This window comes from Halorubrum kocurii JCM 14978, from assembly GCF_000337355.1.
GTDB classification, from domain to species: Archaea; Halobacteriota; Halobacteria; order Halobacteriales; family Haloferacaceae; genus Halorubrum; species Halorubrum kocurii.
The window spans coordinates 1-46748 of record NZ_AOJH01000100.1 but is presented as its reverse complement, the minus strand read 5'-3'; the positions used below and the strand labels follow the sequence as shown (position 1 = coordinate 46748).

Here is a 46748-nt window from a genome sequence, read left to right as displayed (position 1 = left end):
AGTGAGAGAAATCGCCGAGAGGGATTTGAATCAGAGAGCGAGCGTAGCGAGCGACCGTGGTTCAAATCCCGGCCGGCGCACTCATTTCGTTCGTGCGCCGGCCGACCTCCCGCTCGCTTCGCTCGCGGGAGTCCCGGCCGGCGCATCCTCCCGCACACGACGAACGAGGAGCGACAGCGACGAGAGAGAACCCTCAAGACATTTCGACCTCGAAAACGGGACTTGCGTATGGTCGGGTTGGAGCGCGGTACCGTCGAGTTGGAGCCCTACCAGCCGTCGTGGAGTGACGAGTACGGGGCCGAAGTCACTCGACTGAACGACGCCGTCGGCGATCGGGTACGGCGCTTCGAACACATCGGCAGCACCGCTGTCGAGGGAATGCCCGCCAAGCCGATCGTCGACGTGCTCGCGCTGGTCGACGAGTTCGCGACCGCCACCGACCTCGTCGAACCGCTCGAGGCGCACGGCTACGAACGGCGTCCCGACGAGGTGGACGGACGGGTGTTCCTCGCGAAGGGGCCGCCGGAGAACCGCACGTGCTACCTCTCCATCGCCGAACTCGGGAGCGCGTTCCACGAGGAGAGAGTCGCTTTCAGAGAGGCGCTGCGGGACGACCCTGAACTCGCGGCGCGGTACGCGTCCCTGAAGCGACGACCCGCCGAGCGGTACCCCGAGAACCGCGAGCGGTACACGGCCGAGAAGGAGGCCTTCGTTCGGGTCGTACTCGGTTGACCCGCTCGACACGGGAGGCGGCCTCGCGACCTACAGACTCGCGCCGCCGTCGACCCACACCGTCTCGCCGGTCACGTAGCTCGCGCCCTCGGAGGCGAGATAGAGGTACGCGTCGCGCAGGTCCGACGGGCTGCCGGCGCGGGACGGAAGCCCGCCGGACTCGTCGATCTCGCTCGCCTCGTCGGCCCAGCCCTCCCGGATCTCGGTCGCGATCGGTCCCGGAGCGACCGCGTTTACCCGGATCCCGTGTTCGTCGAGTTCGAGCGCCGCGCTCCGGGTGAGCATCTGGATGCCGCCCTTCGTCGTCGCGTAGTGGGAGTGGTCCCACTCGGCGCGCTCGGCCGTCGTCGACGAGGTGTTCAGGATCGCCCCCTCGACGCCGCGGTCGATCATGTCTCTCGCGGCCAGCTGCGTGCCGAAGAACGCGCCTCTGAGGTTGACGCCGTGAACGAAGTCGAAGTCCTCCGGAGTGACGTCGAGGAACTCGGCGCTACGGTGGACGCCGGCGTTGTTCACCATCACGTCGACCCCGCCGAACTCGCGGGCCGCCTCGATCACCGTCTCGATCTGGCTCGGCTCTGAGACGTCGGTCTCGATGAACGCTGCGGTTCCGCCGTGCGCCTCGATGACCTCGTGGGTGGGCGTCTCGGCGCCGACGTCCTTCGGCGCCGCTCGGACGTCGGCGTTGATCACGGTCGCCCCCGCGTCGCCGAACCCGAGTGCGACCGCGCGGCCGATGCCGCTCGATCCGCCGGTGACCACGACCGTCTCGTCGGCGAAGTCCGCGCTGATAGTTCCCATACCGACGCTCGGAGAGGGCGGATCAAAAAAGGTCGGTGTCGTGGCCCCGCGAGCGAGCAGGGGTCGCGTCCCCGGTCGCGGCGTCGCGTCGCCTCAGTCGTCGTCGGCCGTCGGCGTGTCGGGATCGGCGGTGGCCTCCTCGCGCGGACCGCCGGCGTGCCCCTCGTGTGCGACCGCGGTCGCCATGAGCTCCGGTGGGATGGCGGGCACCTCGTCGGCGCCGACCGGACCGTCGGCCTCGATCTCCTCACTCGAGCGCGGGAACTCGCGGAGCTCCTTGTGCAGCGCGATCCCGGCCTTCGCGCCCTGTCCCAGCGCGACGGGCACCTGGTTGTGACCGGGGGTCACGTCGCCGACCGCGTAGACGCCGTCGACGCTCGTGCGCCCGTGGTCGTCGACGTCGACCTCGCCGCCCTCGGTGAGGTCGCAGCCGAGCCCCTCGGCGAGTGCGGTGTTGTAATCGGAGCCGTACATCGGGAACCCCCCGCGGTACTCGCGGCGGGTGCCGTCCTCGAACTGCATCGCTTCCAGCCAGCCGGAGTCGGGATCGTTCTCGACGCCGGCGATGTCCTCGTGGACGACGTCGACCGGGTGTGCCGCGAGCTGGGCGGCCGTCTCCTCGCTCCACGTCGGCTCCGCGCCGCGGGTGAGGAGGTCAACCTCGTCGGTCATGTTCAGCATGATCATCGCGACGTGGGCGGCCGCCTCGCCGTGCCCCATCACGTACACCGGCTCGTCGACGAACATGTAGGCGTCGCAGTGGAGACACCAGTGGAGCCCGCGCGCGTTCCGCGGGAGCGGCGGGTCCGGACGCTCGTCGGAGAAGCCGGTCGCGAGCACGACGCGCTCCGCCAGGAACTCGGCGTCGTTCGTCGAGAGCCGGAAGCGTCCATCGTCGGTCTCGACCACGTCGGTGACGAAGCCGCGCTCGAAGGTCCCGCCGTACGACTGCACCTGCTCGCGGCCCGTCGCGAGGAGCTCGTTGCCGGAGACCTCCTCGGTGATACCGATCACGTTGTGGGTGTCGGCCATCATCGCCGCGCGCCCGCCGCCGCGGTCGATCAGCACCGTCTCGTGGCCCAGTCGGGCGCCGTACAACGCGGTCGTCAGCCCGGCCGGCCCGCCGCCGACCACTGCGATCTCGTACTCGTCCTCGGACGAACTCATTATTGGGTTATACGCGTTGCGGCGGTTTAAAATGAGTCGTGCTGTGCGCGCGCTGCGGCCAGCCCGTTAGGCGCCGCCTATCCGGTTCGGCTCCGCCGATTCCGCGAGGTCCCGGAAGCTTATTACGGCTCATCGCCTCCGGTGTGGCAGTGCCTTCGCGACTCGCCGCCGCCGTCGCGCTCCTCGTCGTCGGCGCCGCCGCCGACGTCGGCTCGACCTACGTCGCCATCTCGGGCGGCCAGTACGTCGAGGGGTCGCCGGTCGGCGCGGCGCTCATCGCGACGTTCGGGCTCGTCCCCGGAATGCTGGTCACCAAGGCCGCCGGGATGGTCCTCATCGGGATCCCCGTCGCGGTCGCCGGCGGGACCCGACGGCTCGTCGCGACGCTGATGTGCGCCGGCGTCGGCGTCATGTCGATCGCGACCGCGGTGCGGAACGTCCTGTTCGTCACGGGCGTCTGGCCGTGACGCGGTCGGGGGGTCCAGCCCGACGCGCCGTCACTCGCCTTTATAAAGACGTGCCGCGGTTCGCTCGGGGAGGTCGGCGTCGGCGACCGCCTCGCTCACCCGATCGATGTCGTACGCGACGCGCCGCAGGTCGACCTCGTCGGTCCGGGTGTCGAGCAGGGCGTACCCCGCGTCGGGGTCGCCGTCGCGCGGCTGCCCGACGCTGCCGGGGTTGACCACGACGCCGCCCGCGACCGCCCGCGACCCCTGCACGTGGGTGTGTCCGAGCACGATCCCGTCGTGGTCGCCCATGTGTCGGTCGAGGTTCGGGAACTCCTCCGGGTAGACGTAGGCGTCCTCGCGCTCGGCGGCGGGGTGCGAGTGGACGAGGAGGAACCGGTCGCCCGCGAACGTCTCGGCGCGCGGGAGCCCGTCGAGCCACGCGCGCTGGTCGTCGGAGAGGGACTCCTTCGCGTGTTCGAGGCCGGCCTCTGCCATGCGGTTGGCCCGGTACCGCTCGGGCGTCTCGACGGTGCGGTCGTGGTTGCCGCGAACGGTCATCGCGGCGACCTCGCGCACGCGCTCGACGCACTCGGCCGGCCACGGGTTGTACCCGATCACGTCGCCGGCGCAGACGATCCGGTCGACGGCCGGCATGTCGTCGAGGACGGCTTCGAGCGCGGGGAGATTCGCGTGTACGTCCGAGATGAGGCCCACCTTCATCGAGTCGGGGTACGGGAGCGAGGCCCGAATAGGTTCGGCCGATACGCGGTGTCGTACGGGGTGCGTGCGTGAGGGTCGAGTATGCCGATTGGTTATAACTGTGGGTAGCTGACCGCAGATCTAATTAGAAACGATATGCGTCACCGCTCCCTCACTTCACCTTCGTCGACACCGCGATCCCGGATCCGACCGGGAGGATCGCGGTCTCGACGGCGTCGTCGGAGCGCACGGTGCCGACGTACTCGCCGATCCCTCGGGTCTCCCCGTCGACCTCGGGGTCCGGGAGGGGCGCGCCGTCCTCGAAGTGCGCGACGAGGTCGCCGAAGTCGATCGGGCCTCTGGTGACGTTGTCGGCGACGATCACGCCGCCGGTCCGGACCTTGGGGAGGACCGTGCGGTAGGCGTCGGCGTATCGGCCCTTCTGGTGGTCGATGAGGACGACGTCGAAGGGGCCGTCGTAGCGCTCGACCGTCTCCATCGCGTCGCCGACCTCGAACGTGACGCTGTCGGCGTAGCCCCCGTCGGCGGCGAACTGGACCCCGCGTTTCGCCTCGTCCTCGTCGAACTCGGTACAGATCACGGCGTCGGCGCCGCCGCGCAGGAACCACGTCGCGGAGTAGCCGAAGCCGGAACCGAACTCGAAGACCCGCTCGGCGTCGGTCAGGCGGGCGATCAGCCGGAGGACCGCGCCCGCCTCCGGCCCGATGATGGGGAACCCCCAGTCGTCCGCGAGGGCCGCCATCTCCGCCTGCGTCGCGGTGTGCTCGGGCGCCGTCGCGGCGAGGAAGCGCTCGGTGGCGTCGGGGAGAACGTCCATGTTCGGCGTTCGACCGCGCGTCACTTGAAACCGACCGTCGGCGGGGATCCGGGCCGGTCGGGAGGTGGCGATCCCACCGGCGCGGGGGGCGTCGCGAGAGCGCCGAGCCGCCGCCGCCGAAAAGTGTTAAGTCCCGCTCGCGCGACCCGTTTACTAATGTACGATCCTGAGGAACTGGACGCGATCCGGGACGCCAAGGAGTCGTGGGAGTCGGGGACCTACGGCGAGACCGTCGACCGGTTCGGGGAGCGGAAGGAGACGTTCACCACCGACACGGGCGGACAGGAGGTCGACCCCCTGTACACGCCGGCCGACGTCGGCGACCACGACTACCGCGAGGACGCCGGCTATCCGGGCGAGGAGCCGTACACGCGCGGCGTGTACTCGACGATGCACCGCGGGCGGCTCTGGACGATGCGGCAGTACGCGGGGATGGGCACCGCCGCGGAGACCAACGAGCGCTTCAACTACCTCATCGATCAGGGTTCCTCCGGGCTCTCGATGGCGTTCGACCTCCCGACGCAGATGGGGTACGACTCGGACGCCGCGATGGCCGAGGGCGAGGTGGGCCGGTCGGGCGTCGCCATCGACACCTTGGACGACTTCGAGACCGTCTTCGACGGGATCCCCCTCGACGAGGTGTCCACGTCGATGACGATCAACGCCCCCGCCGCCGTCCTCCTCGCGATGTACGTCGCGATGGGCGACAAACAGGGCGTCCCCCGAGAGCAGCTCCGCGGGACGATCCAGAACGACATCATGAAGGAGTACATCGCGCGGAACCTCTACATCTACCCGCCGGAGCCCTCGATGCGGCTCATCACGGACATCTTCGAGTTCTGCGCCGCCGAGACCCCAAGCTTCAACACCATCTCCATCTCCGGGTACCACATCCGCGAGGCGGGGTCGACCGCGGCCCAGGAGGTCGCGTTCACCCTCGGCGACGGGATCGAGTACGTCGAGGCCGCGATCGACGCCGGGCTCGACGTCGACGAGTTCGCCCCGCAGCTCTCCTTCTTCTTCAACGCCCACAACAACATCTTCGAGGAGGCCGCCAAGTTCCGCGCCGCCCGCCGGATGTGGGCGCAGATCATGGAAGAGCGGTTCGACGCGCAGAACCCCAAATCGAAACAGCTCAAGTTCCACACCCAGACCGGCGGATCGACGCTCACCGCCCAGCAGATCGAGAACAACGTCGTCCGGGTGGCGTACCAGGCGCTCGCGGCGGTGCTCGGCGGCACCCAGAGCCTCCACACCAACGGCAAAGACGAGGCGCTCGCGCTCCCCACCGAGCAGTCGGTCCGCACCGCGCTCCGTACCCAGCAGATCCTCGCGCACGAGTCGGGCGCCGCTGACACGATCGACCCGCTGGCGGGCTCGTACTACGTCGAGAACCTCACCGACGGGATCGAGGAGGACGCCTTCGAGATCCTAGAAGAAGTCGACCGCCGCGGCGGGATGTTAGAGGCCGTCAAGAGCCAGTGGGTCCAGCGGCAGATCCAGGACGTCGCCTTCGAGCGCCAGCGCGAGATCGAGGAGGGCGATCGGGTGATCGTCGGCGTCAACGAGTTCGAGGTCGACGAGGAGCCGGAGATGGACCTCGAAGAGGTCGACCCGGAACAGGAGCAGAACCAGCGCGAGCGCCTGAACGAGGTGAAGGCGGACCGCGACGGCGAGGCTGTCGACGACGCGCTCGCGTCGCTTCGCGATGCCGCGCAAGGATCAGAGAACGTGATGCCCCACATCGTCGACGCCGTGAAGGCGTACGCGACGGTGCAGGAGGTCTCGGACGTGCTCCGAGACGAGTTCGGCGAGTACAAGCCGGGGCGATAGGTCGATCGGAACTCGCGTCCCGACGGCGCCGGCCTCAGTTCGCCCCGCGGACGACGTGACCGTACTTCAGCAGCGCGACGAACACCCCGCCGCCGAAGGCGTTGCCGATCGTCGCCAGCACGAGGAACCCGATGTAGTCGGTCAGCGTGATGGCGTCCGAGACGAACAGCCCGAACAGCACCTCGACGTTGCCCGCGATCGAGTGCGGGAGGTGTAAGAGCCCGATCGTTCCGGTGACGATCAACACGAGGAGGATCCGCGCGGTCGTGTCCTGGGCCGCCGTCACGAGCCACGCGAGCAGCCCCATCAGCCACCCGGCGAAGACGCCGCCGATGAACAGCCACGGGAGGTCGTGGTCGACGAGCTTCAGGGCGATCGTCTCGAAGGACTGCGGGTCCACGACGCCGAGCTCCGGCATCAACAGGATCACGAGCAGAGTGAACAACAGCCCGCCGACGAGGTTCCCGACGTACACCAGTCCCCAGAGCCGACCCAACTGTTTGAACGACGCCTGTCCGTCGAGGACCGGAATCACCGCCAGCGTCGTGTGCTCGGTGAACAGCTCCGAGCGGCCGAGGATGACGAACATGAAGCCGATGGAGTAGACGCTCGCCAGCAGCAGTTCGGTCGAGAGATCGCCGAAACTCCCCGGCGAGAGCGTCAGTATCACCGCCATCATCAGCGGCCCGAACCCGATGTCGAGCCCCGCCGACAGCCCCGAGAGCAGCAGTCCCGACCGCTCCCGGTTCATCTCGTGGAGCCCGCTCTCGAGCAGCGAGCCGAGGATGTTCCGTGACGACATCTGCTCCGTCGCCGCGTCGGGTTGTGAGTCGCTCACTGGTCTGGGGGCAGTTCTCCCGGCCCCTACCCAAACCTTTGGATATCGGTGGGGAGCGCGCGGGAGTCGCCTCCCGCTCGATTCTTATAAGTCGGCGGGGTCGGATCCGAGACGTATGCGATTCGACCACGTCGGCGTCGCGACCCGCGACGCCGCCGACCTCGCCGACCTGTTCGACGGCCTGCTCGACGCGCCGATCGCCCACGAGGAGACGTTCGACGGGATGGAGGTCGTCTTCCTCGAGCTCGACGACGGGGGGTACTTCGAACTGCTCGAACCGACCGCGGGCGGCGCGATCGCCGACTACCTCGACCGCGAGGGCCCGGGGATCCACCACGTCGCGCTCGCGACCGACGACGTCTCCGGGGCGCTCGATCGGGCCCGCGACCTCGGGGTCGACCTCGTCGACGAGGAGCCGCGCCCCGGGGCGTGGGGCCACGAGGTCGCCTTCCTGCACCCGCGCTCGACGGGCGGGGTGCTGGTGGAGTTCGTCGAGCACTGACGGCGGGAACCCCTCGCGAGCGCCGGGAAGGCGACTCAGCCGTCCCCGTCGGCCGTCGGGAAGGCGACTCAGTCGCCCCCGTCGACCGCCGGGTCGTGCGTCTCGTACCAGTCGAGGATCTTCTCCAGCCGGTGGATCGCGCGGTCGGGATCCCCGATGTTGTGGTGCTCGTCGGGGTAGACGACCAGCTCGGCGTCGATCCCCTGCTTCCGGGCGGCGACGTACAGCTGCTCCGACTGCGAGGAGGGGCACCGCCAGTCCTCCCCGCCGGCCATCACCAGCAGGGGCGTCTCGATCTCCCCCGCGTCGAGCACCGCGGTCGACGCGTCGTACGCCTCGGGGTCCTCCCACGGGAGCCCGAACTCCGCCTCCAGCCAGACGTGGGTGTCGTCCGTGCCGAACGCCGACCGGAGGTCGTAGATGCCGTGTTCGGGCGCCGCCGCCGCGAAGAGGTCCGGCCGCTGCGTGACGAGGAACCCCTGCGCGATCCCGCCGTACGAGAAGCCGTGGCCGAAGACGCGGTCGGGGTCGACCCACCCGCGGTCGGCCAGTGACTCGACGCCAGCCGCGATGTCGTCGACCTCGGCGGTCCCCCACGCGCCCGTCAGCTCCGCGGTGAACTCGCGGCCGCGGGAGGTCCCGCCACGGTAGTTCGGTCGGAGGACGAGGTACCCGCGGCTCGTCAGCGCAGCGTGGCCGAAGCTGAAAACGGGCTCGTCGTACGACATCGGCCCGCCGTGGATCGCCACCACCAGCGGGTGGTCGCCGTCCGCGGGGTCGACGTCGGGGTCGTGGTAGAGCACGCCGTCGATCGTCCAGCCGTCCGACTCCCACTCGACGCGGCGGGCCGTCGGCATGGCGAACTCGTCGGCGAGCGGCTCGTTGACGCGGGTGAGCCGCCGGAGGGAGTCGGGCTCGGTCGCCGCGTCGTCACCTGCGCGGCCCCCGGCGGTCGCCGCGTCGTCACCTGCGCGGCCCCCGGCGGTCGCCGCGTCGAGGTCGTCGACGGCGACCGCGTACAGGTCGCTCCCGTCCGTCGGGTCCGAGAGGACCGTCACCGCCGTCGACCCGTCGGCGGCGACGTCGAACGCCGCCATGGCGCGGTCGCGGCCCTGCGCCTCGAAGACGCGCTCCACGGTCCCGTCGGTCTCCACGCGGACCAAGCGAGTGCTGCTCTCGTCGGCGATCCGGACGTACAGCGCGCCGTCGACCCACACCGGCCCCCCGCCGCGGGCGACCGTCCGGTCGAGGTCGGCCGTGAGCGAAGTGATTTCCGCTCCGCTCTCACCCACGAGGTACACCTCCGCCGGAGCGGGCGGGTCGTCCGGATCGCTCGCGACCGTCGCGACCCCGTCGCCGTCGGGGCGCCACGCCGGCGCGCCGTGCGTGAGGTCGCCGTCAGTGAGCCGCTCGGCGTCGCCGCCCTCGGGCGAGACGGCGTACAGGTCGCGGACGGTGGTGTCGTCGGGCCGGTCGAGCCGGCAGGACGTGAACGCGATCCGGCCGTCTGCGCCCCACTCGGGCTCCATGCCCGAGACGTCCTGGAACGCGCCGCCGCCGTACGCGTCGTCGAGCCGGCGGGGGTCGCTCTCCGGGTCGCCGAGGTCGACCACGAAGAGGTACGTGGTCACGTCGTCTGTCCACCCGGCGCCGTTCACCTTGTGCTGGAGCCGCGTCGTCTCGATCGGCCCGCCCTCCTCGCGGACCTGGTCCAGGTACTCCGACTCCTCGTCGGTCGGGTCGCGCGACTCGATCACCAGGCGGTCGCCGTCGGGCGACCAGTCGAAGTCGGCGACGCCCTCGTCGCGGTCCGTGACCTGCCGGGCGTCGCCGCCGAGCGCGAGGTCGAACAGCCACACCTGCGGCTTCGGCTCCTCGTCGCCGTTTTCGAGGGAGTCGTCGTCGGCTTCCTCGCTCCCGTCGTCCGCCTCCGAGGCCGTTTCGTCGTCGGTCTCCTCCTCGTCTCGGTCCCGCCAGCCGACCCGTCGGTCGGCGTCGCGCTCGCGGGCGGCCACGAACGCGAGGCGGTCCCCGTCGGGGCCCCACGTCGGCGACGAGGCGCCGGACGCGCTCGTCAACCGGTGCGGGTCGCGGGAGCCGTCGGTCGGGACGACGAACAGCGAGGCGACCGCCTCGTCGGCGGCCTGGTCGTACTCGGTCGCGGTGAAGGCGACGCGGTCGCCGCCGGGTGAGACGGCGACCTCGCCGATCTGGGTCAGGTCGTAGTAGGCGTCGAGCGGCAGTTCCGACATGGACCCACCGAACGGCGGGCGGTGGAAATACGTTCGGGCCGCGGAACCGGACTGCGGGGCGACGACCGATTTAACCCCGCGGCGGGCCGACCGCCGGCCGTGTTCCGCGACCTCTCCCGACCGATCGAGACGGGGATGCCGACGTATCCGGGCGACCCCGACGTGACGCTCGCGCCCGACGCGACCCACGAGACCGACGGCTACGCGACGAGCGAGCTCCGGACCGGGACCCACGCGGGGACCCACGTGGACGCGCCGCGCCACACGCTCTCCGAGGGGGCGACGATAGACCAAGTCGGAGTCGGACGGTTCGCGTTCGACGCGCAGCTCGTCGACTGTCGGCCGCTGGCGCCGCGGGAGGCGATCGGACCCGGGGCGCTGCCCGGCCAGAACGGCCTCGACGCTGACCCCCTCGATCCGGCGGTCGACCTCCTCGTCCTCCGGACCGGGTGGGCGTCGCACTGGGGGAGCGACCGGTACCGCGATCACCCGTACCTGACCGCGGCGGCCGCGGAGCGCTGTCGCGAACTGGGCGTCGGCGTCGGCCTCGACTCGTTCGGGCCGGACCCGACGCCGCCCGGGCCGGCGGCGGAGACCGGACCCGCCCGCGACGACGAGCCCGACGGCACTCCCGCCCACGACGCCCTTTTAAACGACTCGCTGCCGATCGTCGAGAACCTCTGTGAGCTCGACGGCCTTCCCGAGCGGTTCCGGCTGTACGCCTTCCCGCTCCGGCTCCGCGACGGCGACGGGTCGCCGGTGCGGGCGGTCGCGGAGTGGAAGGAGTGAGACGCGGACGTACTCCGGCGCGCGAACCAGACCAAACCCGTTTTAAGCGTCGGCGACGAACCGCGATTCAAGGTCGATATCCATGGAGATGCCACGTCGTTTCAACACGTACTGTCCACACTGTGACTCGCACCACGAGCACGAGGTGGAGAAGGTTCGATCGGGTCGGGCGACCGGAATGAAGCGGGACGCGCGCCAGCGACGCCGCGCGCTCGCGACCATCGGCAACGCCGGCGGGTACTCGAAGGTGCCCGGTGGCGACAAGCCGACGAAGAAGACCCACCTGAAGTACCGCTGCGGCGACTGCGGCAAGGCCCACATGCGCGAGGGATGGCGCGCCGGCCGGCTCACGTTCCAGGAGTAAGCATGGCGGGAAGCTTCCACCGCGTCGCCTGCGGCGACTGCGAGAACGAACAGGTCGTCTTCGGCAAAGCCTCCTCCGTGGTGTCGTGTGCGGTCTGCGGCACGACCCTCGCGACCCCGACCGGCGGGGAGGCCGAGCTCCACGGCGAGATCGTCGAAACCGTTGAGGCGCGGTAACCGCCTCACCACCCCCGTATGAAGTACAGCGGCTGGCCCGAACCCGGCGAGTTGGTTGTCGGCGACGTCGACGAGATCGCCGACTTCGGCGTGTTCGTCGACCTCGACGAGTACGAGGACAAGCGCGGCCTCTGTCACATCAGCGAGGTCGCCTCCGGCTGGATCAAGAACGTCCGCGACCACGTCCGCGAGGGACAGACGGTCGTCGCGAAGGTGCTCGACGTCGACAAGTCGTCGAACCAGATCGATCTGTCGATCAAAGACGTCAACGAACACCAGCGCAAGGACAAGATACAGGCCTGGAAGAACTCGCAGAAGGCCGACAACTGGATGCTGATCGCGCTCGGCGAGGACGTCGACGACGACCGCTACACCGCGGTCGCCAACGCGCTGCTCGTCGAGTACGACTCCCTCTACGACGCCTTCGAGGCGGCCGCGATCAGCGGCGAGGAGGCGCTCGAAGACGTCGACATCGACGCCGACGCCCGCGACGACATCGTCGAGGCCGCCCGTGACAACGTCTCCGTCCCGTACGTCGACGTGACCGGCTACGTCGACCTGGAGTCCGCGGCCCCCGACGGCGTCGACGACGTGCGAGAGGCGCTCTCCGCGGCCGAGGGCAACGGCGAGATCCCTGACGGCGTCGACCTCGAGGTCGGCTACGTCGGCTCGCCCGAGTACCGGATCAAGGTCCGCGCGCCCGACTACAAGACGGCCGAGGACCAGCTGGAGGCCGCCGCGGCCCGCGCCCGCGAGGCCATCGAGGCCGCCGGCGGCGTCGGCGAGTTCCACCGCGACCGCCGCGAAGACGACGAGTAACCGCTCGCAGTCCGCTTTTCACTCACTACCGCCACACCCGTGAAATCCGATATCCGCGTCTGCGCGAACTGGGAGAGCGCCCACGACCGGCCGGTGTACGCGCTCGGCGATCGCTGCCCGGAGTGCGAGGGGCCGACCGAGAACAGCGCGCCGGCGCCGTTCAGCCCCGAGGACCCCTACGGCGAGTATCGCCGCCGAGCGCGGCGGCGGGCGTCGGAGTAGCGCGGTTCCCGCGCCGCGGCCACCGCCTCGGGGACGAGCCCGGCCCGCGCCGCCGGAATAGCCACCCTCTTGTGACCGCCGCTCGGACTGACCCGGTATGGACGACATCGAGATCGACGAGGTCGCGACGCCGGAGCTCGACGACCCGGTGCTCATCGAGGGGCTGCCGGGCGTCGGCCACGTAGGGAAGCTCGCGGCCGAACACCTGTTAGAGGAGTTCGACGGCGAGTTGGTCCGGCGCGTGTACACCACCGAGTTCCCGCCGCAGGTGAACGTCGACGGCGACGGCGTCGCGGAGCTGACCTGCGCTGAGTTCCACGCCGTCGAGACCGACGGCGCCGACCTGCTCGTGTTGACCGGCGACCATCAGGCCGGCTCGAACAAGGGTCACTACACGCTCACCACCACGTTCCTCGACATCGCCGAGGAGTTCGGGGCGACTCGCGCGTACGCGCTCGGCGGCGTCCCGACCGGCGAACTCGTCGAGGAGTACACGGTCCTGGGAGCGGTCTCCGACGGCGACCTCGTCGACGGGCTGGAGGACGCCGGCGTCGAGTTCCGGCCGGACGAGCCGGCCGGCGGCATCGTCGGCGTCTCCGGGCTCGTCCTCGGGCTCGGCGGCCGCCGCGGGCTCGACGCCGCCTGCCTGATGGGCGAGACGAGCGGCTACCTCGTCGACCCGAAGAGCGCGCGGGCGGTGCTCGAGGTGCTCGCGGCGCTGCTCGACTTCTCGATCGGCTACGAGAGCCTCGAGGACCGCGCCGAGGAGATGGAGGAAGTCGTCGGCAAGATCCAGGAGATGCAGGACGGGCCGGCGGTCCCGGACGACGACCTGCGGTACATCGGTTAGGGGCTCGGTTCGGCCGATTTTTAAAAGGAGCGACCGCGCGTTCCGGCAAGGCTAAATCGGACCCGAATAATCGATCGTGTATGACCGACGTACGCGTCGCCGGGGTCGGGCTCACGCACTTCGGGAGCCACCCGGAGCGGACGGGCCGGGACCTCTTCGCGACGGCCGCGCTGCGGGCGTTCGATGACGCCGGCGTCCCGCGCGAGGACGTCGAGGAGCTGAACTACGGCAACTTCATGGGCGCGCTCGCCGAGCACCAGGGCCACCAGGCGCCGCTGATGGCCGAGGCGGCCGGCGTGGACTGCCCGTCGACCCGCTACGAGGAGGCGTGCGCCTCGGCCGGCGTCGCGGTCCGCGAGGCCGTTCGGACCGTCCGCTCCGGCGAGGCCGACGTGGTGGTGGCCGGCGGGATGGAGCGCATGACCAACCTCCCGACCGACGAGGTCACCGAGGGGCTCGCCATCGCCGCCGACGACCTGTTCGAGGTTCGAGCAGGGGTGACGTTCCCCGGCGCGTACGCGCTGATGGCGAACGCCTACTTCGACGCGTACGGCGGGGAGCGGCGCGACCTGGCCCACATCGCGGCGAAGAACCACGCGAACGCGGTCCCCAACGAGTACGCGCAGTACCGGCGGGAGGTGTCCGTCGAGGAGGCGCTCGACGCCCCGCCCGTCGCCGAGCCGCTCCACCTCTACGACGCTTGCCCGATCACCGACGGCGCGAGCGCACTCGTGATCGTCTCCGAGGAGTACGCGACCGAACACGACGTGGACGCCCCCGTTGCGGTGACGGGAACCGGACAGGGGACCGACCGGATGGCGCTCGGGGACCGCGAACACCTCGCACGCACTCCAGCCGCGGACGACGCGGCGGACGCGGCCTACGCCGACGCCGGAGTCGGGCCCGACGACGTCGACGTGGCGGAGGTCCACGACTGCTTCACCATCGCGGAGGTGCTCGCGCTGGAGTCGCTCGACCTCTTCGAGCCCGGCGAGGGGATCGGGGCCGCCCGCAACGGGGTCACGACCGCCGACGGCGCCCTCCCGGTGAACCTCTCCGGGGGACTGAAGGCGAAGGGGCACCCGGTCGGCGCGACCGGCGGCTCGCAGATCGCGGAGCTGACCCGGCTCCTGCGGGGCGATCACCCGAACAGCGACCGCGTCCCCGACGCCGAGGTCGGCGTCGCGCACAACGCCGGCGGGACCGTGGCCAGCGCGGTCGTCCACGTGCTGGAGGTGGCGCAATGAGCGCGCCCGCGAGCAACGCGGGGTACGACGAGTGGCTCGACGCCCTGGCGGCCGGCGAGGGGTTCGCCCTCGCGTGTCCGGACGGGCACGGCTCGCTCCCGCCGCGCCGAGTGTGCCCGGAGTGCGGGTCGACGGCGCTCTCCGAGGAGCCGCTCGCCGAGACGGGGACCGTCGAGACGTACAGCGTCGTCCACGTGGCCGGGCCGCGGTTCGCCGACGACACTCCGTACGTGAACGCCGTCGCCGACTTCGGCCCGGTCCGGCTCACGGGCGTCCTGCGGGGCGCGGAGCCCGACGTCGACGCCGTCGCCGTCGGCGACCGGGTCGCGGTCGGCGTCGAGGAGCGCGCGACCGACGGCGAGCCGCTCGTGGTTTTTCGTCCGGCGGACGGAGAGCAGGCGGTCTCCCGCCCGGCGGACGGAGAGTAGGCGGTCTCCCGCCCGGCGGAGGTCGGCGGGGTGCGTGCGGGAGGCCGCGTCGCTCTTCGCCGCCGTCGATCCCCGCGCTCCGCGCGGTCCAAACGGTTATGCCGGCGTCACGAGTACCCGGATTCAATGGACGACCGCATCCGCGTGCTCCACGTCGACGACGACCCGGACCTCGCGGATGTCACCGCGTCGTTCCTCGAACATGAGGACTCTCGGATCGCGGTCGAGACGGCATCGAACGCCACCGAGGGGCTCGAACGGCTCGCCGACCCCGACACCGACATCGACTGCGTCGTCTCCGACCACGACATGCCGGGACCGAACGGGATCGAGTTCCTTGAGTCGGTCCGCGAGCGCGACCCGGACCTCCCCTTCATCCTCTACACCGGGAAGGGGTCGGAGTCGGTCGCCAGCGAGGCCATCTCCGCGGGCGTGACCGACTACCTCCAGAAGGGCGGCGGCACCGAGCAGTACGAGATTCTGGCGAACCGCGTCGTCGACGCCGTGGAGAAGTGTCGCATCGAGCGCGAGGCGGAGCAGACGCGGACCCACCTCCGGGCGATCTCCGACCACTCGATGGACGCCATCATCACCATCGACGCCGACAACCGGATCCAGTTCGCGAACCCGGCCGTCGAGCGGCTGTTCGGCTACGAGCCCGCAGAGCTGGAAGGGGAGCCGCTGGGGGTGCTGATGCCGGAGGGGGAGCGGAACAAACACCTCGCGGCCCTCGACAGGTACTGCGAAACCGGGGAGCGCTCGATGAACTGGTCGGGCGTCGAGGTCTCGGGGGAGCGACGCGACGGCCGCGAGATCGCCCTCTCGGTCTCGTTCGGGGAGTTCGAGGAGGGCGGCGAGCGACGGTTCGTCGGCGTCCTCCGGGACGTGACGGAGCGCGAGCGACACCGGGCGTTCGTCGAGCGGTCCAGCGACATCGTCACCGCGCTCGACGCCGACGGGCGGTTCCAGTACGCGAGCTCCTCGGTCGAGCGGATCCTCGGTCACGAGCCGGCCGAGCTGGTCGGCGAGTACGCGTTCTCGTACGTCCACCCAGAGGACCGCGAGCGGGTCGTCGAGGCGTTTTCCCGGTCGCTCAGCGACGGCGAACTGAACCCGACGGTCGAATACCGGCTGAAGACCGCAAACGAGGAGTACCTGTGGGTGGAGTCCGTCGGGAGCAACCGGTTCGACGAACGCGGAGTCAGCGGGTTCGTTATTAACACCCGGGATATCTCCGACCGGAAGCGGCGCGAGGAGAAGCTGTCGCGGCTCCGCGAGTGGACGCAGGATCTCAACTACACGCGGACGGTCGCGGAGACGACGCAGCTGGCCGTCGACGCCGCGGACGAGATCATCGGCGCGGGGCTAAGCGGGATTCACCTGTTGAACGATGCGGGCGACGTGCTCGAACCCGTCGCGCTCGCCGAGTCGGTGCCGGCGTTCTTCGACGAACAGCCGGCCTACGATCGGGACGAGCCGGCCGGGACGCGAGCCGCGCTCGCGTGGAGGGCGTATCGGGGCGACGAGCCGATCGACGTCGGCGACCTGTCGTCGTTCGACCCGCTCGACGAGGACACCCCGGCGGAGAGCATCGTCCTCCATCCGATCGGCGACCATGGGCTGTTCGTCGTCTCCTCGTCGAAGCCGCACGCGTTCACCGAGACCGACGTGCTCATCGCCGAGATCCTCGCGAACCACCTCGAGGCCGCGTTGGACCGCGTCGCCCGCGAGACCAGCTTAGAGCGGCTCCACGACGCGACCCGGAGCCTGATCCGGGCCGACTCCCCGGAGGAGATCGCCGAGCGCGTCGTGGACGCCGCCGAGGAGGTGCTCGGGTTCTCCGTGGTCACCGTTCGGCTGCACGACGAGGACGCCGGCGGCCTCGTCCCGGTCGCGGTGTCGGAGGCGGTCGAGGAGGTGCTCCCCGAACGGGGGGTGTTCACCCCCGAGAGCGGGAGCCTCAACTGGGGGGCGTACGAGGCGGGCGCGCCTCGCGTGTACGACGACATCGAAACGGCGGGCGCGGTCGACGCCGGTACGGGGCTCCGGAGCCTGATGATCCTCCCCGTCGGCGACCACGGCACCATCTCCGTCGGCGAGACCGAGCCCGGCGTGTTCGGCGGCACCGACGAGCACCTCGCGCGGATCCTCGCGACCGCGGCCGAGACGGCGCTCAACGCGGCGGCCCGCACCAGCCGCCTGCACGAGCGGAGCGCGGAGCTGGAGCGGCAGAACGACCGGCTGGCGGAGTTCGCTAGCGTCGTCTCCCACGACCTCCGGAACCCGCTGAACGTGGCGCAGGGGCGGGTCCGGCTGGCCCGCGACGACTGCGACAGCGAGCACCTCGACGCGGCCGCGGGCGCCCACGAGCGGATGAACACGCTGATCGGCGACCTGCTCACCCTCGCTCGCGAGGGCGAGCGAGTGAGCGAGACGGAGCCGGTCCGGCTCTCCGCTGTCGTCGAGTCCTGCTGGGAGACGGTCGAGACCGCGGACGCGACGCTGACCGTCGAGGCCGACCTGTGGCTCCGGGCCGACGAGAGCCGACTCAGGCAGCTCGTCGAGAACCTGGTGCGGAACGCGGTCGAACACGGCGGCGCCGACGTGGCGATCACCGCCGGCGCGCTCGGCGACGGCGGGACCGACGGAAACGCGCCGGGGGGCGAGGACGGCGCCGAAGTCGGGTTCTTCCTCGAGGACGACGGACCGGGGATCCCGGAGACCGAACGCGACGAGGTGTTCGAGGCGGGCTACTCGACATCGCGCGAGGGGACCGGCTTCGGCCTGCGGATCGTCGAGCAGGTGGCGGCGGCCCACGGCTGGACGGTTCGGGTCACGGAGGGGCCAAACGGGGGCGCGCGGTTCGAAGTGACGGGCGTGGTACGGGCGGACCGGTGAGCGGTGCGACCTCCGCGCGGGCACCGCCGGTCAGAACGTGGCGCCGTCCTGCTGTTCCGCTTCGAGTCGCTGACACCCGGTAACTAACGAGTCGGGGAGGTCGTCCGCCGCCGAGTGGAGCGCGTCGAAGACCGCCGACACTTCGTCGAAGCGCGGACCGCGGGAGGCGACCAGGGGGTCAGCGTCCCACGTGACGAAGCCCATCTCCGCTAACATCGGGAGGTGGGTGTGGTAGAGCTGCAGACGAAGGGCTTCCGGATCGGACGGACGGGCGGACGGCGCGGCGCTCTCGGGTAAGGGGACCGAGCGATCCGGCGGGGCGTCCGACAGCGACGCGAGGAGCTGGCGCCGCGGCTCCGCCGAGAGCGATTTGAACACCGCGTCCCAGTTGTCGCTGACCTGCTCACCGTCGTCATACAGGGCGTCTGTCATTTGGATCACCGGTAGTTCAGTCTCAGTGATACATAAACCTATCTAGAGTGACATTAAGAGTTACAAAATAATCGAGACAATCACGGTGAAATGACAACCGTTCGTCCGTGAACGTTCCGCTTCCGTGTACCGACCGCGCCCGTCTCTGTGGAGTCCGTGAAAGCGGATCTCCACGGGGCCGGCATCTCGGGCTCGCGCGACCTACTCGCGGACGAGCAGCTCGATCTCGTGGCCGTCCTGGTCCTTCGTGAACGCGTAGTTGTGGTCGCAGGACTCGGGGTCGCGGTAGTCCGGCGCCTCGCGGACCATCAGCTGCTCCCACGCCTCGTCGAGGTCGTCGACGCGGACGCAGAGGTGCCCCCAGCCGTCGCCCATCGTGTACTCGCGGCCGTCGTAGTTGTAGGTGAGCTCCAGCTTCATCGCCTCCTTCGGGGCGTCCTCGGGGGCCATGAAGTAGTTCGCGAAGCTGTCGGCCTCCCAGCGACCGCGAGCCTCGGCGTGCTCGAACTTACGGGTCCAGTAGCCGAGCGCCTCGTCGGCGTCCTCGACGCGGATCATCGTGTGGTCGATGCTCCACTTCGCGCCGTAGTCGCGCTTGACGATCTCGATTTCGTGGCCGTCGGGGTCTTTCACGAACGCGTAGCGGTTCCCGCACGACTCGGGGTCGCGGTAGTCGTCGACGCCCTCCTCCATCAGCTGATCGTACGACTCCTGCAGGGCGTCCTCGGGGACGCGCACGGCGATGTGGCCCCACGCGTCGCCGATCTCGTAGGTGCGGTCGCCGTGGTTGTAGGTGAGCTCCAGGGTCGCGCCGTCCTCGTGCATCCCCTCGGGACCGAGGTAGACGTTGGTGAACGTGTCGGCCTCCCAGCGGCCCTTCTCCTCGTAGTTCAGGTGTGTCTGATACCAGTCGAGGCTCTCCGCTAAGTCCTCGACGCGGATCATCACGTGATCGAAGGTTCCGTCCATACGCGATCCCTCGGCCGCTCGCCTCAAAAGCGTACTGAAGGGGTGCGGGGCTGGCCGCGACCCGCTCGTCGCGCGACGCGAGCGAGCCGAACGGCGTTCGCATTTTCTGCAACTACTCACAGGTTAATTGATAGAATTGCACTTTGAGACGTAAATGCCGAGCGGCGCCGAGGACGGCGTCGCTCGGCGCACCGATGCAAGACACACGAGACCCGCCGTCGGCCACGACCGACGGCAGCGACGAGTCGTATCGCGCTGCACCAACGCTCGACGCGGAAGCGGTCCCCGGACCGGGTGCCGTCGGTACCGGAACGGCCGATTCGGGCGGACCGACCGCGACCGAACCCGCTCCGGCTGCGACCACCNCCGGCCGCGACCACCGCAACCGAACCGAACGAGTCAGCCGACATGGCCGACACAGCCGACGCTTCCGGCCGCGTGCGATCCCTCATCGGGTTCGCCTCCGGCTCCCCGTTCGTGGCGGCGATCGCCGCGGTCGAGACGGTCATCGCGACCGTCTTGCTCGGCGTGCCGCTCTCGCCCGCGCCGGCCGTGGTCGGGTTCGTCGCCTTCGCGGTGTACACGGTCGATCACGTCGCCGACGCGGCGGCGGACGCCCGGTCGACCCCCGAACGCGCGCGCCTGGCCCGGCGGTACGCCGACCAGTTGATGATCGCCGCCGCGGTCGCCTACGGGCTCGCCGTGGCGCTGTCGACCCTCGCCGGACCGCTCGCGCTCGGCGCCGCGCTGCTCCCCGGGGCGTTCTGGATCGCGTACGCCTCGGACTGGCTCCCGAACGCCGGGCGGACCGTCCGCTCGCTCGCGCCCGACGACGGCCTCGCGGCCGCGCCGCGCGTCCCGCGGCTGAAGGACGTCCCGGTCGTCAGTTCCCTCGTCGTCGCCGCGGGATGGGCGCTCGCGGTCACGCTCCTCCCGCTGGCGTTCGCCGACGCGGTGTCGCCGACCCCGGCCGTCGCGGTCGCGTTCGCGTACTTCCTCCTGCGGTCGTTCGTCGACACCGAACTCCCGAACGTGCGGGACGTGGCGGCCGACACCGCGGCGGGAGTCACGACGCTCCCGATCGCCCTCGGCGTTGCCGGCACCCGCCGCGTGCTGTACGGAGTCGACCTCGCGACGGCGGCGACGCTGACGGCGGCGACGGCGACCGGGGTCCTCGCGCCGGGGATCGCGGCGGCGCTCGGCGTCGGGATCGCGGCGTCGCTCGCCGTCACCGCGCTCGCCGGGCGCGTCGATGACGACGCGGTACTGGGCGTCGCCCCCGACTGCAGCTACCTCGTCGTCGCGGCCGCGCTCCTGCTCGTCGCGGCGTGACCGACCGGCGGAGCCGACGAGTCTGACGGACGACCGGGGCGGTCGGCTGTCGGCGCCCGCCGGCAGTCCCGCTATTTTCGCCCCTGTCACCGCTGATGGCTCCGCCGCGACGGCGGAAATGTCTGACCGACGGAGCAAATGATTTATACCTTGATTGATTGCAATTAACTGTGATCGGGCTGAGCCCGCTGTCGGTCGCGCTACTCACTGCGGTCGTCACGGGTACGGCCGCGGCGATCCTCGCGTGGCGGGAGCGGCCGGAGGCGGGGGCGACGTGGTTGACGGTGCTGCTCGTCGGGCAGGTGTGGTGGACGACGTTCCTCGTCTTCGAACTGGAGGCGCCGACGCTCGCGGCGAAGTCGCTCTGGTACGACGTGCAGTGGGCCGGCGTGGTGATCATTCCCGTCGGCTGGCTGCTGTTCGCGCTGGAGTACACCGGACGAGAGCGGTACGTGACGCCGCGGTTCGTGGCAGCGCTCTTCGTCGCGCCCGCCGTCACGGTGGCCGTCGTCGCGCTCGGCGACCCGTGGGGGCTCGTCGTCGCCGACCGCGAGGTCGCGTCGACCGCGGTCGGGTCGTTCCTCCGCGTCGACACGGGGCCCTGGTACTACGCCATCGCGGGGTACACGTACCTGCTCGGGCTGTTCGGATCGGTCCCGATCCTCCAGCTCGTCCGCGACGACGCGCGGCCCTTCCGGGGGCAGAGCGCCGCGCTGATCGTCGGGACTGCGGCGCCGTGGGCCAGCAGCGTCCTCTATCTCACCGGGACCTCCCCAGTCGCCGGACTGGACCCCACGCCGCTCGCGTTCGCGGTGTCTGGTGTCGCGTACCTGCTCGCGCTCTCCCGGTTTCGGCTGCTCACGCTCGCGCCGGCGCCGCGTCGTCGCGCGCGACAGCTGGTGTTCGAGAACCTCCACGACCCGGCGTTCGTGGTCGGGACCGAGGGGCACGTGATCGACCTGAACCAGAGCGCCGCGGACACGTTCGGGATCGACCGGCGGGGCGCGGTCGGGGAGGAGGCCGGCGCGGTGGTCCCGCGGTACGACGACGTCTCGCCCGAGGACCCGGACCGGGCCCCGCTCTCGATCGTGGGGCCGCGGGGGCGCCACCCCTACGAGGTCACCGTCCGGTGTGTCTCCGACGGCCACGGGCGACCGACCGGCGAGGTGATCGTGTTCCACGACGTGGGCGAGTACCTCGGTCAGCAGCAGCGGCTGAACGTGCTCAACCGCGTGTTCAGACACGACGTGCGGACGGAGACGAACCTGATCCACGGGTACGCCGACCGGCTCCGCGAGGATCCGACCGACGAGCACGCGCTGGCGGTGGTCAAACGGAGCGCGTCCCGCATCCTCGATCTGAGCGAGCGCACCCGGACCGCGAGCGAGCTGTTCGATCCGATGTCCGAGGCGTCGCCCCCGGTCGCGATCGAGTCGCTCGTCGGGGAGGTGGCCGGGGAGCTTCGCGCCGAGTTCCCCGACGCGACCGTCTCCGTCGAGGGGGACGTGCCGGCGGTCCGGGTGCCGGCGGTGTTGCGGGTGGTCGCGGAGAGCCTGTGTTCGAACGCGGTTCGCCACAACGACAGCGAACCGCCCGCCGTGTGGCTCAGCGCCGCGGCCGAGGACGGGTGGGTCGAGCTCTCGGTGGCCGACAACGGCCCCGGGATCGCCGCCGCGGAGCGCGAGGTCCTGAAGCGCGGCACGGAGACGCCGCTGGAACACGGCAGCGGACTGGGGCTGTGGATCGTGAAGTGGGGCGTCGATCAGGTCGGCGGGAGCGTCTCGTTCGGGAGTCGGGAGCCGCGGGGAACGATCGTCACCGTTTCGGTGCCGATCAGGGCCGACGAGGGCGGGAGAGACGACGGAGGCGGGGGCGGGAGAGACGATAGAGACGGAGGCGGGAGAGACGGAGGCGGGAGAGACGGGGAGGAGAGTCAGGGAGAGGGAGCGACGGAGGCGCCGGCGGCGAGGGAACGGGTCGCGGTGAGAACACAGGTCGGTAGGCACTTGTCCGCCGCTGGTCACACCGAACCATGGACACCTATCTCCCGTACGCCCTGCTCGCGATGGGCGCGTACGCGCTGGTCTCGCCGCTGATGCGTGTCGCGACCACCGGCCCCGACGCGATCCCGAGCGACGTCGCGGTCGTCGTCTCGAACTGTCTCCTCATCCTCATGGCCGTCGGCGTGCTCGCGTACACCGGACAGGGGTTCGCCGAGCACCTCACCTCGCCGAAGATCGTCCACGTGCTCGCGGCCGGCGTCTTCCTCGGGATCGGCATCCTGGCGCTGTACCGCGCCCTGGCGCTCGGCCCGGTGAGCGTCGTAACGCCCATCTTCGCGATGTTCCTCGTGTTTTCCTCGGTGATCGGGTTCCTCCTCCTCGGCGAGTCGTTCACCGCGCGGAAGGCGGTGGGTATCGCGTTCGCCGCGGCGTCGGTGTACCTCGTGTCGGGCGCCTGAGTCGGCGCGGCGTCGACGGCGCGTGAGGGCCCGCCGATCCGGAAACGCCCGCCGCGTGACGAAATCCCTTTATCACCCACCGAAAAAGGGGCGTATCCGTAGTGGCCCGCCTCCCGAACCCCTTCCGTGCGCTAATCTTATACATCGGCTTCGCCCTCGCGAGAGCCGGGGTGATCGACCGGCACCGCGTGGTCCGGACCACGGACCTCGCGTGGCCGCGGATCGTCACGGGGATCGCGCGGATGTCGAAGAACGCGGTCGACGTGGCGATGGTGGGGGTCGCCGTCGGCACCAGCGCGGTCGCCGGCGTCGGCTTCGCCGGCCCCTACTGGGGGCTCGCGTTCGCGCTCGGCGGGGGCGTCGCCGGCGGCACCATCGCCCTCGTCTCCCAGCGCTTCGGCGCGGAGGCGTACGGGGAACTGGGCGACGCCGTCCGGGCGAGCGTTCTCCTCGCGATCCTCATCACGATCCCCGTGTCGGCCGTCTTCTGGACGTTCTCGACGCGCTTTATCGACGTGTTGAGCAGCAACGAGGCCGCGATCGCGTTCGGCGCAGACTACCTCCGGATCGTCGGGCTCGGCGTCCCCTTCGCCGCGCTCAACCTCGTCGGGAGCCGGGTGCTCGTCGGCTGTGACGACGCCTACACCGCGATGCAGGTCCGGGCGGGCGGCGCGGTGGCGAACATCGTCCTGAGCGCCGCGTTCATCTTCGGGCTGGGCTGGGGCGTCGAGGGCGCCGCGCTCGGCACGGTCCTCTCGAACGTCCTCGCCGTCGCCGCGTTCACGGTCGGGCTCGTGCGGGGCCGGGTCCCCGGGATCGGCGAGTTCCCGATCTCGATCAGCCCGTTCGGTTCGTACGTGAACCCGGACATGCTGCGCGACCTCGTGGAGATCGGCGTGCCTGTCGGGGCGCGCAACCTCGTGTGGACCGCCGCGGAGTTCCCGATGCTCGCCATCCTCGACGTGTTCGGCGAGAACACCGTCGCCGCGTTCGTCATCGCCCGCCGCATCTACGGGATCATGAACGCCCCCGGCTGGGGCTTCGGGCTCGCCTCCTCGAGTCTGGTCGGACAGGAACTCGGCGGCGAGGACCCCGCGGAGGCGGAGGCGTACGCCCGCGACATCATCCGCTTCTCCGTGGTGACGTACATGGTCTTCGCGGCGGTGACGGCGGTCTTCGCGACCGACATCGTGACGCTGTTCGCCGAGACGCCGGAGAGCCCCGAGATCCCGATCGCCGTGAACTTCGTGTATGCGGCGTGCGTCGCGGTCGTCTTCCAGGGGATCTCCGGCGGCGCGGCGGGGCCGCTCGATGCGGCCGGCGACACGAAGATCCCCTTCGCGAGCCAGTTCCTCGGGATGTTCTGCGTGTCGATCCCGCTGGCGTACGTCGGGGCCCGCGAGGCGACGCCGGCGATCGACGTGCCCGGGCTCGCCGTGACGATCCCCGAGGTCGCGCTCCCCGCGATCGGGCTGTGGGGGGTGTACCTCGCGTTCCTCGCGGAGACGACGATCCCCGCCGCGATCAACTACTGGCGGTTCCGCTCCGGGAAGTGGAAGAAGATAAGCGAGGCGTACCGGCCCAATGCGCCGGCCGACGACTGAGCGTCGGCGAAGTCGGTCCACGGCAACCGGACGAGTTAGTCCGGCAGCTACCCGGGTAACGTCCGCATAGCAATACCGCTAGGGCCGAGTATTCACGTATCCATGAACTTCGAGCGCCTCACAGCGGTCGGCGTCGCCGCCCTCGCTACGGTCTTCCTCGTCGCCGTTCTCGCGGCCGGCGGCGCGGCCGGAACCGACGTGACGCTCACCGTGTCCGTCGTCGATCAGGACGGCGATCCGACCGGCAACGTCGAGGTGATCGCGACGTGGGAGGCGGAGGACGACGAGACGCGTACGGCCACCGGAACGACGGCGAGTAACGGAAAGGTGTTCCTCGACGTCCCGGAGAACGCGACCGTCGACCTCGACATCGACGACGACACGTACATCAGGAACCGACCGCTCACGGTCGAGGGGGCGAGCGAGTCGGACGTCGAGCTCGCGGTCTCGCGCAGCGGGACCGCGACCGTCTCGGTCGTCGACACGGAGGACCGGCCGCAGGCGGACGCGCGAGTGCAGATCCGCGACGGGAGCCGTACCGTGGACAGCGGCCGAACGGACGATTCGGGGGCGTTCGCGTCGAGTCGGCTCGAGCGCGGGACGTACACTGTTCGGGTCGTGAAACCCGGGTTCTTCGAAGCCACACAGGAGGTGACGGTGAGCAGAGAGGCGGACGCGAGCGTCGAGATCGAACGGGGCACCGTGGTGCTCGACCTCCGCGTCTTCGACGACCACTTCGACCCCCCCGAGGAGATCGAGACGGGAGCGATCCGGGTGGAGTCGTCCGTGTACAACGCGGAGGTGACCATCACCGAGGGCGACGTCTCGCTGAACGTCCCCGTCAACGTCGACTACTCCGTCGACGTCGTCAAAGACGGGTACGACGCTGGGGCCGAGAGGATCTCCGTCGGGGAGTCGGCCGTCAGCGCGAACGTGACGGCACAGCGGACGTCGACGCTCTCGGTGACACCGGGGAACGAACGGGTTCTCGTCGGCGAGACGACCCGAGTGACCGTGCGGAACGCCTACGACGAGCCCGTCGAGGGAGCGACGGTGGAGGTCGACGGAACCGAGGTCGGCGAGACCGACGACGGCGGCGAGCTCGCAGTGGCCATCGACGCGGCCGGCGAGCGGGAGGTCGTCGCGACCGACGGCGACGTCACGTCCGAGCCAGTCGTGATCGTGGGCGTCGACGAGGACGGCGACGCGAACGAGACCGACGACGCGAACGGGACGAACGACTCCGACGAGACGGACGACGCCGGCGAGACGGACGACGGCTCGCCCGGGTTCGGCGTCGCGGCCGCGATCGCGGCGCTGCTCGGAGCCGCCGCAGTCGGCGTGAAACGCGTGAGAGGGGCCGCATGACGCCGGTCGAGCCGCTCTTCACCACGCCTCTCGCAGCACGCCCTCGATCGTCTCCGGGGCCGCGTCGAGCCCCGCCGGAGCCCGGCCCATCGACCAGTCGTCGGCGATGTACTCGGCGATTGCGGGGAAGTCGTCCTCCGCGACCGCGTCTAACTCCCGGAGCCGCGAGGGGACCGGGAGGGAGTCGCGGACGGCGGCGACCGCCGCGACCACGTCCTCGGCGACCGCGTCGTCGTCGCGACCCGCGGTGGCGACGCCGAGCCCGTTCGCGAGGGCCCGCCGGCTCCCGTCCACCTCGTCGAAGAGGTACGCGAGGGCGTGCGGCGCGATCGCCGCGTGGACGGCCCCCTGCTGGACGTCGTACCGGCGGGCGAAGCCGTGTCCGAACGCGTGGATCACCGACAGCTTCCGGTCGAGCTGGACGAGCAGCGCGCCCACCACCGCGCGGTCGGTCGCCGCCGGGTCGCCGGGTCGGTCGCCGGCGACGCGGGGGAGCGCGTCACGCAGGAGCCGCGTCCCGTGAATCGCGGTCGCGTCGCTCACCGGCGAGGCGTCGGCCGCGTACGGCGTCTCGATGCCCTTGTCGAACCCGTTCATCGCCGAGCCAGCCAACACCTGTCGCGGGGTCGTCTCGAACAGCGCCGGGTCCGCGAGGTCGATCGCCGGCATCGCGCCCGCGCCGCTGACGGTCACCGGCTGACCGGTGGGCGACGCGTCCGCGTCGAGCACCTCCAGCGAGCCGCCCGCGGAGACGTCGGCGCCCGCGAACGTCGTCGGGACTGCGACGACGGGGACGGCGGGGTCCGTCCCGGGCGCGAGGTCGCCGAGCGCGTCCGGTCCGGCCTCGGCGTCCGCCCGGAGGTCGGCGAGGTCGCGCCCGTCCACGTCGAGCAGCGTCGCCTGTCGCGCGACGTCGAGGCTGCTCCCGCCGCCGACCGCGACGAGGGCGTCCGCGTCGACCTCCGCTCGCCGGTCGAGCAGGTCGAACGCCGTCTCGACGCGCTTCCCCGGGGTCGTCCCGTCGAAGACCCCGGCGAGCCGGTCGCCGAGCCCCTCGCGTATCGGGTCCATCAGGTCGTCGTTGGCGCCGACGTTCGAGCCGCAGACGACGAGGGCGTCGCCGAGCCCGCGCTCGTCGAGGGCGTCGCCGAGCTCGGTGGCGCGGCCGCGCCCGTACCGGATCTCGCAGCCCCGATAGCCGTGTTCGAAGGAGTCCGCGATCGGTAACATCGACCGGCGGTACGCCCGGCAGCCGCTTGTAGCTGTGGGGCCGGGGGGCGGCTTGTAGCTGTGGGGCCGGGGGGGGGGGCGGCTTGTGCCGGTGGGGCCGGGCGGCACGCCTCCTCGGCGGACCATCCCGCGAGCCCAAAGAGCCAACCCGCTCCGGGACGCACGCTCCGACGACCACGCGTCGCCCACCCATGCGCTCCTTTCCACCCCTTCCAGACATCCGCGGCTCGCCGACACCCGACGACCTCCTGGACGGCCACCTCTGGCTGCTCGAGCTGATCGACGGGACGGGGCTCCGGTTCCGGATGGACGAGTCGGGGCTCCTCCGCTTCGGCGGTCCCGAGACGACGTACGCGGACGCGGACGCGGTCCCGCTGGCGCTCCGGCCCGCCGTCAGGCGCGTTCGCGAGCGGTTCGACCGCGAGGCCCTCCGAGACGCGGTCGAGGACCCCGCGGACGTGGTCTTCTTCGGCGTCGCCACCCGCCACCGCGGGACCGACTACGAGTGGGACCGGCTCCCGGCGTTTCTCGGGACCGACGTGTGGGTCGGGTCGGGGGAGAGATCGGGAGAGGGGTCGTTTCGGCCGCCAGACGCCGTCGCGGCCGTCTTCGACGGGGTCGGCCTCGAGCCGGTCACCGCCGTCGAGCGCGAGGTGAACGCCCGCGATTTCGACCCGGAGACGTACGAGGTCCCCGACTCGGCGTGGCGCGACGGGCCGGCCGCCGGGGTCGTCGTGCGCAACAAGCGCGGGGGTCGCGGGAAGCTGCTCGCGGAGGGGGCGGCGGCGGACGAGAACGAGGGCGCTCGGGGGGACGCACGCGCTCGGGAGGCGGGGAGCGCTCAGAGGACCGAGAGCGCCCCCGGAGGCGACTCCGCCGCTCCGCCGCTCGACGACCCCGAGGCTGTCGCCGCGGCGTACGCCACCGACGACCGGTTCGAGCGCGCCGTCGCCGACCTCGACCGGCGGACGGGGGGCGCGACGGTCGACGCGGTCGCGGACCGGGTCGTCGAGGCGATCGCGAGGGAGACGCCCGTTCGATTCGGCGACGGGGGCGCCAGCGCGGACCCGGAGGGAGTCCGCGCCGCGCTCATCGAACGGGCGCGGACCGCTCTCGAAGGGCGGTAGACGGACGGTAGACGGACGGTAGACAGCCGACCTCGCCTCACGCCGACCGCGATTTGCCCCGACCTCGCGTCCCGCCGATCTCACATTCTTATTAGCGAGTGCCGCTCGTACGCCCGCGCGCGTGCGCCGGCTTTATAACCCGGCATCGACTAGCTCAGGTAAGTTCTATGCCAGAGCAGAGTGAATACGGAGCCGGCCAGATCCAGGTCCTCGAAGGCCTGCAGGCCGTCCGTAAACGTCCGGCGATGTATATCGGGTCCACGGACGGTCGGGGGCTCCATCATCTCGTCTACGAGGTCGTCGACAACTCCATCGACGAGGCGCTCGCGGGGTACTGCGACGACATCACCGTCACGGTGCACGACGACAACTCGGTCAGCGTCAGCGACGACGGTCGGGGGATTCCGGTCGACACCCACGAGAAGTACGACCGCCCGGCGCTCGAAGTGATCATGACCGTCCTCCACGCCGGTGGGAAGTTCGACTCCAAGTCCTACCAGGTCTCGGGGGGGCTCCACGGGGTCGGGGTCAGCGTCGTCAACGCCCTCTCCGAGCGGCTGGAGGTCGAAGTGAAACGCGACGGCGGGGTCTACCGCCACGAGTTCGCCCGCGGCGAGCCCGCCGAGGACGGCTTCGAACGCGTGCGAGACCTCGACGCCGACGAGGAGACGGGGACGTACATCCGCTTCTGGCCCGACGAGGAGATCTTCGAGACGACCGACTTCGAGTTCTCGACGCTCGCCAACCGCCTGCGCGAGCTGGCGTTCCTCAACTCCGGCGTCTCCGTCTCGCTCGTCGACGAGCGAGACGAGGAGTCCGCCGCCGACGCCGGCGACGAGGAGACGTTCCGCTACGAGGGCGGCATCCGCGAGTTCGTCGGCTACCTCAACGAGACGCGGACGCCGATCCACGAGGAGGTCATCTACTTCGAGGACGAGCAGGACGACATCCACGTCGAGGTCGCGATGCAGGCGACTGAGGAGCTGCAGGGCTCCGTCCACGCGTTCGCGAACAACATCAACACCCGCGAGGGCGGCACCCACCTCACCGGCTTCAAGACCGCCCTGACGCGCACCGTCAACGACTACGCCAACGAGCACGGGCTCGTCGACGACCTCGAGGCGAACCTCAAGGGCGAGGACGTGCGCGAGGGACTCACGGCGGTCATCTCAGTGAAACACCCCGACCCGCAGTTCGAGGGACAGACGAAGACGAAGCTCGGCAACAGCGAGGTCCGCGGCATCGTCGAGTCCGCGACCCACGAGAAGCTCGGCACCTTCTTCGAGGAGAACCCCGACACCGCCCGGAAGGTCGTCCACAAGGCCGCGGAGGCAGCCAGAGCGCGCAAGGCCGCGAAGAAGGCCGAGGAGCTGACGCGGCGCAAGTCCGCGCTGGAGTCGACGGCGCTGCCCGGAAAGCTCGCCGACTGCCAGACCCGCGACCCCACCGAGGCGGAGCTGTTCGTCGTCGAGGGCGACTCCGCGGGCGGCTCGGCCAAGCAGGGCCGCAACCGCGAGAACCAGGCGATCCTCCCGCTCAAGGGGAAGATCCTCAACGTGGAGAAACACCGGCTCGACCGCATCCTCGAGAACGACGAGATCCGCGCGCTGATCACCGCGATCGGCGCGGGGATCGGCGAGGAGTTCGACATCGACGACGTCCGGTACAACAAGATCATTATCATGACCGACGCCGACGTCGACGGCGCCCACATCCGGACGCTCCTGTTGACCCTCCTGTACCGTCACATGAAGCCGCTTCTCGAGGCGGGCTACGTGTACGCGGCCCAGCCGCCCCTCTACCGCGTCCGGTACCGCGGGGAGACGTACGACGCGATGACGGAGGCGGAGCGGGACCGGATCGTCGCGGAGGAGTGCGACGGGAGCCCGGACCAGGTCCAGCGGTTCAAGGGGCTCGGCGAGATGAACCCCGACCAGCTGTGGGACACGACGATGGACCCCGAGAACCGTCGGCTCAAGCGGATCAACGTCGACGACGCCGCCGCCGCCGACCGGATGTTCAACGTGCTGATGGGTGACGCCGTCGAGCCGCGCAAGCAGTTCATCAAGGAGCACGCCACCGAGGCGGAGTGGGTGGACATATGAGCTCGGACGTCCCCGACGTCGACGCCGGCGACGTCCGCGCCGCGCAGGTGACGAACGCCCGCATCGAAGACGAGATGGAGCAGTCGTACATCGACTACGCGATGTCGGTGATCGCGGGCCGCGCGCTCCCCGACGTCCGCGACGGGCTCAAACCCGTCCACCGGCGCATCCTCTACGCGATGCACGAGGCGGGCGTCACCAGCAACTCCTCGCACCGGAAGTCCTCTTCCGTCGTCGGAGAGACGATGGGCGACTACCACCCGCACGGCGACAGCGCAATCTACGACTCGCTCGCGCGGATGGCCCAGGACTTCTCGATGCGGTACCCGCTCGTGGACGGGCAGGGGAACTTCGGCTCCGTCGACGGCGACCCGCCGGCCGCGATGCGGTACACGGAGGCCAGGATGGCTCCGATGGCCGAGGAGCTGCTGGCCGACATCGAGCGCGACACCGTCGACTTCACGTCGAACTACGACGACCGGCTGGAGGAGCCGGAGGTACTCCCGTCCGCGTTCCCGAACCTGCTCGTCAACGGCTCGTCGGGGATCGCAGTCGGGATGTCGACGAACATCCCGCCGCACAACCTCGGCGAGGTGATCGACGCCACCGTCGAGCTGATCGAGACCCCCGACTGCACCGTCGAGGACCTGATGGAACACGTCAAGGGGCCCGACTTCCCGACCGGCGCGAACATCGTCGGCCGGAACGCGGTCCACAAGGCGTACAAGACGGGCCGGGGCCGGCTCCGCGTCCGCGCCGAGTTCGAGGTCGACGAGGAGGAGGGGCGGATCGTCATCTCGGAGCTCCCCTTCCAGCAGAACAAGTCCCGGCTCGTCGAGCGCATCGCCGAGGACGTCAACGACGGGTCGATCGAGGGGATCCGCGACCTCCGCGACGAGTCCGACCGCGACGGGATCCGGGTCGTCGTCGAGCTCAAGCGCGACGCGATGGCCGAGGTCGTCAAGAACCAGCTGTTGGAGAGCCACCTCGAGCGCACCTTCGGCGTCATCAACCTCGCCTTGGTCGACGGCTCGCCGCAGGTGCTGAATCTGAAGGAGACGCTCGAACACTACGTCGAACACCGGCGCGACGTGGTCCGGCGGCGCTCCGAACACGAGCTGTCGGAGCGCGAGGACCGCGCGCACATCCTCGAGGGGCGTCTGAAGGCGCTCGAACAGGTCGACGACGTGGTCGAGACCATTCAGAACTCCGACGACCGCGACGCCGCGAAGGCAGCGCTGGAGGCAGAGTTCGAGTTCAGCGAGGCGCAGGCCGAACACATCGTCCGGATGCAGCTCGGCTCGCTCACCTCGATGGAGACCCAGGAGATCGAGTCCGAGTACGAGGACGTGACCGCCCGGATCGAGCGGCTGGAGACGATCCTCGCCGACCCCGACGAGCTCGATCAGGTGATCGTCACGGAGCTCCGGGAGATCAAAGACGAGTACGACGACGAGCGCCGCACGAGCTTCATCGAGGACGTCGGCGACGTGACCCACGAGGATCTCATCCCGGAGGAGGAGTGCGTCGTCGTGATGAGCGAGGACGACTACATCAAGCGGATGCCGCTGGACACGTTCCGCGCGCAGAATCGCGGCGGGAAGGGGATCATCGGCACCGACCTGAAGGAGGGCGACCGGGTCTCCTCCGTGTTCGCCGCTAACTCCCACGACTACCTGCTCGTCTTCACCAACCGCGGGCAGATCTACGAGCTGAAGACGTACGAGATCCCGGAGATGTCCCGGACCGCGCGCGGGAAGTCCGCGGTCAACCTCCTCGATCTCGGCGACGGCGAGGAGATCGAGGCGGTCGTCAACACCGAGGACCTCGACGACGAGGAGTTCCTCACGATGGTGACCCGCGACGGGTACATCAAGCGGACCGCGGTCGACGAGTTCGGGAACATCCGGTCGACGGGGATCCGCGCGATCCGGCTGGAGGACGGCGACGAGCTCGTCGACGTCGAGGTGACCGACGGCGACACCGACATCGTCATCGGGAGCCGCAACGGGATGGCGATCCGGTTCGACGAGTCGGAGGCGCGCGCGATGGGGCGCACGGCCCGCGGCGTTATCGGCATCGATCTCCGCGAGGGCGACGCGGTCGCCGGCGTGGCCGCCATCGACGACGAGTACCACAACTGGGTCCTCAGCGTGACCGAGAACGGCTACGGGAAGCGCTCCGATCTGGACGAGTACCGCCAGCAGTCCCGCAACGGGAAGGGGCTGATCGACATCAAGACCGGCGACCGAAACGGCGAGGCGGTCGCCATCGAGGCGGTCACCTACGGCGACCACCTGCTCGCGATGAGCGACGACGGCCAGATCATGCGGACCCGCGTCGAGGAGATCTCGACGGTAAGCCGCAACACGAAGGGCGTCATCGTGATGAACCTCGATCCGGACGACGCGGTCGCCTCCGTCGACATCGTCCCCGAGTCGGCGTACGCCGAGGGGGACGACGGCGACGAGAAGGTCGCCGCGGACGAGGAGGTCGCCGCGGACGAGAAGGTCGCCGCGGACGAGGAGGTCGCCGCGCACGAGACCGATACCGACGGCGACGCCCCGGCCGACCTCGAGTAGACGCGCCGGGCTGACCGACCGCGCCGGCCGAAGCCGAGGCTCTCCGCGCGCCCGACTGTTTTTAAATACCCGCGTCGCACCGGACGCTCGCGTGTCCGGGGTTCAAGTCACGCCCCGGCGACGGGCCTCCATGCGTAGACGGGAACTCCTCGCGGCGACGGCCGCGACCGCGACGGCGGGAGCGCTCACGGGCTGTCTCGGGGTCGGCGAAACAGACCCCGGCCGCCTGGACCTCACGGTCCGAAACGACGGCGACGAGGCGGTCGACGTGGACGTCGTCGAGGGCGACGACGGGACGACGTACGAGGAGGAGTCCGACCGCATCGCTCCCGGGGTCGCCCGCGCGTTCGAGGCGACGGTCGGCGGGACCGGTCGCCACGAGGTCGTCGTGACGGGCGCCGACTGGGAGGGGCGAATCGCGTGGGACGCCGGGGTCTGCGACCTGTACGACGGGACGGTCGCCGTCGACGGCGAGAGCGTCTCGGTCGCCGGCGAGTGCGCCGACCCGCGGTAGCAGAACGTTCAGGAAAATTACTTACGGTTACCGCGAAAACGGCCGGACGAGATGGACGAGTACGAGGGGATAGAGGAGATCGTACACGAGCCGAGCGCGGCGTTCGCCGAGTCGACGAACGTCGCCGCGTTCATGCGCGAGTACGGGATCGACGACTACGAGGAGCTGATCGAACGCACCACGAGCGAGGTCGCGGACGAGCCGGCCTCCGGCGTCGACTGGTTCTGGGACGAGATCGTCGACTACCTCGACATCGAGTTTTATACCGAGTACGACGCGGTTCGCGACAGCGCGGAGCGGAGCTCCGCTGGCAACCGGACGCAGTCCGGTGGCGACAGCGACGGCCCGCAGTTCTCCGACTGGTATCCCGGCGGCGAGATCAACGTCGCGCACAACGTCGTCGACCGGCACGCCGCGGTCGACTCGCCGAACCGCAACCGGGTCGCGCTGATCTGGGAGGGTGAGCCCGGCGACGTCCGCGAGGTCACCTTCCACGAGCTGGCCCGACAGACCAACCGCGTCGCCAACTACCTGGAGTCGGTCGGCGTCGAGACCGGGGACACCGTGGGGCTGTACATGCCGATGGTGCCGGAGGTGGTCTCGATCCTCTACGGCTGCCTGAAGGTCGGCGCGATCGCGGTGCCGATCTTCTCCGGCTTCGGGACCGAGGCGACGGCGACCCGGATCGCGGACGCCGAACCCGCCGTCCTCTTCACGGGGGACGGGTTCTACCGCCGCGGGAGCGAGGTCCGACTGAAGGCGACCGCCGACGCGGCGATCGAGGAAGCGGGCCACGTCGAGCACGCGGTCGTCTACGACCGGCTGGGGGCGACGCCCGCGGGCGCCGACGACGCCGCGAGCGGGACCGACACCGAGCCGGTCCAGTGGACCCCCGACCGCGACGTGACGTGGACCGAGGCGATCGCCTCGCAGCCGGTCGGCTACGAGACGAAGCGACTCCCGAGCGATCAGGAGTCCATGCTCCTGTACTCGTCCGGGACGACCGGCGAGCCGAAGGGGATCGTCCACACCCACGCCGGCGTCCTCACGCAGTGCGCCAAGGAGATCCACTTCGGCTTCGATCAGCAGCCCGCGGACCGGTTCTTCTGGGTTTCCGACATCGGCTGGATGATGGGGCCGTGGACGCTGATCGGCAACCACGCGTTCGGCGGGACCGTGGTGATGTACGAGGGCGCGCCCGACCACCCGGAGCCGGACCGGTTCTGGGAGCTGATCGAGCGGCACTCGATCACCCAGTTCGGTATCTCGCCGACCGCGATCCGCGCGCTCCGCAAGCACGGGGACCAGTGGGTCGAGGGCCACGACCTCTCCTCGCTCCGCATCCTGGGTTCGACCGGCGAGCCGTGGGACCCCGAGTCGTGGCGGTGGTTCTACGACGCGGTCGGCGGCGGCGACTGCCCGATAATCAACATCTCCGGCGGCACGGAGATCTGCGGCTGCTTTTTGATGCCGATGCCGAATCAACCCCTCAAACCGTGCACGCTCGGCGGACCGGGGCTCGGGATGGCCGTCGACATCGTCGACGAGACCGGCGAGTCGGTCAGGGAGTCGGGAGACCGAGGGTACCTCGTCGCGCGAGACTCCTGCCCGTCGATGACGAAGTCGCTGTGGTCCGGCGACGAGCGCTACCTGGAGGAGTACTGGTCGACGTGGGAGGACCTCTGGGACCACGGGGACTTCGCCCAGGAGGACGCGGACGGGTTCTGGTTCCTCCACGGCCGCGCCGACGACGCCCTGAACGTCGCCGGCCGGAAGGTGGGCCCGGCCGAGATCGAGGGCGTGCTCATCGACCACGACGCCGTCAATCAGGCGGCCGCGGTCGGCGTCCCCGACGACACCACCGGCACCGCGGTGGTCGCGTACGTCGTGCTCGAGCCCGGCGTCGACCCGAGCGACGACCTCCGCGAGGAGCTTCGGACGCTGGTCGGCGAGGAGCACGGGAAACCGTTCCGGCCGCGCGAGCTGCTGTTCGTCGACGCCTTCCCGAAGACGCAGTCGGGGAAGATCATCCGGCGGGCGATCGAGTCCGTTTATAAAGGAGAGGACCCGGGCGACCTCTCGTCGATGGAGAACCCGGAATCGCTGGCGGACCTCCGCGATCCCGCCTGAGAGACGAGGTCGTCGTCGGAGCGTGCGCTCGGCGGCGGGCGTCGTTTACGCGTTAGCCTCTTCGACCTACGCGTTAGCCTCTTCGACCGCCGCTTCGAGGGCGTCGTAGTCGGGCTCTTGCCCCGCGTGCTCGGCGAGCCACCGGTACGTGACGACGCCGTCGCCGTCGATCACGAAGACGGCCCGTTGTGCGACCGTATCGACGCCGTAGCGATCGAACGACTCGACGACGTCGTACGCCTCGATCGCGCGGTGGGCCGGGTCGGCGACGAGCGCGAACGGGAGGTCGTACTGCGATCGGTACGCGACGAGCGCGTGCGGGAGGTCGGTGCTCACGCCGAACAGCGTGCAGTCGTCGCGGTCGAACCCGTCTCGGAGCGCCTCCATCTCGTCCGTGCAGGTGTTCGAGAAGGCGGCCGGGAAGAACGCGAGCACGACCGGCTCGTCGCCGAGGTGGGCCGACAGGTCGAACGGTTCGATCTCGTCGGTCACGAGCGAGGCGGTGAAGGTCGGGGCGTCGTCGCCGACGTCGGTCATACCGATCGGTCGCGGCGGCGGGGTATCATCGTTTCGCCGTCGGCAGCCGGTCCGGATTCGAGACGAATCGGCTCGAACACCGAACCTCCGCGATCGAGGGGTTCGGGAGCGCTCGGGCGGTATTTGTGAGTCATTTACTGAGGCAAAAAGACTATAGTCGCCAGAGAGCTACGGTCGTGTAGAGATGGTAAGTGCGATTCCACTGATCGGCGGCATTCCGGCGGGCCCGGAGCTCCTCATCATCCTGCTCGTGTTGGTCCTGCTGTTCGGGGCGAACAAGATCCCGAAGCTTGCTCGATCGACCGGCCAGGCGATGGGCGAGTTCAAGAAGGGGCGTGAACAGGTCGAGGACGAACTGAAACAGATGCAGGACGAGGACGACGACTCGGCGGTCCAGGCCGACTCGACGATCGACGACGAGGACGCGGACCTCGAGACCGAGACCGAGACCGAGAAAGAGACCAGCGCGTAATCGGCTCCGCGGCGCCGACCGATCCCCGTATCGACGTTTTCTCCACCCGCTTCGGGCGCGTGGCCTAGCGGACAGGGCGAGAGGTTCCTAACCTCTCGATCGCGGGTTCGAATCCCGTCGCGCCCGCTATCTGCGAACGACGTGAGCAGTAGCGGCACAAGCGGGATTCGAAGCAGGGAACGGAGCGAGCGCAGCGAGCGAAGTGACTGAGGTTCGAATCCCGTCGCGCCCGCTCCTTCGCTACCCCTCAGTCACTGGCGCGACTGACTCCACACTCGTTCACTCCGTTCGATCGCGTGGCTCCCGCCGCGCCCGCTATCTGCGAACGACGTGAGCAGTAGCGGCACAAGCGGGATTCGTTTTTAACTGTCGTCGCCAAGCCGCCGGAACGACCGACTCGCGAGCCACACCGATCCGACACCGATCGCGAGCGTCGCACCCGCCAGCGGGAGGCCGGGCTCGTACAGGAGCGGCGGATGGTAACCGGCGCCGTAGTCGAGGGCCACGTTCCCGACGACGAGCGCGGACGCGAGACCGAGCGCGCCGCGAGTGGTCCGGCCGAACGCGGGAAACAGGAGCGCGAGGCCGACGAACAGCAGGTGCGTCCCGAGCACGCCCCAGTAGTAGATCCAGGCGTCGGGGGCCGCGACGTACTCGCCGAACGCGAGGTTCAGCGAGACGAGCGGCCAGAGCCCGAACTGGACCAGCCAGACGAACGCGACGGTCTGGAGGTACGCGAGCCCGCGCGAGGTCGGGGCGTCGGTCACGCGCTCGCCGCGGCGGACCGTGGGGACGAGAGTTACCAGCGCCACCCCGCCGAGCGCGACCGCGACGGCCGAGTCCGCGTACAGCGGCCACAGCGGCACCGGCACCTCGCCGGCGGTGGGCGCGTAGTACCCGATCCCGACGGCGAGCATGAAGGCGGTGAACCCGAGCACGACGGCGAGGCTCCGCGAGGTGCCGAGCAGCTCCTCGGCGATCACGTCGCGGACGCGTCGTCGAACGGGCGCCCGTCGGAGCCGACCGAGCGATCGGAGCCCGCCGGAGGCGTCTGATCGTGTCACGTCGGCCGTTTCGGCCGCGGCGACGTAAATACCCACTCTCCGCTCGATCGGATCGCTCCCGCCGTGGGTCCGAGCGCTGTGCCATCGGATCCGTTTCGGCGTCCCGCGCTACTCCGACGGGCGCGTCGACAGCCGACGCGAACCGCGCTCCGCACTGAGCCAGGCGTATATAAAAACGACTGACAGATCGTGTTCCGCCTAGATCGCTCCAAATACGCATTACAGGCCCCGGTACTAGGATTATCAGTCTCGGTGTTTTGCGAGACACCTTTTTCAACGGTCGAATCATGGACGCACGTATGGCAACCGAGGACGCCGAGCGTTCGCCCCTCTCGCCCGACGAGACGGCGGACCCGCCGGCGTCCGATACCCCGGTCGCGGTGGGGCGGTACTCGTGGCGCTCGTTCCTCCGCGACCGCGGCCGCGACGACGCCGCGGCCGACCTGTACGCCGACATCGGCGAGGAGCCGGTCGTCCCCGCGACCGCCGTCGACGCGCACGTCGAGGATGGCGTCGAGAAGGTGGTCCGCGCCGCCGGCGTCGACGAGCCGCACGAGGCCGACGGCGACACCGCGGTCCCGGGACACGGCACGCCGGAGGCGGGCACGCTCGTAATCGGCCCGGACGACGTCGTCCTCAGCGGCGCGGCCGTCGTCCCCGCCGGGACCTCGACCGCGGCGGCGGCTCCCGATTCCGGAGCTGAACCGGTCGGCGAGGAGGGCGATGAGGCCGTCGGCGACGAGGGAAGCGAAGAGGACGACGAGGAGGCCGAAGGTGACTCTGACGACGAGGGCGACGAGGACGAAGCGGACGGCGACGACGAGGACGAAGAGGACTCTGACGACGAACCGGCGGAACCGGCCGACGGGTCGACCGAAAGCGATCGCGCGGAGGCGGACGAGCCCGCGGATCGCCCCGGAATCGCGGTCGACGGCGCGGGCGTCCCCGGGGTCGTGGTCGCCGCGGGCGCCGACGTCGAGGCGGTGCCGCGGCGCGCGCCGGCCGACGAGGAGTGGGACCGGATCGACGTCGACCCGAGGGAGTTCCTCGGGTTCGACCCGTCGGAGACGGGCTACCGCGTCGGAGCGGCTACGGCGGTCGGAGACGTCCTCTGGGACCTGTGTTCGGCCCGATACAATCTCTACGAGGTGCCGGTCCTCAAGGGGTATTACACGTGGGACGACTACCGCGACGAGTACTTCCTCGACGAGGACGGGAACCCGCCGACCGAGGTGAACGAGGAGGGTGAAGAGGAGCCGCTGGAGTTCACGCACGACGACAAGGTCGAGGCGCTGGGGTTCGACCCCGACCGGACCGAGGAGCTGCTGGGTGCGGGCGGGTGCGCCGCGGCCGACCTCGCGGAGCTGGTCGACGAGCGCACAGTCGACGTGAACCCCGAGATCGACGAGGACGCGTTCTTCTCGACCGAGGAGGGACACACCACGCTCGCGAACCGGTACGACCTGGAGAAGGCGGTGCCGATGCCGAAGAAGCGCCACTTCCGCGAGATCGAGCGGTACTGGGTGAACAAGCCGTACGCGTTCGTGATCGTGTTTCGGTCGAGGAAGGAGAACGAGGTGAAGTACTACGCGGTCCAGCCGTATCGGACGGAGATCGAGACCGACCTCGTCGAGTTCCTCACCGGGAAGCTCCGGACCTCGATCAAGTACGCCGACGAGTCGATCGCGGGCGGGGACGAGGCGTTCCGCGAGAGCGTGATCGTCGACGAGACGCTGACGCTGCTCGACCGGTACGACCTCTACGAGGGCGCGGACGACGACCGGGGGGCCGTCGACGACCTCGTGGACGACCTCGCAGACCGCTTCGGCTTCGACCTCACCGCGGGCATCGCCGGTCGGATCACCGAGTCGCTCGGGTACGAGCCGCCGGCGGAGCCGAGTCCGTCTCCCAAGAAGGTGCTCGCTCGACCCGAGCCCGCGGTGCTCGCGGAGGACTCGGAGACCCTCTCCGAGCATCAGGTCGAGAAGCTGCTGTACTACCTCAAGCGCGACTTCATCGGCTACGAGCGGATCGACCCGATCAAGTACGACATCAACGTCGAGGACATCTCCTGTGACGGGTACAACTCGCCCGTCTTCGTCTACCACTCCGACTACGAGCAGATCATCACCAACGTCTACCACGAGACCGACGAGCTCGACGACTTCGTCGTGAAGCTCGCGCAGCGCTCCGGGAAGGGGATCTCGAAGCGGCGCCCGCAGGTGGACGCGACCCTTCCGGACGGCTCCCGCGCCCAGCTCACGCTCGGCCGCGAGGTGTCGGACCACGGGACCAACTACACTATCCGGCAGTTCAACGACGTGCCGTTCACCCCGATCGACCTGATCAACTGGAAGACGTTCTCGCTCGACGAGATGGCCTTCCTCTGGCTCTCGATCGAGAACCACAAGAGCCTGATCTTCGCGGGCGGCACCGCCTCCGGGAAGACGACGAGCCTGAACGCCGTCTCCCTCTTCATCCCCTCGAACGCGAAGATCGTCTCCATCGAGGACACCCGCGAGGTGGAGCTCCCCCAGCGCAACTGGATCGCCTCCGTCACCCGCCCCTCCTTCTCCGACGACGACAAGGGCGACATCGACGAGTTCGACCTGCTGGAGGCCGCGCTCCGCCAGCGACCCGACTACATCGTGATGGGCGAGATCCGGGGCGAGGAGGGCCGCACGGCCTTCCAAGTGATGTCGACGGGCCACACCACCTACACGACGTTCCACGCCGACACGGTCGGCGAGGTGCTCAAGCGGTTCACCACCGACCCGATCAACGTCTCGAAAACGATGTTCACGGCGCTCGATCTGGTCTCGGTCCAGACGTCGACGCGGGTGCAGGGGAAGAAGGTGCGCCGGAACAAGTCGCTGACCGAGATCAACCACTACGACGCAGAGAACGACGAGATCAACGTCCAAGACGTGTTCCAGTGGCAGGCAGAGACGGACGAGTTCCTCCAGATGGGCGACTCGAACACGCTCGAGGACATCATGTTCGACCGCGGGTGGAGCCGCGCGACGCTCGACGAGGAGCTGCGGAAGCGCCGGGTCGTGTTGGCGTACCTCATCGACCGCGGGCTCAACAGCTACGCGCAGGTGGCGGCGACGTTCCAGGCGTTCATCAACGACCCGGAGACGGTCCTCGCGCTGATGGCGAACGAGGAACTGGAGCGCTCGCTGGAGGACCTCCGCGAGATGGAGTCGGTGCTCATCAACGTCGACCGCGACAAGGAAGAGATGGTCCCGCGTCCCGATCCCGACGAAGCGGGACGCGAGGAGGTCGAGCGGATCCTCGCGGAGGCGGAGGACCTGTTCGCGGAGTACCGCGGTCGGATGCCCGACTCCGTCGCCGACGCCCTCCTCGACGTCGCGCCCGTCCGCGACGTGGAGGCGGAGCCGGGTGCCGACCGCGAGGCGCTCGCGCGGGCGGCCGACGAGGCCGCGGCGCTCGACGAGGCCGTCGCGCCCGGCGAGGACGGAACGCTCGGCGAGGACGACACCGCCGACGCGACGCCGCCGAACCCGGAGTTCGGAGCCGCTCCGACGGCGGAGAGCGCCTTCGCGAACGGGAGCGACGCCGAGCGCGGAGAGCGCGCGGGCGGCTCGGCAGACGCGGGCGAAGCGGACGCGACGGACGACGTGGATGACGTCGGCGAGGCGGGCGGGACGGGCGGGACGGACGCGGCGGACGACACCGACGAATCGGACGCGACGGACGACGCGGACGGGATCGACTTCGACGAGCCGTTCGACGAGGGGATCGACGTCCTCGACCCGGACTCCGACCCGGCGCCGGACCGGGACCCGGAGTTGGGCCCGGAGGCGGCCGACCCCGGACTCGAAGCGAACGTCGACGGTGGGGCGATCGGACCCGAAACCGGAGACGACGTCGGGGGCACCGGGGACGCCGCCAACGGCGACGAGGGTGAGGACCGCGACGGCGGCGAGGACGAGGACCGCGACGGCGGCGAGGGTGAGGACCGCGACGGCGGCGAGGACGAGGACCGCGACGGCGGCGAGGACGAGGACCGCGACGGCGGCGAGGACGGGAACGCCGACGGCACCGAGGATGCGGACCGCGACGGCGACGAGGATGCGGACCGCGACGGCGACGAGGATGCGGACCGCGACGGCGACGAGGACGGCAACGCCGACGGCACCGAAGATGCGGACCGCGACGGCGACGAGGACCGCGACGGCGAGGAGACCGACGACATCGACGACTGGGGATTCGGGACCGTCGAGTCCCCGGAGGAGCGGTAGTCCCATGGCCCGAACGGGGTGGGGCTCGTGAGCCTCGACGCGAGCGTCGGCGACGGCTCCGTCGACGGGGACGTCCTCGCGGAGCTGTTCTACCCGGTCTTCGAGCTGCTCTTCGACGCCGACGGCGACTTCGTGGGGGACGTGGAGCGCAAGCTGGCGGAGGCGCGCATGCCGGACCAGGTGGAGATGTACGTCTCCCGGGCGCTCGGCGTCGGTCTGCTCGTCGGCGGCGCCCTCTGGGCGCTCGGGACGCTGACCGGTTACGGCGTGTTCTCGCTCGGGCTGATCGAGCCGGACGCGCTCTCGCTCGGCGTGCCAGCGCCGACGCCGGCGATTCAGGAGTTCCTGCGGTCGCTGGTCGTCCCCACCGCGGTCCTCGTCAGCGGGCTGGTGTTCGGGTCGATCGGGTTCGCGATCGGCTTCGGCGGCGTGGTCGCGGTTCCCTACTCGCGGGCGTCGGCGCGGGAGCGGGAGATCAACCTCCTGCTCGCGGACTCGGTGTCGTTCATGTACGCGCTCTCCGTCGGGGGGCTCAACCAGCTGGAGATCCTGCGCGCGATGGCGACGGCAGAGGACACCTACGGCGAGGTGTCCCAGGAGTTCCAGAGCATCGTCAACGAGACGGAGTACTTCGGTACCGACTACCGGAACGCGATCCGCCAGCAGTCGCTCGAAACGCCCTCCGACGAGCTCTCGCAGTTCCTCGCCGACATGCTCTCGATCGTCAACTCCGGCGGCGACATGGAGAGCTTCCTGAAGGACAAAAAGGAGAAACACCTCCGCACGTCGAAACAGGAGCGCGAGATGACCCTCGAAACGCTGGAGCTGTTCGGCGAGATGTACATGACGCTGTCGCTGTTCCCCCTGCTTCTCATCATCATCCTCGTCATCATGGGGATGATGGGCGAGTCGGACGAGCGCCTGCTGTACGCGACCGTGTACGCCCTCATCCCGCTGACCGGCGCGGGCTTCCTAGTGCTCGTCTCCACGGTGAAGCAGGACGAGCCCGGCGACGGATACCTCCACCCCGACGGCGGGAGCGAGCGGCTCCAGCAGACCAGCCGAGAGGGGCTGCTCCACTTCGGACTGATCGAGGCGTTCGTCGGTCGATTCGGCGTCTTCGACCGGATCCGGGACCGCGAAGGGACGTACAAGACCAAGCAGATCGTCTCCGCGCCGCACCTGTTCTTACGCGACAACCCGCTGTACACGCTCGCGTTGACGGTGCCGGCCGCGCTCGTCATCGTCGCCGTCACGGTCGCCTCGGGGAACGCGCCGACGACATTCGACGGCTGGGTGGACCGCCCGGTGTGGTCGACGTTCGTCTGGGTGTACGTCCCGGCGTACCTCGTGCTCGCGCCGCTCGCCGTGTTCCACGAGTGGAGCCAGCGGTCCAAGCGGGCGATCACCGGGAAGCTCTCCGAGAGCCTCCGGAAGCTCTCCTCCGCGAACGACACCGGACAGACGCTGCTCGAATCGGTGGAGACGGTCTCCGAGACGTCGACCGGGAAGCTCGCCGAGGAGTTCGAGGTGGTCCACGCAAAGGTGAACTACGGGATGAGCCTGCGGGACGCTCTGGTGGAGTTCAACAATAAGTACGCGGTCCCGCGGCTCGCGCGGACGGTGAAGCTCATCTCGGAGGCGCAGGAGGCGTCGTCACAGATCACGGACGTGTTGACCACCGCGGCGCAGGCCTCGGAGAACCAGGACGACATCGAGCGCGAGCGGATCTCCCGCACCCGGATGCAGGTGGCGATCATCGTGATGACGTACGTCACCCTGCTCGGCGTGATGGCGATCCTCCAGACCCAGTTCATCGACGTGATGGGCGGGCTCTCCTCGCAGGCGGACAGCGGGGCGGCCGGGGGCGCGGGCGGCGCCGGCTTCGGCGGGGGCGGCGGGGTGGACCCGGACGTGCTCTCGCTGTTGTTCTTCCACGCCGTGACGCTGCAGGCGATCCTCTCCGGGTTCATCAGCGGGTACATCCGGAACGCCGACATCGTCTCCGGCGTCAAGTTCGCCGTGGTCCTGATGACGCTCGCGCTGGGGGTGTGGATCTATGTGGGATGAGAACACCCGCGCGCAGACCCCGATCGACTTCGCGGTCGGCGCGGGCGTGTTCCTGCTGACGCTCGCGTTCGTGATCGCCTTCGTTCCGACGCTCTTCGACCCGTTCTCGGCGGCGGCCACCGCCTCGCCGGTGGTGAGCGACCGGGTCGCGGCCGGCGTCGCCGGCGACCTGCTCGCGGCGTCGCCGGCGGAGCCCGGCGTGCTGTCGCCGGCCTGTACCGTCGCCTTCCTCGACGGGAACGCGACGCTCGGGACCGAGGCCGACTGTCACCCGGCCGTTGCCGCGAGCCCGGCGGCCACCTTCGGAGTCGACGGCGACGTGCAAGTGGTGATCCACGACCTCGATCGGCGGGACCCGAGCACGAACGCGTCGACCCTCACGATCGCGACGCGACACGGCCGGTTCGAGGTCGAGCCCGATCGAGCCACCGCGGACCCGAGCGACGCTGTCGGTGAGGACGTCACCGTCTCGCAGCGACTCGTCACGATCGGCGGGACGCAGTACCGGCTCACGGTGCGGGTGTGGTGACCATGGGGTCGACAGACGACCGCGCGCAGGCGCACACCCTGGAGGCGTTCGCGGCGGCGATCCTGCTCGTCGCGGGGCTCACGTTCGCCCTGCAGGCGACCGCGGTGACCCCCCTGTCCGCCAGCACGTCGAACCAGCACATCGAGAACCAGCAGCGGGCGGTCGCGGGCGACCTGCTGGCGACGAGCGCCGAGAACGGCGACCTGCAGGCGGCGATCCTGCGCTGGAACCCGGAGAACGAGACGTTCGCGTCGAGCCCGCCGGAGGTGGACGGCGAAGGCTACGCGCGGGCCGCGGGGCCGAACGGGTTCGACGGCGCGCTCGGCGGGTTCGGCGAGGCGCTGAATCGGACGTTCATCGACAGGCAGATCGCCGTCAACGTGGAGCTCCGCCACTACAACACGACGGCCCGGACGGAGCGGCGGACGACGTCGCTGATCGACATGGGAACGCCGAGCGACAACGCCGTGACCGCGACGCGGACGGTCGCGCTCGCGAACGACACGAACCTGACCGCGCCGGGCTACGAGAGTTCGACGCTGGGAGGGCTGGCCGACGGAACGGACTCGGGAGAGTTCTACGCGGCCGACACCGGGTCCGGTCGGCTGTTCGCCTACGTGGAGGTGCGCATCGTCGTATGGCGGATGTGAGCGTCGGCCCGCCGGACCGGGACCGCCTCTTCGGCGCCGACGGCGCCCGCGGCGCCGACCGCGCCCAGCTCCTGCTCGTCGCGGGGCTGGTGATGGCCGTCTCGCTGGTGACGCTCGTGGTGCTATTGAACGCGACCATCTACAGCGAGAACGTCGCGACCCGCGGGATCGAGTCGGCCGACGGCGAGGCGCTGGAGGTCAGGGCGACCGCCGTCGACGGGACCGGTGAGCTGATCGACGCGACCAACCGCGCGGCCCCGGACAGCCACGACGACGCCGCCGCGGAGGTTCGGGACGGCGTCACCGACCTCGACGGCGAACTCTCCCGCTCGTACGCGGAGCGGGGCGGCGTGGCGCGCGTCGAACTGTCGTCGGTCCGAAACGGGAGCCGAATTACGGGGACAATTGCCGGGAACGGCTCGGTCGATCCGAACGCGGCGACCCTCGCCACCGACGTTAGCCGGACGCGCGGCTTCGCGCTCGATGTCGACCCTGGCTCGCTCAACGAGACCGACTCGGCCGGCGCCGTCGACGACGCGTTCCACGTCGACCTCGATAACTCGACCGGTGGAAGCCACCAGCTGTACGTGTACACCAACGAGACCGACGGAAACGTCACCGTTGCGGTCGGCGAGGACGGGAGCGTTCCGACGGCCCGGTGTGCGGTGCCGCCGGACGGACGCGACCGGGTCACCGTCGATCTGACCGGCCAGCGGCTGGGTGACCGCCCCTGTCCGGGGATCTGGCCGACGGCGCTCGCCCCGCCCGACGACGCCTACAACGTCACCCTCGCGAACGCGGACGCCGCCGACGGGGAGGTGACCGCGACCGTGCGACCTGTCTCGGAAGACGCCGTTACCTCCAATCCGGATCTCACGGCGACGCCGGCGGTGTACGAGGCCACGATCGCCCTCCGCTACCGGACTGCGGAGCTCCGGTTCGAGACCGCCGTTCGGGTCGCCCCGGGTGAGCCCGATGCGTGAGCGTCCCGACTCGGGGGCGGCGCGCCTCCGCCGCGACGAGCGCGGCGTGAGCGTCACCGTCGGGTACGTGTTGACGCTCGCCATCGGAGCGATACTGCTCTCCGGCGTGGTCATCGGCGTCGGCGGCGTCGTTGACTCGCAGACGGACCGGACCGTGCAGAGCGACCTCGCGGTCCTCGGGCAGACCGCGGCCGCGAACGTCGAGAGCGCCGACCGGCTCGCCCGCGCCGCGGAGACCGACCGACCGGACGGGGTCGGCGCGGCGAACGCCACCGTCTCGGTCGCCGTCGACCTCCCGACGCGGGTGGCGGGCGTCCCCTACCGTATCGCGGTCGACGACGACGCCGTGACGCTGCGGACGGAGCGCCCGGAAGCGACGCTCGAAATCCCTCACGCGGCACGAGCGGACGTCACGCC

At 70.1% G+C, this 46748-nt stretch carries 41 protein-coding genes and 1 tRNA gene; 31 read left to right on the top strand and 11 right to left on the bottom strand.

All coding sequences use genetic code 11. The annotated features are described in order from the left end of the window. The first annotated feature begins 228 nt into the window (after window positions 1-228). A complete protein-coding gene (locus C468_RS15925; protein ID WP_008849929.1) occupies window positions 229-732 on the top strand; it encodes a GrpB family protein in 504 nt (167 codons plus the stop codon). A gap of 30 nt (window positions 733-762) precedes the next feature. On the opposite strand, the gene C468_RS15920 is transcribed toward C468_RS15925, so the two are convergent. Beyond that, window positions 763-1533 (bottom strand): SDR family NAD(P)-dependent oxidoreductase, encoded by a 771-nt coding sequence (locus C468_RS15920; RefSeq protein ID WP_008849928.1) that lies wholly within the window; start codon window positions 1531-1533, stop codon window positions 763-765. A 93-nt stretch (window positions 1534-1626) separates the two neighbouring features. Next, entirely contained in the window at window positions 1627-2700 is a 1074-nt protein-coding gene (locus C468_RS15915) for an NAD(P)/FAD-dependent oxidoreductase (RefSeq protein ID WP_008849927.1), read from the bottom strand. 149 nt (window positions 2701-2849) lie between these two features. Between C468_RS15915 and C468_RS15910 the strand changes: the two genes are divergently transcribed. Beyond that, window positions 2850-3167: a hypothetical protein gene (locus C468_RS15910; protein ID WP_008849926.1), complete on the top strand. Its 318-nt coding sequence runs from the start codon at window positions 2850-2852 to the stop codon at window positions 3165-3167. 30 nt (window positions 3168-3197) lie between these two features. Here the strand turns inward: C468_RS15910 and C468_RS15905 are convergent, their stop codons facing one another. Both C468_RS15905 and C468_RS15900 read right to left on the bottom strand, forming a co-directional pair. Beyond that, window positions 3198-3869: a metallophosphoesterase family protein gene (locus tag C468_RS15905; protein WP_008849925.1), complete on the bottom strand. Its 672-nt coding sequence runs from the start codon at window positions 3867-3869 to the stop codon at window positions 3198-3200. Window positions 3870-4020: 151 nt separating this feature from the next. Then, a complete protein-coding gene (locus C468_RS15900) occupies window positions 4021-4686 on the bottom strand; it encodes an O-methyltransferase (protein WP_008849924.1) in 666 nt (221 codons plus the stop codon). Window positions 4687-4842: 156 nt separating this feature from the next. On the opposite strand from C468_RS15900, the gene C468_RS15895 reads away from it, so the two are divergent. Further along, the gene (locus tag C468_RS15895; RefSeq protein WP_008849923.1) at window positions 4843-6519 is read left to right on the top strand and encodes an acyl-CoA mutase large subunit family protein; all 1677 of its coding nucleotides are present in this window, start codon (window positions 4843-4845) and stop codon (window positions 6517-6519) included. 34 nt (window positions 6520-6553) lie between these two features. Here C468_RS15895 and C468_RS15890 read toward each other — a convergent pair whose 3' ends face one another. Further along, window positions 6554-7357 carry a formate/nitrite transporter family protein gene (locus C468_RS15890; protein WP_008849922.1) on the bottom strand — a complete coding sequence of 268 codons (804 nt, stop codon included), beginning with the start codon at window positions 7355-7357 and terminating at the stop codon, window positions 6554-6556. A 115-nt stretch (window positions 7358-7472) separates the two neighbouring features. Between C468_RS15890 and mce the strand changes: the two genes are divergently transcribed. Continuing rightward, window positions 7473-7859 carry a methylmalonyl-CoA epimerase gene (gene mce, locus C468_RS15885; protein WP_008849921.1) on the top strand — a complete coding sequence of 129 codons (387 nt, stop codon included), beginning with the start codon at window positions 7473-7475 and terminating at the stop codon, window positions 7857-7859. Between the two features lie 68 nt (window positions 7860-7927). On the opposite strand, the gene C468_RS15880 is transcribed toward mce, so the two are convergent. Next, the gene (locus C468_RS15880) at window positions 7928-10111 is read right to left on the bottom strand and encodes a S9 family peptidase (RefSeq protein WP_008849920.1); all 2184 of its coding nucleotides are present in this window, start codon (window positions 10109-10111) and stop codon (window positions 7928-7930) included. Window positions 10112-10210: 99 nt separating this feature from the next. On the opposite strand from C468_RS15880, the gene C468_RS15875 reads away from it, so the two are divergent. The 9 genes from C468_RS15875 (at window position 10211) to C468_RS15835 (ending at window position 17904) form a co-directional block, all read left to right on the top strand. After that, the gene (locus C468_RS15875; RefSeq protein ID WP_008849919.1) at window positions 10211-10900 is read left to right on the top strand and encodes a cyclase family protein; all 690 of its coding nucleotides are present in this window, start codon (window positions 10211-10213) and stop codon (window positions 10898-10900) included. A gap of 82 nt (window positions 10901-10982) precedes the next feature. Next, window positions 10983-11264: a 50S ribosomal protein L44e gene (locus C468_RS15870; RefSeq protein ID WP_004595867.1), complete on the top strand. Its 282-nt coding sequence runs from the start codon at window positions 10983-10985 to the stop codon at window positions 11262-11264. A gap of 2 nt (window positions 11265-11266) precedes the next feature. Beyond that, entirely contained in the window at window positions 11267-11440 is a 174-nt protein-coding gene (locus C468_RS15865) for a 30S ribosomal protein S27e (RefSeq protein ID WP_008004084.1), read from the top strand. Between the two features lie 18 nt (window positions 11441-11458). Then, on the top strand, window positions 11459-12259 hold the full coding sequence (locus tag C468_RS15860) for a translation initiation factor IF-2 subunit alpha (RefSeq protein WP_008849918.1): 801 nt from the start codon (window positions 11459-11461) through the stop codon (window positions 12257-12259). A 39-nt stretch (window positions 12260-12298) separates the two neighbouring features. Further along, window positions 12299-12481, top strand: a complete 183-nt coding sequence (locus C468_RS15855; protein WP_008849917.1) for an RNA-protein complex protein Nop10 — start codon at window positions 12299-12301, stop codon at window positions 12479-12481. A gap of 97 nt (window positions 12482-12578) precedes the next feature. Continuing rightward, the gene (locus tag C468_RS15850; RefSeq protein ID WP_008849916.1) at window positions 12579-13331 is read left to right on the top strand and encodes a proteasome assembly chaperone family protein; all 753 of its coding nucleotides are present in this window, start codon (window positions 12579-12581) and stop codon (window positions 13329-13331) included. Between the two features lie 80 nt (window positions 13332-13411). Then, the gene (locus C468_RS15845; protein WP_008849915.1) at window positions 13412-14578 is read left to right on the top strand and encodes a thiolase domain-containing protein; all 1167 of its coding nucleotides are present in this window, start codon (window positions 13412-13414) and stop codon (window positions 14576-14578) included. Continuing rightward, window positions 14575-15006: a Zn-ribbon domain-containing OB-fold protein gene (locus tag C468_RS15840; RefSeq protein ID WP_008849914.1), complete on the top strand. Its 432-nt coding sequence runs from the start codon at window positions 14575-14577 to the stop codon at window positions 15004-15006. Before C468_RS15845 ends, C468_RS15840 begins: the two co-directional genes overlap by 4 nt. A gap of 126 nt (window positions 15007-15132) precedes the next feature. After that, a complete protein-coding gene (locus C468_RS15835; protein WP_008849913.1) occupies window positions 15133-17904 on the top strand; it encodes a hybrid sensor histidine kinase/response regulator in 2772 nt (923 codons plus the stop codon). A gap of 30 nt (window positions 17905-17934) precedes the next feature. On the opposite strand, the gene C468_RS15830 is transcribed toward C468_RS15835, so the two are convergent. Next, window positions 17935-18336, bottom strand: a complete 402-nt coding sequence (locus tag C468_RS15830; RefSeq protein ID WP_008849912.1) for a DUF7344 domain-containing protein — start codon at window positions 18334-18336, stop codon at window positions 17935-17937. 201 nt (window positions 18337-18537) lie between these two features. Then, window positions 18538-19305 carry a VOC family protein gene (locus C468_RS15825; RefSeq protein WP_008849911.1) on the bottom strand — a complete coding sequence of 256 codons (768 nt, stop codon included), beginning with the start codon at window positions 19303-19305 and terminating at the stop codon, window positions 18538-18540. A 408-nt stretch (window positions 19306-19713) separates the two neighbouring features. Here C468_RS15825 and C468_RS15820 point away from each other — a divergent pair, with 408 nt between their 5' ends. The 5 genes from C468_RS15820 to C468_RS15800 all read left to right on the top strand — a co-directional run bounded on the left by C468_RS15820 (window position 19714) and on the right by C468_RS15800 (window position 26070). Continuing rightward, entirely contained in the window at window positions 19714-20637 is a 924-nt protein-coding gene (locus C468_RS15820; protein WP_008849910.1) for a UbiA family prenyltransferase, read from the top strand. A gap of 170 nt (window positions 20638-20807) precedes the next feature. Continuing rightward, a complete protein-coding gene (locus C468_RS15815) occupies window positions 20808-22733 on the top strand; it encodes a sensor histidine kinase (protein WP_008849909.1) in 1926 nt (641 codons plus the stop codon). Beyond that, entirely contained in the window at window positions 22670-23098 is a 429-nt protein-coding gene (locus tag C468_RS15810) for an EamA family transporter (RefSeq protein ID WP_008849908.1), read from the top strand. Before C468_RS15815 ends, C468_RS15810 begins: the two co-directional genes overlap by 64 nt. 101 nt (window positions 23099-23199) lie before the next feature. Then, a complete protein-coding gene (locus C468_RS15805) occupies window positions 23200-24702 on the top strand; it encodes an MATE family efflux transporter (protein WP_008849907.1) in 1503 nt (500 codons plus the stop codon). Between the two features lie 102 nt (window positions 24703-24804). After that, the gene (locus C468_RS15800; protein ID WP_008849906.1) at window positions 24805-26070 is read left to right on the top strand and encodes a carboxypeptidase-like regulatory domain-containing protein; all 1266 of its coding nucleotides are present in this window, start codon (window positions 24805-24807) and stop codon (window positions 26068-26070) included. A gap of 18 nt (window positions 26071-26088) precedes the next feature. Here the strand turns inward: C468_RS15800 and C468_RS15795 are convergent, their stop codons facing one another. Next, window positions 26089-27300, bottom strand: a complete 1212-nt coding sequence (locus tag C468_RS15795; protein WP_008849905.1) for an iron-containing alcohol dehydrogenase family protein — start codon at window positions 27298-27300, stop codon at window positions 26089-26091. Between the two features lie 191 nt (window positions 27301-27491). Here C468_RS15795 and C468_RS15790 point away from each other — a divergent pair, with 191 nt between their 5' ends. The 5 genes from C468_RS15790 (at window position 27492) to C468_RS15770 (ending at window position 35758) form a co-directional block, all read left to right on the top strand. Beyond that, the gene (locus C468_RS15790; RefSeq protein WP_008849904.1) at window positions 27492-28427 is read left to right on the top strand and encodes a hypothetical protein; all 936 of its coding nucleotides are present in this window, start codon (window positions 27492-27494) and stop codon (window positions 28425-28427) included. Between the two features lie 167 nt (window positions 28428-28594). Further along, window positions 28595-30532 carry a DNA topoisomerase (ATP-hydrolyzing) subunit B gene (gyrB, locus tag C468_RS15785; protein ID WP_008849903.1) on the top strand — a complete coding sequence of 646 codons (1938 nt, stop codon included), beginning with the start codon at window positions 28595-28597 and terminating at the stop codon, window positions 30530-30532. Further along, window positions 30529-33114: a DNA gyrase subunit A gene (gyrA, locus tag C468_RS15780; RefSeq protein WP_008849902.1), complete on the top strand. Its 2586-nt coding sequence runs from the start codon at window positions 30529-30531 to the stop codon at window positions 33112-33114. The genes gyrB and gyrA overlap by 4 nt, the downstream gene beginning before the upstream one ends. Before the next feature lie 130 nt (window positions 33115-33244). Next, the gene (locus tag C468_RS15775) at window positions 33245-33628 is read left to right on the top strand and encodes a hypothetical protein (RefSeq protein WP_008849901.1); all 384 of its coding nucleotides are present in this window, start codon (window positions 33245-33247) and stop codon (window positions 33626-33628) included. A 51-nt stretch (window positions 33629-33679) separates the two neighbouring features. Beyond that, the gene (locus tag C468_RS15770; protein ID WP_008849900.1) at window positions 33680-35758 is read left to right on the top strand and encodes an AMP-binding protein; all 2079 of its coding nucleotides are present in this window, start codon (window positions 33680-33682) and stop codon (window positions 35756-35758) included. Window positions 35759-35824: 66 nt separating this feature from the next. Here the strand turns inward: C468_RS15770 and C468_RS15765 are convergent, their stop codons facing one another. Next, window positions 35825-36295, bottom strand: a complete 471-nt coding sequence (locus C468_RS15765; RefSeq protein ID WP_008849899.1) for a redoxin domain-containing protein — start codon at window positions 36293-36295, stop codon at window positions 35825-35827. A 184-nt stretch (window positions 36296-36479) separates the two neighbouring features. Here C468_RS15765 and C468_RS15760 point away from each other — a divergent pair, with 184 nt between their 5' ends. Both C468_RS15760 and C468_RS15755 read left to right on the top strand, forming a co-directional pair. After that, entirely contained in the window at window positions 36480-36767 is a 288-nt protein-coding gene (locus C468_RS15760; RefSeq protein WP_008849898.1) for a Sec-independent protein translocase subunit TatA/TatB, read from the top strand. Between the two features lie 53 nt (window positions 36768-36820). Beyond that, a tRNA-Arg gene (locus C468_RS15755) sits at window positions 36821-36893 on the top strand. 236 nt (window positions 36894-37129) lie between these two features. Here the strand turns inward: C468_RS15755 and C468_RS15750 are convergent. Continuing rightward, on the bottom strand, window positions 37130-37831 hold the full coding sequence (locus tag C468_RS15750) for a DUF1405 domain-containing protein (protein ID WP_049912280.1): 702 nt from the start codon (window positions 37829-37831) through the stop codon (window positions 37130-37132). Between the two features lie 299 nt (window positions 37832-38130). Between C468_RS15750 and C468_RS15745 the strand changes: the two genes are divergently transcribed. The 6 genes from C468_RS15745 to C468_RS15720 form a co-directional block, all read left to right on the top strand. Next, a complete protein-coding gene (locus C468_RS15745) occupies window positions 38131-42099 on the top strand; it encodes a type II/IV secretion system ATPase subunit (RefSeq protein ID WP_008849896.1) in 3969 nt (1322 codons plus the stop codon). Between the two features lie 27 nt (window positions 42100-42126). Then, entirely contained in the window at window positions 42127-44169 is a 2043-nt protein-coding gene (locus tag C468_RS15740) for a type II secretion system F family protein (protein ID WP_008849895.1), read from the top strand. Continuing rightward, a complete protein-coding gene (locus C468_RS15735; protein ID WP_008849894.1) occupies window positions 44159-44698 on the top strand; it encodes a DUF7287 family protein in 540 nt (179 codons plus the stop codon). Before C468_RS15740 ends, C468_RS15735 begins: the two co-directional genes overlap by 11 nt. A gap of 2 nt (window positions 44699-44700) precedes the next feature. Next, window positions 44701-45348, top strand: coding sequence for a DUF7288 family protein (locus C468_RS15730; protein WP_008849893.1), 648 nt, complete (start codon window positions 44701-44703; stop codon window positions 45346-45348). Beyond that, window positions 45336-46331 (top strand): DUF7261 family protein, encoded by a 996-nt coding sequence (locus C468_RS15725; protein ID WP_008849892.1) that lies wholly within the window; start codon window positions 45336-45338, stop codon window positions 46329-46331. The genes C468_RS15730 and C468_RS15725 overlap by 13 nt, the downstream gene beginning before the upstream one ends. Then, on the top strand, window positions 46324-46748 hold a 425-nt coding region (locus C468_RS15720), incomplete at its 3' end, for a DUF7266 family protein (RefSeq protein ID WP_008849891.1). The genes C468_RS15725 and C468_RS15720, both read left to right, overlap by 8 nt.

Coding starts and splice junctions, on each gene's coding strand:
- C468_RS15765 (WP_008849899.1), bottom strand. CDS start 36,295: ATGACCGACGTCGGCGACGACGCCCCGACCTTCACCGCCTCGCTCGTG.
- C468_RS15905 (WP_008849925.1), bottom strand. CDS start 3,869: ATGAAGGTGGGCCTCATCTCGGACGTACACGCGAATCTCCCCGCGCTC.
- C468_RS15810 (WP_008849908.1), top strand. CDS start 22,670: ATGGACACCTATCTCCCGTACGCCCTGCTCGCGATGGGCGCGTACGCG.
- mce (WP_008849921.1), top strand. CDS start 7,473: ATGCGATTCGACCACGTCGGCGTCGCGACCCGCGACGCCGCCGACCTC.
- C468_RS15915 (WP_008849927.1), bottom strand. CDS start 2,700: ATGAGTTCGTCCGAGGACGAGTACGAGATCGCAGTGGTCGGCGGCGGG.
- C468_RS15825 (WP_008849911.1), bottom strand. CDS start 19,305: ATGGACGGAACCTTCGATCACGTGATGATCCGCGTCGAGGACTTAGCG.
- C468_RS15800 (WP_008849906.1), top strand. CDS start 24,805: ATGAACTTCGAGCGCCTCACAGCGGTCGGCGTCGCCGCCCTCGCTACG.
- C468_RS15850 (WP_008849916.1), top strand. CDS start 12,579: ATGGACGACATCGAGATCGACGAGGTCGCGACGCCGGAGCTCGACGAC.
- C468_RS15925 (WP_008849929.1), top strand. CDS start 229: ATGGTCGGGTTGGAGCGCGGTACCGTCGAGTTGGAGCCCTACCAGCCG.
- C468_RS15775 (WP_008849901.1), top strand. CDS start 33,245: ATGCGTAGACGGGAACTCCTCGCGGCGACGGCCGCGACCGCGACGGCG.
- C468_RS15865 (WP_008004084.1), top strand. CDS start 11,267: ATGGCGGGAAGCTTCCACCGCGTCGCCTGCGGCGACTGCGAGAACGAA.
- C468_RS15870 (WP_004595867.1), top strand. CDS start 10,983: ATGGAGATGCCACGTCGTTTCAACACGTACTGTCCACACTGTGACTCG.
- C468_RS15795 (WP_008849905.1), bottom strand. CDS start 27,300: ATGTTACCGATCGCGGACTCCTTCGAACACGGCTATCGGGGCTGCGAG.
- gyrA (WP_008849902.1), top strand. CDS start 30,529: ATGAGCTCGGACGTCCCCGACGTCGACGCCGGCGACGTCCGCGCCGCG.
- C468_RS15845 (WP_008849915.1), top strand. CDS start 13,412: ATGACCGACGTACGCGTCGCCGGGGTCGGGCTCACGCACTTCGGGAGC.
- C468_RS15840 (WP_008849914.1), top strand. CDS start 14,575: ATGAGCGCGCCCGCGAGCAACGCGGGGTACGACGAGTGGCTCGACGCC.
- C468_RS15820 (WP_008849910.1), top strand. CDS start 19,714: ATGGCCGACACAGCCGACGCTTCCGGCCGCGTGCGATCCCTCATCGGG.
- C468_RS15745 (WP_008849896.1), top strand. CDS start 38,131: ATGGCAACCGAGGACGCCGAGCGTTCGCCCCTCTCGCCCGACGAGACG.
- C468_RS15770 (WP_008849900.1), top strand. CDS start 33,680: ATGGACGAGTACGAGGGGATAGAGGAGATCGTACACGAGCCGAGCGCG.
- C468_RS15835 (WP_008849913.1), top strand. CDS start 15,133: ATGGACGACCGCATCCGCGTGCTCCACGTCGACGACGACCCGGACCTC.
- C468_RS15735 (WP_008849894.1), top strand. CDS start 44,159: ATGTGGGATGAGAACACCCGCGCGCAGACCCCGATCGACTTCGCGGTC.
- C468_RS15830 (WP_008849912.1), bottom strand. CDS start 18,336: ATGACAGACGCCCTGTATGACGACGGTGAGCAGGTCAGCGACAACTGG.
- C468_RS15790 (WP_008849904.1), top strand. CDS start 27,492: ATGCGCTCCTTTCCACCCCTTCCAGACATCCGCGGCTCGCCGACACCC.
- C468_RS15880 (WP_008849920.1), bottom strand. CDS start 10,111: ATGTCGGAACTGCCGCTCGACGCCTACTACGACCTGACCCAGATCGGC.
- C468_RS15895 (WP_008849923.1), top strand. CDS start 4,843: ATGTACGATCCTGAGGAACTGGACGCGATCCGGGACGCCAAGGAGTCG.
- C468_RS15860 (WP_008849918.1), top strand. CDS start 11,459: ATGAAGTACAGCGGCTGGCCCGAACCCGGCGAGTTGGTTGTCGGCGAC.
- C468_RS15725 (WP_008849892.1), top strand. CDS start 45,336: ATGGCGGATGTGAGCGTCGGCCCGCCGGACCGGGACCGCCTCTTCGGC.
- C468_RS15760 (WP_008849898.1), top strand. CDS start 36,480: ATGGTAAGTGCGATTCCACTGATCGGCGGCATTCCGGCGGGCCCGGAG.
- C468_RS15920 (WP_008849928.1), bottom strand. CDS start 1,533: ATGGGAACTATCAGCGCGGACTTCGCCGACGAGACGGTCGTGGTCACC.
- C468_RS15730 (WP_008849893.1), top strand. CDS start 44,701: ATGGGGTCGACAGACGACCGCGCGCAGGCGCACACCCTGGAGGCGTTC.
- C468_RS15900 (WP_008849924.1), bottom strand. CDS start 4,686: ATGGACGTTCTCCCCGACGCCACCGAGCGCTTCCTCGCCGCGACGGCG.
- gyrB (WP_008849903.1), top strand. CDS start 28,595: ATGCCAGAGCAGAGTGAATACGGAGCCGGCCAGATCCAGGTCCTCGAA.